The sequence below is a fragment of the Flexivirga sp. B27 genome (genome assembly GCF_052905685.1).
Genome location: NZ_JBPYUM010000001.1, coordinates 846185 through 903855, shown reverse-complemented (window position 1 = coordinate 903855; position 57671 = coordinate 846185). Strand labels below are relative to the sequence as shown.

General features: G+C 68.1%; 51 protein-coding genes and 1 riboswitch (1 of these 52 cut by a window edge). Of the genes, 36 read left to right on the top strand and 15 right to left on the bottom strand.

What is annotated here, in order from left to right:
* From ACSZL9_RS04185 to ACSZL9_RS04170, 4 genes are all read right to left on the bottom strand, one after another.
* Positions 1-2454 carry the 5' portion of a TIM-barrel domain-containing protein gene (locus ACSZL9_RS04185; protein ID WP_446664212.1) on the bottom strand. The gene continues 783 nt to the left of window position 1, outside the view, so only the first 2454 of its 3237 coding nucleotides appear in the window; the start codon lies at positions 2452-2454; its stop codon lies beyond the left edge, outside the window.
* A 182-nt stretch (positions 2455-2636) separates the two neighbouring features.
* Complete coding sequence (locus tag ACSZL9_RS04180) at positions 2637-4163, bottom strand: hypothetical protein (protein ID WP_446664211.1); 1527 nt, start codon at positions 4161-4163, stop codon at positions 2637-2639.
* A gap of 34 nt (positions 4164-4197) precedes the next feature.
* Positions 4198-4665: a SufE family protein gene (locus ACSZL9_RS04175; RefSeq protein WP_446664210.1), complete on the bottom strand. Its 468-nt coding sequence runs from the start codon at positions 4663-4665 to the stop codon at positions 4198-4200.
* A 9-nt stretch (positions 4666-4674) separates the two neighbouring features.
* Positions 4675-5574, bottom strand: a complete 900-nt coding sequence (locus ACSZL9_RS04170) for a sulfurtransferase (protein WP_446664209.1) — start codon at positions 5572-5574, stop codon at positions 4675-4677.
* Between the two features lie 57 nt (positions 5575-5631).
* Here ACSZL9_RS04170 and ACSZL9_RS04165 point away from each other — a divergent pair, with 57 nt between their 5' ends.
* The 6 genes from ACSZL9_RS04165 (at position 5632) to ACSZL9_RS04140 (ending at position 11584) form a co-directional block, all read left to right on the top strand.
* Positions 5632-6327, top strand: a complete 696-nt coding sequence (locus ACSZL9_RS04165; RefSeq protein WP_446664208.1) for an EcsC family protein — start codon at positions 5632-5634, stop codon at positions 6325-6327.
* 2 nt (positions 6328-6329) lie between these two features.
* Complete coding sequence (locus ACSZL9_RS04160; RefSeq protein ID WP_446664207.1) at positions 6330-6698, top strand: YkvA family protein; 369 nt, start codon at positions 6330-6332, stop codon at positions 6696-6698.
* 96 nt (positions 6699-6794) lie between these two features.
* Positions 6795-7841, top strand: a complete 1047-nt coding sequence (locus ACSZL9_RS04155) for a DUF4192 domain-containing protein (RefSeq protein WP_446664206.1) — start codon at positions 6795-6797, stop codon at positions 7839-7841.
* A 73-nt stretch (positions 7842-7914) separates the two neighbouring features.
* Positions 7915-8051: riboswitch (SAM riboswitch) on the top strand.
* 34 nt (positions 8052-8085) lie between these two features.
* The gene (metX, locus tag ACSZL9_RS04150) at positions 8086-9252 is read left to right on the top strand and encodes a homoserine O-acetyltransferase MetX (protein ID WP_446664205.1); all 1167 of its coding nucleotides are present in this window, start codon (positions 8086-8088) and stop codon (positions 9250-9252) included.
* Positions 9253-9359: 107 nt separating this feature from the next.
* Entirely contained in the window at positions 9360-9740 is a 381-nt protein-coding gene (locus ACSZL9_RS04145; protein WP_446664204.1) for a universal stress protein, read from the top strand.
* A gap of 263 nt (positions 9741-10003) precedes the next feature.
* Positions 10004-11584 carry an RNA polymerase sigma factor gene (locus ACSZL9_RS04140; protein WP_446664203.1) on the top strand — a complete coding sequence of 527 codons (1581 nt, stop codon included), beginning with the start codon at positions 10004-10006 and terminating at the stop codon, positions 11582-11584.
* A gap of 246 nt (positions 11585-11830) precedes the next feature.
* On the opposite strand, the gene ACSZL9_RS04135 is transcribed toward ACSZL9_RS04140, so the two are convergent.
* Genes ACSZL9_RS04135 through ACSZL9_RS04125 form a run of 3 tightly spaced genes read right to left on the bottom strand, consistent with a single transcriptional unit; the run spans position 11831 to position 16481 of the window.
* On the bottom strand, positions 11831-14137 hold the full coding sequence (locus ACSZL9_RS04135) for a transglutaminase family protein (protein WP_446664202.1): 2307 nt from the start codon (positions 14135-14137) through the stop codon (positions 11831-11833).
* Complete coding sequence (locus ACSZL9_RS04130; RefSeq protein WP_446664201.1) at positions 14134-15468, bottom strand: DUF58 domain-containing protein; 1335 nt, start codon at positions 15466-15468, stop codon at positions 14134-14136. Before ACSZL9_RS04130 ends, ACSZL9_RS04135 begins: the two co-directional genes overlap by 4 nt.
* Positions 15468-16481, bottom strand: a complete 1014-nt coding sequence (locus ACSZL9_RS04125; protein WP_446664200.1) for an AAA family ATPase — start codon at positions 16479-16481, stop codon at positions 15468-15470. Before ACSZL9_RS04125 ends, ACSZL9_RS04130 begins: the two co-directional genes overlap by 1 nt.
* 63 nt (positions 16482-16544) lie before the next feature.
* On the opposite strand from ACSZL9_RS04125, the gene ACSZL9_RS04120 reads away from it, so the two are divergent.
* The 11 genes from ACSZL9_RS04120 (at position 16545) to murC (ending at position 29425) form a co-directional block, all read left to right on the top strand.
* Positions 16545-16775: a hypothetical protein gene (locus ACSZL9_RS04120; RefSeq protein WP_446664199.1), complete on the top strand. Its 231-nt coding sequence runs from the start codon at positions 16545-16547 to the stop codon at positions 16773-16775.
* A 119-nt stretch (positions 16776-16894) separates the two neighbouring features.
* Positions 16895-17329, top strand: coding sequence for a division/cell wall cluster transcriptional repressor MraZ (mraZ, locus tag ACSZL9_RS04115; protein ID WP_446664198.1), 435 nt, complete (start codon positions 16895-16897; stop codon positions 17327-17329).
* Positions 17330-17458: 129 nt separating this feature from the next.
* Complete coding sequence (gene rsmH / locus ACSZL9_RS04110; protein WP_446664197.1) at positions 17459-18490, top strand: 16S rRNA (cytosine(1402)-N(4))-methyltransferase RsmH; 1032 nt, start codon at positions 17459-17461, stop codon at positions 18488-18490.
* Positions 18487-19173 carry a hypothetical protein gene (locus tag ACSZL9_RS04105; protein ID WP_446664196.1) on the top strand — a complete coding sequence of 229 codons (687 nt, stop codon included), beginning with the start codon at positions 18487-18489 and terminating at the stop codon, positions 19171-19173. Before rsmH ends, ACSZL9_RS04105 begins: the two co-directional genes overlap by 4 nt.
* A 360-nt stretch (positions 19174-19533) precedes the next feature.
* Positions 19534-21339, top strand: a complete 1806-nt coding sequence (locus ACSZL9_RS04100; protein ID WP_446664195.1) for a peptidoglycan D,D-transpeptidase FtsI family protein — start codon at positions 19534-19536, stop codon at positions 21337-21339.
* A 7-nt stretch (positions 21340-21346) separates the two neighbouring features.
* On the top strand, positions 21347-22756 hold the full coding sequence (locus ACSZL9_RS04095; protein ID WP_446664194.1) for a UDP-N-acetylmuramoyl-tripeptide--D-alanyl-D-alanine ligase: 1410 nt from the start codon (positions 21347-21349) through the stop codon (positions 22754-22756).
* A gap of 57 nt (positions 22757-22813) precedes the next feature.
* Positions 22814-23917: a phospho-N-acetylmuramoyl-pentapeptide-transferase gene (gene mraY, locus ACSZL9_RS04090; protein WP_446664193.1), complete on the top strand. Its 1104-nt coding sequence runs from the start codon at positions 22814-22816 to the stop codon at positions 23915-23917.
* Positions 23910-25355: a UDP-N-acetylmuramoyl-L-alanine--D-glutamate ligase gene (gene murD / locus ACSZL9_RS04085; protein WP_446664192.1), complete on the top strand. Its 1446-nt coding sequence runs from the start codon at positions 23910-23912 to the stop codon at positions 25353-25355. Before mraY ends, murD begins: the two co-directional genes overlap by 8 nt.
* On the top strand, positions 25355-26596 hold the full coding sequence (ftsW, locus tag ACSZL9_RS04080) for a putative lipid II flippase FtsW (protein ID WP_446664191.1): 1242 nt from the start codon (positions 25355-25357) through the stop codon (positions 26594-26596). Before murD ends, ftsW begins: the two co-directional genes overlap by 1 nt.
* A gap of 165 nt (positions 26597-26761) precedes the next feature.
* On the top strand, positions 26762-27862 hold the full coding sequence (murG, locus tag ACSZL9_RS04075) for an undecaprenyldiphospho-muramoylpentapeptide beta-N-acetylglucosaminyltransferase (RefSeq protein ID WP_446664190.1): 1101 nt from the start codon (positions 26762-26764) through the stop codon (positions 27860-27862).
* A 117-nt stretch (positions 27863-27979) separates the two neighbouring features.
* Complete coding sequence (murC, locus tag ACSZL9_RS04070) at positions 27980-29425, top strand: UDP-N-acetylmuramate--L-alanine ligase (RefSeq protein ID WP_446664189.1); 1446 nt, start codon at positions 27980-27982, stop codon at positions 29423-29425.
* 91 nt (positions 29426-29516) lie between these two features.
* On the opposite strand, the gene ACSZL9_RS04065 is transcribed toward murC, so the two are convergent.
* Complete coding sequence (locus tag ACSZL9_RS04065) at positions 29517-30038, bottom strand: helix-turn-helix transcriptional regulator (RefSeq protein WP_446664188.1); 522 nt, start codon at positions 30036-30038, stop codon at positions 29517-29519.
* Between the two features lie 157 nt (positions 30039-30195).
* Here ACSZL9_RS04065 and ACSZL9_RS04060 point away from each other — a divergent pair, with 157 nt between their 5' ends.
* The 3 genes from ACSZL9_RS04060 (at position 30196) to ACSZL9_RS04050 (ending at position 32585) form a co-directional block, all read left to right on the top strand.
* Entirely contained in the window at positions 30196-30819 is a 624-nt protein-coding gene (locus ACSZL9_RS04060) for a LuxR C-terminal-related transcriptional regulator (protein WP_446664187.1), read from the top strand.
* 289 nt (positions 30820-31108) lie between these two features.
* A complete protein-coding gene (locus ACSZL9_RS04055) occupies positions 31109-31696 on the top strand; it encodes a hypothetical protein (protein WP_446664186.1) in 588 nt (195 codons plus the stop codon).
* Positions 31697-31907: 211 nt separating this feature from the next.
* Positions 31908-32585 carry a hypothetical protein gene (locus ACSZL9_RS04050; RefSeq protein ID WP_446664185.1) on the top strand — a complete coding sequence of 226 codons (678 nt, stop codon included), beginning with the start codon at positions 31908-31910 and terminating at the stop codon, positions 32583-32585.
* An 83-nt stretch (positions 32586-32668) separates the two neighbouring features.
* Here ACSZL9_RS04050 and ACSZL9_RS04045 read toward each other — a convergent pair whose 3' ends face one another.
* A complete protein-coding gene (locus ACSZL9_RS04045; RefSeq protein ID WP_446664184.1) occupies positions 32669-33664 on the bottom strand; it encodes a peroxiredoxin family protein in 996 nt (331 codons plus the stop codon).
* A 334-nt stretch (positions 33665-33998) separates the two neighbouring features.
* Between ACSZL9_RS04045 and ftsZ the strand changes: the two genes are divergently transcribed.
* The 14 genes from ftsZ (at position 33999) to ACSZL9_RS03975 (ending at position 51535) form a co-directional block, all read left to right on the top strand.
* Entirely contained in the window at positions 33999-35348 is a 1350-nt protein-coding gene (gene ftsZ / locus ACSZL9_RS04040; RefSeq protein WP_446664183.1) for a cell division protein FtsZ, read from the top strand.
* A gap of 127 nt (positions 35349-35475) precedes the next feature.
* Positions 35476-36219 (top strand): peptidoglycan editing factor PgeF, encoded by a 744-nt coding sequence (gene pgeF / locus ACSZL9_RS04035; protein WP_446664182.1) that lies wholly within the window; start codon positions 35476-35478, stop codon positions 36217-36219.
* 48 nt (positions 36220-36267) lie between these two features.
* Positions 36268-36978 carry a YggS family pyridoxal phosphate-dependent enzyme gene (locus ACSZL9_RS04030; RefSeq protein ID WP_446664181.1) on the top strand — a complete coding sequence of 237 codons (711 nt, stop codon included), beginning with the start codon at positions 36268-36270 and terminating at the stop codon, positions 36976-36978.
* 66 nt (positions 36979-37044) lie between these two features.
* Complete coding sequence (locus tag ACSZL9_RS04025; RefSeq protein WP_446664180.1) at positions 37045-37551, top strand: cell division protein SepF; 507 nt, start codon at positions 37045-37047, stop codon at positions 37549-37551.
* 181 nt (positions 37552-37732) lie between these two features.
* Complete coding sequence (locus ACSZL9_RS04020) at positions 37733-38011, top strand: YggT family protein (RefSeq protein WP_446664179.1); 279 nt, start codon at positions 37733-37735, stop codon at positions 38009-38011.
* Positions 38012-38102: 91 nt separating this feature from the next.
* Entirely contained in the window at positions 38103-39236 is a 1134-nt protein-coding gene (locus ACSZL9_RS04015) for a DivIVA domain-containing protein (RefSeq protein ID WP_446664178.1), read from the top strand.
* Positions 39237-39524: 288 nt separating this feature from the next.
* A complete protein-coding gene (locus ACSZL9_RS04010) occupies positions 39525-40493 on the top strand; it encodes a TraR/DksA family transcriptional regulator (RefSeq protein WP_446664177.1) in 969 nt (322 codons plus the stop codon).
* Positions 40466-41131, top strand: coding sequence for a signal peptidase II (gene lspA, locus ACSZL9_RS04005; RefSeq protein ID WP_446664176.1), 666 nt, complete (start codon positions 40466-40468; stop codon positions 41129-41131). Before ACSZL9_RS04010 ends, lspA begins: the two co-directional genes overlap by 28 nt.
* A complete protein-coding gene (locus ACSZL9_RS04000) occupies positions 41124-42056 on the top strand; it encodes an RluA family pseudouridine synthase (RefSeq protein WP_446664175.1) in 933 nt (310 codons plus the stop codon). The genes lspA and ACSZL9_RS04000 overlap by 8 nt, the downstream gene beginning before the upstream one ends.
* Before the next feature lie 426 nt (positions 42057-42482).
* Positions 42483-46049 (top strand): DNA polymerase III subunit alpha, encoded by a 3567-nt coding sequence (dnaE, locus tag ACSZL9_RS03995; RefSeq protein WP_446664174.1) that lies wholly within the window; start codon positions 42483-42485, stop codon positions 46047-46049.
* A 164-nt stretch (positions 46050-46213) separates the two neighbouring features.
* Positions 46214-47518 carry an ABC transporter substrate-binding protein gene (locus ACSZL9_RS03990; RefSeq protein ID WP_446664173.1) on the top strand — a complete coding sequence of 435 codons (1305 nt, stop codon included), beginning with the start codon at positions 46214-46216 and terminating at the stop codon, positions 47516-47518.
* Positions 47511-48479 carry a carbohydrate ABC transporter permease gene (locus tag ACSZL9_RS03985; RefSeq protein ID WP_446664172.1) on the top strand — a complete coding sequence of 323 codons (969 nt, stop codon included), beginning with the start codon at positions 47511-47513 and terminating at the stop codon, positions 48477-48479. Before ACSZL9_RS03990 ends, ACSZL9_RS03985 begins: the two co-directional genes overlap by 8 nt.
* A complete protein-coding gene (locus tag ACSZL9_RS03980; protein ID WP_446664171.1) occupies positions 48476-49297 on the top strand; it encodes a carbohydrate ABC transporter permease in 822 nt (273 codons plus the stop codon). The genes ACSZL9_RS03985 and ACSZL9_RS03980 overlap by 4 nt, the downstream gene beginning before the upstream one ends.
* A gap of 135 nt (positions 49298-49432) precedes the next feature.
* Complete coding sequence (locus tag ACSZL9_RS03975) at positions 49433-51535, top strand: S9 family peptidase (RefSeq protein WP_446664170.1); 2103 nt, start codon at positions 49433-49435, stop codon at positions 51533-51535.
* Positions 51536-51639: 104 nt separating this feature from the next.
* Here the strand turns inward: ACSZL9_RS03975 and ACSZL9_RS03970 are convergent, their stop codons facing one another.
* The 6 genes from ACSZL9_RS03970 to ACSZL9_RS03945 all read right to left on the bottom strand — a co-directional run bounded on the left by ACSZL9_RS03970 (position 51640) and on the right by ACSZL9_RS03945 (position 54499).
* A complete protein-coding gene (locus ACSZL9_RS03970) occupies positions 51640-52503 on the bottom strand; it encodes a universal stress protein (RefSeq protein WP_446664169.1) in 864 nt (287 codons plus the stop codon).
* A gap of 223 nt (positions 52504-52726) precedes the next feature.
* On the bottom strand, positions 52727-53143 hold the full coding sequence (locus ACSZL9_RS03965; protein ID WP_446664168.1) for an HIT family protein: 417 nt from the start codon (positions 53141-53143) through the stop codon (positions 52727-52729).
* Between the two features lie 12 nt (positions 53144-53155).
* A complete protein-coding gene (locus ACSZL9_RS03960; RefSeq protein WP_446664167.1) occupies positions 53156-53620 on the bottom strand; it encodes an SRPBCC family protein in 465 nt (154 codons plus the stop codon).
* Positions 53621-53673: 53 nt separating this feature from the next.
* On the bottom strand, positions 53674-53946 hold the full coding sequence (locus tag ACSZL9_RS03955) for a DUF4031 domain-containing protein (RefSeq protein WP_446664166.1): 273 nt from the start codon (positions 53944-53946) through the stop codon (positions 53674-53676).
* Positions 53943-54263 (bottom strand): hypothetical protein, encoded by a 321-nt coding sequence (locus ACSZL9_RS03950; RefSeq protein ID WP_446664165.1) that lies wholly within the window; start codon positions 54261-54263, stop codon positions 53943-53945. Before ACSZL9_RS03950 ends, ACSZL9_RS03955 begins: the two co-directional genes overlap by 4 nt.
* 35 nt (positions 54264-54298) lie before the next feature.
* The gene (locus tag ACSZL9_RS03945) at positions 54299-54499 is read right to left on the bottom strand and encodes a TetR-like C-terminal domain-containing protein (protein ID WP_446664164.1); all 201 of its coding nucleotides are present in this window, start codon (positions 54497-54499) and stop codon (positions 54299-54301) included.
* Here ACSZL9_RS03945 and ACSZL9_RS03940 point away from each other — a divergent pair.
* Both ACSZL9_RS03940 and ppc read left to right on the top strand, forming a co-directional pair.
* The gene (locus ACSZL9_RS03940; protein ID WP_446664163.1) at positions 54486-54740 is read left to right on the top strand and encodes a hypothetical protein; all 255 of its coding nucleotides are present in this window, start codon (positions 54486-54488) and stop codon (positions 54738-54740) included. The two genes, ACSZL9_RS03945 and ACSZL9_RS03940, sit on opposite strands and share 14 nt — an antisense overlap.
* Positions 54741-54817: 77 nt before the next feature.
* On the top strand, positions 54818-57601 hold the full coding sequence (ppc, locus tag ACSZL9_RS03935) for a phosphoenolpyruvate carboxylase (RefSeq protein ID WP_446664162.1): 2784 nt from the start codon (positions 54818-54820) through the stop codon (positions 57599-57601).
* Positions 57602-57671 lie beyond the last annotated feature (70 nt).

Genomic DNA, 57671 nt, shown 5'->3' with positions numbered 1-57671 from the left:
CGGCGTGATGCTTGTGTCCCGCACGGCGACCGACGTGCGGGTGTCGTTGGTGAATTTCGCCGTCACTTTCGAGTCCTTGCCGGCGACCGAGATGCTCTCGGCCTGCACGTCGAGCGACACGTTGCGGTCGTCCGGGTGCGAGCCGCCGACGGCGCCGGCGCCGTTGATCCGGACCGTCGCCGCCTGCGACGTGGGCAGTGACGTCGTCTTGACGTGGATGACGCCGGTGCTGCTGTCGTAGAACCAGCCGGAGTCGGCGGCGTCGACCGCCTGCTGCGAGGACCGTTTCGGCACCTTGTGCCCGGCGACGCTGATGCTGCCGGCCGCCTTGTCGGTGTGCACGGTCAGCCGGTAGTGGCGCTGCGTCGGCTTGCCGGCATACGACCCGGCCAGTGCGCTCAGCCGCACGGTGACCGGCCCGCTGCCGGTGCGCGGCGCCGCAACGTCGAAGCGCTGCTGGGCCGACGCCTTGCTCTGGCTGCGGCCGTCGTCCTCGTAGTTGGTGAACGACGTATGGCCGCTGGGGTAGACGTCCAGGTCGAGCTGTCCGGCCTGTTTGCCGGCCTTCCAGTCCAGCGTGCCCTTCGGGAACTGCGGGACGATGGCGCCCGCCTTGACGAACATCGGCAGCGTGTCCAGCGGTGCCTTGTAGCCGTTGATCGTCTGGCCGCCCTGATAGATCCGGCCGGTCCAGTAGTCGACCCACCGGCCCTCGGGCAGGTAGATCCCGTCGCGGACCGAGGTGTCGGAGTAGACCGGTGCCACCAGGAAGTCGTCACCGGCGAGGAACTCGTACTTCGCCTTCTCGCCCCACGTGTTGGGGTCGTTCGGGTAGTCCAGGTAGAGCGGCCGGGTGGGGCCGACGCCGTTCTTGGTGGCGTTCATCGTGTGGGTGTAGAAGTACGGCAGCAGTCGCTCGTGCAGCATGAGGTACTTCTTGTTGATGGACGTGTAGGGCTCGCCATACGTCCAGGGCTGCTTGTCCTCGTTGGCCCACCCGCTCATCGCGTAGGTCATCGGCAGCATCATCTTCCACTGCAGGTCGCGCACGTAGGTCTTCGCGCTGCCGCCGAAGATGCCGTCGATGTCACCGGTGGTGACCGGCTGGCCGGACATCGTGGAGCCGGCGTATGTCGGGATCTGCCACTTGATGTAGTCCCACGAGCCGGACTGGTCGCCGGACCACATCGCGCCGCAGCGCTGGGTGCCGGCCCAGCCCTCGATGGTCAGCACGGTCGCGCGGTCGGTCGAGTTGTCCTCGATGCCGTCGCGCGCCTTCTCGCACGCGTCGAGGCCGAAGCGGTAGCCCGGGCCGACCCAGGCGACGTCGGTCTTGCGCACCCGCACGCCTGCGGCGACCTCAGACTTCTGCTCGGTCAGGTCGCGCTGGGTCCACAGGCCGAGCTCGGAGCCGTGCTGGTGCAGCATGTCACCGGTCTCGGCGAGATCCTCGTATTCGCAACCGTATCCGTCGTTCACCAGCATCCAGCCGAGCGGCAACTTGTGCTTCTTGTAGCCGTCGGCGACGGCCGTGGAGTCGGCCAGCGTATGGCGCTCGCCGCGGTTGGCGTTGTGCAGATAGCAGTCGGCGTCACCGAGCTCCAGGGCATACATCGGCAGCGCCAGCGGGCGGCCGGTCAGCTCGGTGTAACCGTCGATGACCTGCTTGGCGTCACCGATGAAGTAGTAGGCGTCGAACCGCTGCTCGGTGTGCGTGGTGCTCACCGCACCGGAGTCGCCGCTGCCGAAGTCGTAACTGCCCGGGGCGAACGTGTCGCGCAGCACGCCGTAGCCGGTGCTGGAGATGTAGAACGGCACCGAGTTGGGCTGACCGCCCTCGTCCCAGCCGTCCTTGGAGATGGACAGTTTCTGGCCGCGGTGGCTGAAGCGGCCGTTCTGCATGCCGCCGCCGAAGTACTGCTCCGTGGCGCCCTGCGCCAGGTGCTGCGTGGTGCCGTCGTCGTTCCACGACAGGGGAGCGGTCTCCCGCCACAGGACGGTGCCGTTGCTGCGCGCCATGGTGAGCGTGGCCGGCGACTTGGTGACGGTGAGCTGCGCGTCCGCCGTGCTGATCGTGTATGCCGCGTTGGTCGTGGCCAGCTTCGAAGTGGTCGTGCCGTAGTCGGTCTTGACCACGATGTCCGCGTCCGGGGCCTTCGGGTCCTCGGGGTCGTCATTCGCCGGGTCGGTGAACTTCCCGTCCGGGGCGACCTCCACGCGCAGCAGGTCGTCGTCCACTGCGGTGACGCGCAGCTTCGCCTCCCCGGCGGTGAAGACATAGTGATCGCCGTGCTGCTCGACGGCGGTGATGTCGGCGAGGTGCCCGCCTTCTGCGGGTGCCGCTGCAGGTGCCGCTGCGGTGGCGGCGCTCGGGGTCAGTGCCGCCAGGCCGGTGAGCGCGAGGAGCGCGGCACCGAGCACTGCGACCAAACGCCGCACTGCATGATTGATCATGATTGGTTCTCCCTAGTTCAATCAGAAACAAGCGATTGGTTGAATCTAGGGGATCGAGCGGCTCCGTGGTGGCGATCGGGCCGACGACTTGGAGGCGACGTTGGCGACGACATTGGCGACGACATACAAGAGCCCCGCATCGGCAGTGCCGATGCGGGGCTCTCGCGTGCGCTGTGCAGTGACTACTGCTGCTGGCCGCCGTTGTTGGTGCCGCCGTTGGCGTCACCGTTGTTGTCGCCCTCGGGCTTCTGCAGCGTCCAGGGGTTGCGCTGGCCCTGCTGCTCCTGCTGCTCATCCGGGTCGACCGCCGGCACGGCAGTGGTCGCCTGGTCGTGGATGCCCGAGGCGCCCGCGCCGGACTGCTGGCCGCCGCCCTCCGGTGCGTTGCCACCGGACAGCGGCAGGCCCGAGATCGCCTGGGTGGGCTCGTCGGAGCGGTCGCCCGAGCCATAGCTCGGCTGGCCGCCCTCCGGCTGCCGGCTGCTGTGTCGGCCGCCCTCCTGGGAGCTCTGGTAGCCCGGCTGGTCGTATGCCGGCGTCGACGTCTGGCCGTAGGACAGGCGGTTGACGTCGTCACTGGACACGGTCTGTGTGGCGGCCTCCGAATTGTCCTGTCCGCCAGTGGAATCCGGCTGCGACGGAGCGCCCGACTGGTTGCCGGAACCCTGCTGGACGTCTTGTGCCTGCACTGCCTGGGTCGGCGCGTCGTTGAAGCCCTGCTGGCCGGACTGCGGCTGGCCGTAGATGCTCTGCCGGTCGTTGTCCGCCTGCTGGCCGGACTGTTGCGCAGGCTGCTGACCGTAGGGCGACGGGCTCTGCGGTCCGGACTGCGGCTGGCCGTACGGCGACTGACCCTGCGACTGGCCCTGCTGCTGGCCGTAGGGGGACTGGCCCTGCTGCGGACCGGACTGCGGTCCCGAGTGGGGCTGACCGTAGGGCGACGGGCTCTGCGGCCCGGACTGCGGCTGACCGTACGGCGACTGACCCTGCTGCTGACCGTAGGGGGACTGCTGACCCTGCTGGCCCTGCTGTCCGTAGGGCTGGCCGTAACCCTGCTGCTGGCCGTAGCCGGACTGCTGCCCCTGCTGCTGGCCGTAACCCTGCTGCTGGTAGCCCTGGTGCGGCGTAGCCGGCTGAGCCTGCTGCTGTCCGTACCCCTGGCCGTAACCCTGCTGCTGGCCGTAGCCCTGGTAACCGCCCTGCTGCCCGCCGGCCTGGCCACCCTGCGCCGCAGCGCCGTTCGCGCCGCCCTGCTTCTTGCCGAGCAGGAAGAGCACGATCACGCCGATGATGCCGAGCACCAGCAGGATGCCGCCGAGCACCAGGCCGATCGTGTGGAAGCCGCCGCCGATGTTGTCGGCGCGGTCACCGGCATACAGCTTGCCGGAGTTGTTGCTGCAGCTCACGGTGCCCTTGCTGCTGTCGCTGCGTGCGATCTCGTAGTACTTGGTGCCGTCGGCGGTCACCGAGAAGTCCTTGGTCGGCCGCGGCAGCGTCTTGCCGTCCAGCGTGCACAGTGCAGCGGTGCGGTCGCCCGACTCCGGGCTGTAGACCGAGAAGCCACCGTCCATCGACAGGCTGCTGCCGCTGTTGAACTGGGTGAGCTTGACGCTCGACCCGCTCAGCAGGCCGATGATCAGCAGGACGAGGCCGATGACCGCAACGACCGCGGGCACGGCCAGGAGCTTCTTGTTCCCCAGGGAATTCATATGGCGCAACCTAACGCATTGGATATCAGTGTCTTCAAACCGCCAGAGCGGCCCGGGTCTGCCGTTTGATCCTAGAGAGCATTGCGACCATTCCGCGCATCCGCAACGGAGAAACGGCTTCGGCGAGTCCGAATTTGAAGGGTATGTCCTCCGGAACGTCCAGCACCGCCTGCGCGGGCTGGCCGTCCAGGCCCGTGTGCAGGATGCCCGCGAACCCCCGCGTCGTGGGGGCTTCCTTGGGCGCGCTGAAGTAGAGATGGACCGTCCCGTCGGTCACCTCGACCGCCAGGAACAGCGGTGTCTGGCACTCGTGGACCTGCTCCAGCTGGTCGGGATGATCGGCATACCGCGCCGGCAGATCCGGCAGGTCCTCGCTCAGCTCCAGCAGCAGTTGCAGCCGGTCCCTGGCGCCGACCGCGGCGAAGTCTTCGATCAACTCCGCCAGCGGCTCCGGCAGGTCGGCGGTCTGCGCGTCAGGTGTGTCGGGGGTGGTGTCCGGCATACGGTCCTCTCAGGCCTTCGGAGTGGTCGGCGCGCCCTGCTCGACAGGCACTCGCACTGCATTGCCCCACTCGGTCCAGGAGCCGTCGTAGTTGCGCACCTTGTCGAAGCCGAGCAGCTGGGTCAGCACGAACCACGTGTGCGACGAGCGCTCGCCGATGCGGCAGTAGACGACGACGTCGTCATCCGCGGCGAGCTGCTGCTCACCCTGGTAGAGGGCCTCGAGGTCCTCGCGCGTCTTGAACCGTCCGTCCTCGCGGGCAGCCTTCGACCACGGCACGGACCGCGCACCCGGGATGTGTCCGCCGCGGATCGAGCCCTCCTGGGGGTAGTCGGGCATGTGCGTCAGCTCGCCGCTGAACTCGCCGGGGGAGCGGACGTCGACCATCGGCTTGTCGAGATGGGCGAGCACGTCGTCCTTGAACGCACGAATCGGTGCGTCGGCCCGCTCGACCACGGGGTAGTCGGCCGGCCGCGCGGTCGGCACCTCACGGGTCATCTCGCGGTCCTCGGCCATCCATGCCGAGCGGCCCCCGTCGAGCAGGCGGACGTCCTCGTGCCCGAATAGCGTCATCACCCACAGGGCGTATGCCGCCCACCAGTTGGACTTGTCGCCGTAGATCACCACGGTGGTGTCGCGCCCGATGCCGCGCTCCGACATGACCTTGGCGAAGCCTTCGCCGTCGACGAAGTCACGGGTGACCGGGTCGTTGAGGTCGGTGTGCCAGTCCACCTTGAAGCTGCCGGGGATGTGGCCGGTGTCGTAGAGCAGGACGTCCTCGTCGGACTCCAGGACCACCAGGCCGTCGTGGTCACCGGCCAGTTGCTCGGCCAGCCAGCCGGTGGTGACCAGGCGCTCGGGGTGGGCATATGCAGCGAGCTCGGAGCTCGGGTCTTTGGGGTAAGCCATAACGCCACGTTACGCGGTCGCTGAAGCCGCCTCGACGGGGCTGGCAGGATGGGCGCCATGTTCGGCAGCAGTAAGAAGAAGAGCACCCAGCCCGTCCCGCTCGACAAGGGTCCGTTGGGCGGTGCGGCGGTGAGCCTGTCGCAGAAGCTGGTCACCGTCGGCGTCGACGGGAAGGCCGGCTTCGATAGCGCGCGTGCCGTCGCGCTGGCCGCTCACGAGGCCCACCCGGCCGACGTCGAGCGAGCGATCGACAGGGTGATCTCCCAGCATCGCAAGCTCGCGGCGAGTGCCGGATTCATCACCAGCCTGGGCGGATTCGTCACCATGGCCGTGGCGCTCCCGGCCAATCTGGTCGGGTTCTACCTGCTCAACACCCGGATGGTCGCGGCGATCGCGCACCTGCGCGGTTACGACTTGGACGACCAGGCCACGCGCACCGCCATACTCCTGACGCTGGTGGGTGGGGACGCCGACGATGTACTGAAGAAAGCCGGCGTCGTCAGCACCGGGCGGCTGGCACACCTCGCCAGCGGACAGCTGCCGCCGCCCGCGGTGATGGTCGTCAACAAGGCCGTCGGGTTCCGGCTGGTCAGCCAGCTCGGCGACAAGCTGCTCACCAAGCTCGGCAAGGGCATCCCAGTTGCGGGCGGCGTGATCGGCGCCGGCCTCGACGTGTTCCTGCTCAACCGCATCGCCAAGATCGCCAAGAAGGAGTTCCCCCGACGGGAGCGACTGCGCGAAGGGCGGCGCTGAGCGTGGCTCGCCTGCCGAACCTGCGCTGGTCGGCGATGCGCCGGATCTCCGACGCGCTCCAGGAAGCCGCCGATCCGGGCGGTCCGGCCATCACGGCGCGCATCGCCTGCCTGCCCCGGATGACCAAGGCCGTCGCGCGCGGTGACTACGACGAAGTCACCGCGGGTCACCTTGCGCTGCTGGCGGCCGCGGCTGCGTATGTCGTCTCACCGGTCGACCTCCTGCCCGAGGCGCTCGTCGGCGTCATCGGACTCGCCGACGACGCCGTCGTGCTGGCCTGGCTGGCCAAGACCCTCACCACAGACACCGACCGGTTCCTGGAGTGGGAGCGGCGCCGCGGGCACACCGTCCGGGGCGAACGCATCTCCTGACCGTCTCATCCACAGCCCCAACCCGCCCGGCACGTCGTCCACAGCGCGCGTTGTCACGGTGGGCGAGGCGGTGGCTCGGGCCGCAAGCTGCCGGGCATGACCTCGAGACTGCGCGGCATCGGTGAGATCGTCGCCTACCTGCCCTATCAACTCGGCTACGTGCCGCGAGACTGCCTGGTGGTCGTCGGCACCCGGGAAGGGCGGACCAGTCTCACGGCACGGTTCGAGCGGCCCGGCAGCCGCGAGATCGGTGCACTGGCCGATCAGATCGCCCGCGCGCTGCTCCGGCAGGACAGCCAGGAAGTGCTCCTGCTGTGCTACGACGGGTTCGGCGCGATCGACCGGTTGTTCGTGGCCGAGCTGCGCACCCGCTTGCGGCAGGCCGGAGCGCACCTGGCGCACGTCGCCCGGGTGCGCGACGACGGCGCCCAGTGGCGGGTGGAGGAGTGCTCGTGCGACGGCTGTCCCCGGGTGTGGTCATCGGTTCCGCCCGCCACTGACGTCGAGCCGGTCGCCGAGAGCGTGCTGCGCGGGGTCGTGCCGGCCGACGACCGGGCCGACCTGGAGCGCCGATACGACCTCCGGCATCCGTTGGTGGCTGCCGCGATCGGGGCACGGCTCGGCGACCCGGACCCGCCGCTGCTGCCGACAGCCCAGGTGTTGCCGCGGGTGCTGTTGGAGCAACAGACCTCGGTCCACGACCTGCCGGTGGAGGTGCTGGCGTCGGCGACGCTGGCGGTCGACTCGGTGCAGGTGCGCGATCAGGTGCTGTCCTGGCTGATGCCGGACTTCCTGCCGGCGCAGGTGGTCGGCCCGCCGGACGGGTCGGACTGTGCGATCGACCCCCTCCATCTCGGCCTGCCGCCACAGTGGCTGCGCGGGGTCGATCCGTTCGACGACCCGGTGGCCGCGGTCGCGCGCCGGCTCGAGGAGTGGGTCGGGTGCGTGCCGCCGCCGTGGAGTGTCCCGGTGCTCCTGCTCAGTGCTGCAGTGCGCTGGACGTCCGGCAACGGGGTGCTCGCATCCTTCGCGGTCGACCGGGCGCTGGAGCAGGAGCCGGGGTGCCGCCTCGGCCGGCTGTTCGCGGCCGCGCTGCAAGCGGGACTGCGCCCCACCTTCGGTGATGAGCAGCGCCCTGCATGAGGGAACGGCCCGGACAGTGAGACGGGCGCGCTGCTGCTTCGACGCCGGTGGGCGATTTTGCTACCGTCATACCTGTCATGAGTCCCAGCGTTCAGTGACCTTCGGGCCACGAACACAGCCCCGGCTGGCTGGGCGGCAACCCTCCACCGCGGTGGGGTGCCCCGGGTGAAGACAGGGTCGACCGCACACGGCGGTCGGCAAGCGCGGGGCGGCGAGCCCCAAGGGCACCCAAGGAGTGGGCCGGATGACCGCCATACACACCACGTCCTCAGCGACGCAGTGGTGCGCACCGCCGCAGGACGCCAACCCCGACGCCCGCGCCATCCGGCTGACCGACGTTCACCTCGAGAACGGCGAGCGCCTGCCCGAGGTCGTCGTCACCTTCCAGACCTGGGGTCGGTTGTCCCCGGACGCCGACAACGCAGTGCTCATCGAGCACGCGCTGACCGGCGACTCCCACGTCGAGGGGGAAGCCGGACCCGGCCAGCCCACCGCCGGGTGGTGGCCGGACCTGATCGGTCCGGGCCGCACCCTGGACACCGACGAGCTGTATGTCGTCGCGATCAACGTGCTCGGTGGCTGCCGCGGCACCACCGGACCCGGGTCGACTGCTCCCGACGGCAAGGCGTGGGGGTCCCGCTTCCCGCGCACGACCATCCGCGACCAGGTCGCGGTCGAGGCTGCGGTCGCCGACGCGCTCGGCATCGACGCGTGGTTCCTGGTCCTGGGCGGCTCGATGGGCGGCATGCGCACCATCGAGTGGGCCGCCGGACTGCCGCAGCGGACCCGGGCAGCACTGGTCATCGCCAGCGCGGCCCAAGCCACGGGCGACCAGATCGCGTGGGGTCAGGCGCAGACGCTGGCCATCGCCTCCGATCCCGCGTATGCCGGGGGCGACTACTACGACACCGGCGTCATACCCGAGCACGGCCTGGGCATCGCCCGCCGGATCGCGCACGCCACCTATCGCAGCGCCGACGAGTTCAACACCCGCTTCGGCATCCAGCCGCAGGAGTCCGAAGACCCGCTCGACGGCGGCCGGTTCGCCGTCGAGAGCTACCTGGACCACCAGGCCGGCAAGCTGGTCGCCCGGTTCGACGCCGGTTCCTACGTGCATCTCACCGCGGCGATGGCCACGCACGACGTGACGCGCGGCCGGGGGAGCCTGACAGAGGTCCTCGGCAGCTACCCCGGACTGCTGCGGGTCGCCGCCGTCGACAGCGACCGCTTGTTCCCGGTCGAGCTGTCCGAGCAGATCGTCGCCGCGCACGGTCGCGGCCACGTCCGGCTGCTGCGCTCGCAGCACGGGCACGACGGGTTCCTGATCGAGACCGAGCAGATCGCCGCAGTGGTGTCCGAGACCGTCGCCGACGCGCGCAGGCGCCGGTTACCGGTGCGTGTCGCCGGCTGACGTGACGTGATCCACATCATGGGCGGCCCGCAGGTCGCGACGGTCCGGTAGCGTCGGCCCTACGTGCCGAGTCGGTGCAGGACCCGGCAGGAAGAGGTGATCGCGCAGTGGCTGTCGTGGTGGGATACGTGCCGACCAAGGAAGGCGAGGCGGCGCTGCGCCGTGCTGCCGCGGAGGCAGCGGTGCGGCAGACACCGCTGGTGGTGCTCGACTCGGCGCATGCCGCGGGGGAGGACCAGGCCGACGATGCCCGGGCCCAGCTGGCGGCGCTCGCCGATCAGGAAGTCAGCTACGAGGTCCGCACCATCGGACCGAGCGACGACGCCACGGACGAGCTGTTGCGTATCGCTGAGGACGAGTCGGCCGATCTGCTGGTGATCGGGCTGCGCCGTCGCTCGCCGGTGGGCAAACTGATCCTGGGCGCCAATGCGCAGCGGATCCTGCTCGACGCCGCGTGTCCGGTGCTCGCAGTCAAACCTTCGGAGTGACCCGACCGCCCCGAATCCCTTGGCGGACAGGACTTTTCGGCGATCGGACGCACGCGATTTCCGGCGTCGGACCGGCCCGATGGAATGTTCTGCACCCCGAATCGTTTTATAATGGTGTGGAAGCGCTCGTGGCCGGGCCGGACCAGCCGAGTGTGACGGTCGCTTCTCAACCCCAACCTCGGTCAGCCGTCGTCCCCGGACGGCAACGTAGTGGTGTCCGCGCACCGCGGGCCGACAGTTTCGGAAGGTAGTTGGTGGACCCAGTGTCGAAATCCCCCGCACCGGCATTGCCGGCGGAGTTCGCGCACCCTGCACTGCAGCAGTTGATGGCAGCCGGCCAGACGCATGGCTCGATCGACAGCTCGCAGCTGAAGGATGCCCTGGAAGCCAGTGAGATCGCCCCGCAGCGGATGAAGACCGTGCTGCGTGCACTGGACGAGCACGGCATCGCCGTGACCCTGGACTCGGAGACCGCGGCTCGCGCGGTCGCGACCACGACGACCCGTCGCAGCACCAGCCAGAAGGCTGCCAAGGGTGCGGCGAAGAAAACCACGGCCAAGAAGGCTGCCACCGCCAAGGGCGATGAGGAGCAGGCCGAGCCGGCCAAGAAGGCTGCCACGAAGAAGACTGCAGCCAAGAAGACCGCGGCGAAGACAGCTGCTGCCGAGGGAGCAACCGACGACGCGACCGACGAGGCCGCTGTCGAGGCGAAGCCGGCCAAGAAGGCCGCCGCCAAGCGCACCGCGACGAAGAAGACCGCTGCGCGCCGGAAGGCCGCGGACGTCGAGGTCGAGGACGACGACAAGGAGTCGACGGACGCCAAGGACGCCAAGGACGCCAAGGAGGAGGAGTCCACCAAGTCGGGTGCGTTCGTCATCCGGCAGGACGACGAGGACGACGCGCCCGCGCAGCAGGTCGTCACCGCCGGTGCGACCGCGGACCCGGTCAAGGACTACCTGAAGCAGATCGGCAAGGTCGCACTGCTCAACGCCGAGCAGGAGGTCGAGCTCGCCAAGCGGATCGAGGCCGGCCTGTTCGCCGAGGAGAAGCTCGGCGCGTTGACGAAGTCGGAGAAGTTCTCCAAGTCGGGTCGTGAGCTGGACTGGATCGCCCGTGACGGTCGCAAGGCCAAGAACCACCTGCTCGAGGCCAACCTGCGACTGGTGGTCTCGCTGGCCAAGCGCTACACCGGCCGCGGCATGCTCTTCCTCGACCTGATCCAGGAGGGCAACCTGGGTCTGATCCGTGCGGTCGAGAAGTTCGACTACACCAAGGGTTACAAGTTCTCGACATACGCCACGTGGTGGATCCGGCAGGCGATCACCCGTGCGATGGCCGACCAGGCGCGCACCATCCGCATCCCGGTGCACATGGTCGAGGTCATCAACAAGCTCGCCCGTGTGCAGCGGCAGATGCTGCAGGACCTGGGCCGCGAGCCCACCCCGGAGGAGCTGGCCAAGGAGCTGGACATGACTCCGGAGAAGGTCGTCGAGGTCCAGAAGTACGGCCGTGAGCCGATCTCCCTGCACACCCCGCTCGGTGAGGACGGCGACAGCGAGTTCGGCGACCTGATCGAGGACTCCGAGGCCGTGGTGCCCGCCGATGCGGTCAGCTTCACGCTGCTGCAGGAGCAGCTGCACTCGGTGCTCGACACCCTGTCCGAGCGCGAGGCCGGCGTCGTGTCGATGCGCTTCGGGCTGACCGACGGCCAGCCGAAGACGTTGGACGAGATCGGCAAGGTCTATGGCGTCACGCGCGAGCGGATCCGGCAGATCGAGTCCAAGACGATGAGCAAGCTGCGTCACCCGTCGCGCTCGCAGGTGCTGCGCGACTACCTCGACTGAGATTTTTCGCTGCGACTCCTCGCAGCACCCAGAACGGCCCCGGCGAACACGTTCGCTCGGGGCCGTTCTGTGTGCGGGGCCGTTGCGTTGGGGAACCGGTGCACAACTGACAACGGTCGCCGGTTCGGTACGGGATATGCGCCGGAGGGCGTGCGTAACTGACAACGGTCGCTGGTTGGGTACGGGATATGGGCCGGAAGGCGTGCACAACCGGCAACGGTCGCCGGTTTTGTAGCGGGGCGTTCCTCAGCGCCGCCGCAGGCGTATGCCGCTCAGCCGCGCCGGCCACCGGACGATGCGACCGAGACCACGCCGGAGCACCGCACGTCCGGAGCTCGGCAGGATCGTCGACCCGATCCGCTGCGGCCAGGACTGCTGCCGGCGGATGCCGTCGAGGATCTCCCGTGACTGGGGGTCGATCGACGTGGGCGCGGTGCCGGGTGCGGCATACCGCTCCTGCTCCAGGGTCTGCACGGCGCTGTGCAGCGCCTCCAGACCGGACGGGGGAAGTGCGGCACGGGACCGGTAGTAGCGCTCGGTCGCACGTGGTGAGCGCTCCTCGTCCGGCGGCGGGATGCCCAGGTCACCGAGCCTGGTCTGCAGCACCTGCCACTGTGCCTCCACCGGCCGGTGCTCGCGCAGCCGCGCACTGATCGACTCCCGGTGCCGGCGCGCCAGCAGCGGCAGCACGAGTGCTCCGAGCAGTCCGACGATCAGCACCGCCAGCACAACCAGGACGGTGCGCATCCAGTCGGTGTGCCCTTGGCCGGTGGCTGCGGGCGCCGCGGCCGCGGTCGGCTCCGCCGAGCTCGACGACGGAGCGGCCGAGGCAGAGGACGAGGGTGCCGACGAGGCCGACGGCACGCGGCCGCCGCCGTTGGCCCCGGTCTCCTGGTCGGTGTAGGTCGGCGGGGCGCCGGTGCGCGTCGCCGGGGTCGGCTCGAAGCGGGTCCACCCGAGCCCACGCAGGTAGAGCTCGGGCCAGGCGTGCGCGTTGGACTGCACGACGGTGTAGACGTCGGTCGCCGACGGCACACCGGGCAGGAATCCGAGCGCCATCCGAGCGGGTATGCCGTCCGCCCGCGCCAGCATGATCATCGCGGTCGCGAACTGCGTGCAATAGCCCTGCTTGGTGACCAGGAAGTTGGACAGCGGGTCCAGCGTCTTGCCGTTGACGGTGCGGCGAGCCGCCAGTTGCAGCGAGTAGGTGAATTCGTCGCCGCGCAGGTAGTCCTGGATCCGGACCGCCTGGTCGAAGGAGTTCTTGCCGCCGAGCTTTGCGGCCAGGGCCTTGATCCGGGACGCCGAAGCCTTGTCCAGGGTGAGCGTGTCGGCGAACCGTTTCTTGTCCGCCGGCGCTCCGGTCCGGTAGCCGTCCTTCTGCGGGATCCGGTAGTCGACCTCGTAGGACTTCGCCTCGCCGGTGACGTAGGGCTGCTGGGTCGACGGCGAGTAGCCCCAACCGGTCTGCCCGAAATCGCCCGACTCGAGCGGGAACGGCGCCGGCACGTTGGGCGCGGCCATCGTGTTGTCGGTGACCTTCATGTGCTCGACATACGCGTCGTCGGACTTCGTCTCGCCGACGGGCGGCGGCAGCGGCTTGCCGTCCGTGCCCACGGTCAGGCCGGATGCCCCGGGGAAATCGCTCCACTCACCGTCGGAGTAGTCACCGCCGGCGGTGACTCGCAACGGCGGCGGGGCCAGGTCGGTCGTCTTGAAGGTCAGCACCGGACTGCCGTCGGTGCTGCGCAGGTCCCTGGCGAGACTGACCGTCGTGCTGAACGCGACGACACCGTCGCCGCCACCGTTGCCACCGCGGCCGAGCCCCTTGGCGAAGTAATGCGGTTCGGGATGGGGGAGCAGCACCGGCACGATCAGCGCCAGCACGATGGTGGCGATGCCGATGGTGCGCGCGGTGGACGACAGGCCGGTGATGCCGAGCTGATCCTCGTGCAGGGTCGGGGTGAGGGCGCGTGCCCGGACCGAGGACCAGCCCCGCACCAGGACGCCGCTGCCGTGCGCCAGCATGGTCAGCCATGCTGCGGCCAGCAGGATGAAGAAGACCGGGTTGAGCGCCGTCCCCGTGTTGGACGTGGACAGCATGTAGATGATCATCATCGGCACGCCGGCCAGGGCCGGCTGGCGCGACGTCACCGACAGGAAGTCCACCGCGATCGCCAGGCCCGGCACGATGAGCTCGAGCATCATCAGCAGCCCCGGCGTGACGGGAGCAGGCACCGCGGACTTGCGGACGGTGTCGTTGGCCTCCACCACCAGGTCGTGTACGCCGGAAGCGAATGTCGAGTCCAGGTGTCCCTGCAGGTTGAGCAGTGCGACCACCACGAGGAGTGCGACGACCTGGACCAGCAGCACGGCGCTCGCAGGCGCGCGCACGGTGCGCATGCCGGCACCGACCAGTCCGACGAAACCGCACAACAGCACCAGCGCCCACAGCCACGCGCCGCCCTCCAGCAAGGTGGTGAGCGGCCACAGGGCGACGACCGAGCCGACGACTGCCAGCGCGGTTTCGCTGAGCCGTGCCCGCGCGATCACAGCGAACCCACCTGGACGAGTGCCTTGTTGGTGACCGTGGTCCACGCCTGCTCAATGGGCAGCTTCGGGTTGACGATGACCACGCGCCAGCCGGCGGCGGCGAGTCGGTCGCGCAGTCGTACGGCGGCCCGGCTCGGCTCACCGGCGGCACCACCGGCACCGCCTGCGAAGGTGGCGCTGTCGAGCACGAAGCCGAGCGCGGCCGCACCGGGCTGCCGCAACCCGGCGAGCTGGCTGGCGATGTTGTCGGCGCGACCGGTGTCGGCAGCTGTGTCGGCCCCGTCGCCGGCTGTTCCGGCACCGTCGCCACCGGCGGCGACCACGGCGGTCACCAGCCCGCCGGAGCCGATGCGGTCGTTGCCGGCCGACAGCACGCGGGCGAACTCCTCGTCGGTGCCGAGTGCGGCCGACGCCAGGTCCTGCACCATCTGTGGCGTGGGCACGTCGATCAGGTCGTAGTGCGATGCGTGCAGGGCCTCCCGCGTGACCAGTTGGGTGCGGTAGCCGAGCTCGTCCAGCCGGACGACGATCGACGCCACCGCGCTGACCGCCCACTCGAAGGAGCTGGCTGCGCCGGTGCCGCCGTGTGCCGACGCGCGTGGGTCCAGCAGCACCAGCGCCGAGCGGCGGGCGGGCCGGTCCTCCTGGCGGACCATCAGCTCGCCGCGGTGCGCCGTGGCGGGCCAGTGGACCTTCCGCAGGTCGTCACCGTCGTGATAGGTCCGGATGCTGACGTCGTCATCGCCGTGCAGGGCCACCATCTGCGGCGTCTCCCCGTCGTTGCCGATGCCGGACCCGGGCGGCTGGGTCGCACCGAGTGGCACGACGCGGGGGAGGACGAGCAGCTCGTCGGTCCGTGGCAGCGCACCGGTCACGTGGGTCAGTCCGAAGGGGTCGCGTTGCGTCATCGTGACCGGCCCCAGCGTGTAGCGCCCGCGCAGGTGACTGCGCACGACATACGACACCTCGCGTGACGCTCCGGGCTCGAGCTTGGCGACCACGAAACGCGGCCGGTCACCGAGCACGTAGTCGATGCGCTCCTCGGCGAGGTAGACCCGGCTCGAACGGCGATCGACGTTGGTGAATCGCACCACCACCTCGGTGCGTTCGTCGGGTATGGCGGTGGGTGGTGTCACGGTGCGCTGGACCTCGATGCGTGGCGCAGCTCGTCGGGCGAAGACGAGCGCCAGCAGGGCGAGCACGATCAGCAGCACGCCGACGCGCACGATGTCCTCGAAGCCGAGGAAGAGGCCGGCTGCGCCGAGCACGATGCCGGACGTGAGGAAACCCCGGCCCATGCCGGTGAAGGTGTGCCGACGTGGTGCAGCCATCAGCGCGGACCGGTGGGGACCGCCACTCGTCGGACGATCTCGGCGAGAACCCCGCCGACACCGCGGTGCAAGTGCTGGTTGTCGCTGGAAAGGATCACCCGGTGGGCGAGCACCGGCTCGATGAGGCGCTGCACGTCCTCGGGAATGACGTGGTCACGACCGGCCAGCGCGGCTGTCGCCCGTGCTGCGCGCAGCAGTTGCAGCGACGCGCGCGGGGAGGCACCGAGCCGCAGCGCGCTGCTGCCGCGGGTCGCGCCCGCGATGTCGACGATGTATTGCCGCAGGGCCGGGCTGGCGTGTACTTCGGTGACCCGGTTCGCCATTCGCTGGACGGTGGCGCCGTCGGCGACCGGCCGGAGCCGGTCCAGGGGTGAGACGCCGCCGTGCACGTCGAGCATCTCCAGCTCGGCGGTCGCTGTCGGATAGCCCATCGAGATGCGGGCCATGAAACGGTCGCGCTGCGCCTCCGGCAACGGGTAGGTCCCCTCCATCTCGATGGGGTTCTGGGTCGCCATGACCATGAAGGGCTCGGCAAGTCGGTAGGTGTCGCCGTCGACGGTGACCTGCGCCTCCTCCATGCACTCCAGCAGCGCCGACTGGGTCTTGGGGGAGGCGCGGTTGATCTCGTCGCCGACCACGATGTTGGCGAAGATCGCGCCGCGCCGGAACTCGAAGCTGCGTGAGTCCTGGTTGAAGACACTCACCCCGGTCACGTCACTGGGCAGCAGATCCGGGGTGAACTGGATGCGCCGCATCGGCGAATCGATAGACCGGGCAAGCGCTTTCGCGAGCATCGTCTTGCCGACACCCGGCACGTCCTCCAGCAGCAGATGCCCGCCGGCGAGCAGCACCACGACCGCGGTCGTGATGACGTCGGACTTGCCCTCGATCACCGAGGAGACCGCGCGATGAATGTCGGCCGCGACCCGCTGCACGTCGTCGATCGAGGTGGGCTGGTCGCTTGCGGCACCGGACTCCGGGGTGCGGGGGTCCGTGTCGGTAGTGGAGGACATGTCTTGATCCTGCCTGATGGCTGTCCATCGGTCATCTGATTCGGTCAACGACGCATACCAATCGTGACCGTCGCCACAGCGGGCGCGCTCGCCGGGTCTCCCCACTTCTCCCCACGACCCGTCGAGCGGACGCCTCCGGCGACCCGGTTCGCACCGGTCGGTCACCGGTCGGCGCCGCAATCACGTGGGTTTTCGGCGTATGCCGCGCTGCCGGCCCGTGGCGAACGCGTGACCGACCAGACCAGAACGCCCTGGGCCGCCGCCTGCCTCCCCACTTCCACCCACCGCCGCTGACCTGCGCAAATGCCCGAATCTGAGCTCCGGCGGGGTTCGTGGGGGACGACATGTGGGGAGAAGTGGAGTAGAGTGGGGGCAGTTGGTGAGCAGCGGCGCAGATGGAGGAGGTGCGGTGCATGTTTCTCGGCACGCACACACCTCGTCTGGACGAGAAGGGCCGGCTGGCCCTGCCCGCGAAGTTCCGCGAGAAGCTCGCCGGCGGTCTGGTCATCACCCGTGGCCAGGAGCGCTGTCTCTACGTCTTCGCGATGTCCGACTTCGAGCGGCTCACGGCGGAGATGAGCAACACCCCGGTGACCAACCGCGCCGTCCGCAACTTCCAGCGCGTGCTGCTGTCGGCCGCGTCCGACGAGATCCCGGACAAGCAGGGGCGCGTGACGATTCCCGCGGTGCTGCGTGACTACGCCGGCCTCTCCAAGGAGTGCACGGTCATCGGCACCGGCAACCGGGTCGAGGTGTGGGACACCGCGGCCTGGAACGACTTCCTCGCAGCGACCGAGGACGACTTCGCCGATCAGGGCGAGGAGGTGATCCCTGGCGGGTTGTTCTGATCCTCGGCCTCCATCCGCTTATTCCACAGGCGATTCCGGCGCACCTTCCCCGGTGCCGGACTCACCACCAGGACTGCGAGCGGCTGGGGACCAAGGCTCAGAAAACCGCCGGGATCACCGAAGGCAGACATGACGATCGCGCAGAAGGAGACGGGTGTGAGCGAACGAGGCGCAGCCGACCGGCATACGCCGGTGCTCGCCGCCCGCATCACCGACCTGCTCGCTCCGGCACTCGACCACCCCGGCGCCGTCTTCCTCGACGGCACCCTCGGCATGGGCGGGCACACCGAAGCCATCCTGGCGGCGTGCCCGCAGGCAACGGCATACGGCGTCGACCGCGACACCGACGCGTTGCGGCTGGCGGGGGAGCGGCTCGCGCCGTTCGGCGACCGCTTCCGCCCCGTGCATGCCGTGTATGACGACGCGATCGACGCACTCGCCGAGCTCGGCGTCACCTCGGTCGACGCCGCACTCTTCGACCTGGGCGTCTCCTCGCTGCAACTGGACGAGGCCGACCGCGGCTTCGCCTACAGCGTCGACGCACCGCTGGACATGCGCATGGACCAGACCACCGGCCCGACCGCCGCCGACGTCCTCAACAGCTACTCCGCTGCCGACCTCACCCGCATCCTGCGCGTGTATGGCGAGGAGCGCTTCGCCCGCAAGATCGCCGGCGCGATCGTGCGGGAGCGCGAGCAGCAGCCGTTCACCGACTCCGCGCGGCTGGTGGAGCTGCTGCGCCGGGTGATCCCGGCGGCGTCCCAGCGCTCCGGAGGGCACCCGGGCAAGCGCACCTTCCAGGCGCTGCGCATCGAGGTCAACGGCGAACTCGCCGCGTGGGAGGACGCGCTGCCCGCGGCGATCGAGGCGCTCGCCGTCGGCGGGCGGATCGCGGTGCTGTCCTACCACTCGCTGGAGGACCGCATCACCAAACGGGCACTGGCCGCAGGAGCCAAGAGCACCGCTCCGCCCGGGCTGCCGGTCGAGCTGCCCGAGCACGCGCCATACCTGAAGTTGCTCACCCGCGGTGGTGAGCAGCCGACGGAGGCAGAAATAACCGCCAATCCGCGCGCGGCGTCCGCACGATTCCGCGCCGCCGAACGTATCCTCCCCACAAACCGTGGGGTCCAGCAATCAAGGACGAAGGGACTCCGTCGATGAGTCAGTTGACCGCGCTCCCACGGCCTGCCACCAAGGCCGCCCGCACCGCCCGACCGACTCGCGCGCCCCGCGCCGCCGAGTCGAGCACCCCACGGTTGCAGGTCGTCCAGACCAAGGACACCGCGGAGCACGCCGGCGTCGGCTTCGTCGTGCTGTGCGTGGTGCTGCTGGTCGGCGGACTGCTGGCCCTGCTGCTGCTCAACACCAACCGGGCGCAGGAGTCCTTCGCGATCGACAAGCTGCAGGCCAAGTCCGCGGCGCTCACCGACGAGCAGCAGCAGCTGTCCAGCGAGATCGACGCACAGTCCGCCCCGCAGCAGCTCGCGCTGCGCGCGCAGAAGATGGGCCTGGCTCCGGCCACCAAGATCCGCTACGTGCGCAAGGCTGATGGCACGGTGCTCGGCGTGGCGAAACGCCCGACCAAGGACGACACGTTTACGGTGGGCACGCTGCCGTCGACACCCGCCTCGCGGGCTGCGGGCACGGCCGTCAGTGCCGCCTCCGAGGGGCTGCTGGTGACCAAGCCCCCGACCTTGAAGGTGACCAAGGCGAAGGCCGAGAAGTCCACTGAATCCAGCAAATCCAACAAGCCCGACAAGGCCGGCAAGCCTGACAAGAAGTCGTCGAAGACTGCCGCCAAGGACAAGGGCACGTCCGACACCGCAGCCGCCGCCCAGAAGTAGCCGATCATCGCGAGGTAGATAGTGACCACGTCCCGACGCCCCGGTGCGCGATCGACGCGTCCCAGCGGTTCGTCTCGGGGATCCGGCGCGAGAAGCTCCGGCAGGAGCACCGGCACCAACTCGGGTCGGGCGGCCGCCGGCAAGCGTGACACGGCGCGCACCCGCGCAGCGCGGGCTCGCGGTGAGCAGCACGCCGCCCGCAACAAGGCGGCGCGTGACCAGGCTGCACGCAATCAGGCTGTACGCAATCAGGGCCCCGGCCGGCCGCGGGCAACTCGCTCGACCGGCACACCGCCGCCGCGGCCCCGTCGCCCCGTCGCTCTGGGAGTCGGCCACCCGCGGCGGCGAGCCCGCCTGCTGATGATCGCGACGCTGATCGTCTTCAGCCTGTTCGGCGCGCAGCTGCTGCGCATCCAGGGCCTGGATGCGCAGAGCGTGTCGGCCAAGGCCATCCAGTCACGGTTGCGCACGACGGTGCTGCCGGCGCTGCGCGGCTCCATCGTCGACGCGAACGGCACGGTCCTCGCCTCGAGTGTCGACCGCTACAACGTGGTCGACGACCCGACGGCGACGGTCACCTACAAGAAGCGGATCGACGGTCAGGTCGTCAAGGTCGGGCTGGCCGGTGCGGCGACCGACATCGCGGACGCCATCGGCATCGAGCCGCAGCCGCTGCTGGACGCGATGAAGTCGGCATACAAGAAGAAGTCGCAGTTCACCTACCTGACCAAGAACATCACCCCGCGGCAGTGGCGTCGCATCGCCGAGCTCGGCATCCCCGGCGTGACCAGCGAGACCAGCACCGACCGGCAGTACCCGCAGGGCACGTCCATCGCGCCACTGCTGGGGTGGGTCGGCGGCGACGGCAAGGGCGGCGCCGGTGTGGAGCAGATGAAGCAGAAGGTGCTCAACGGCACGCCCGGCAAGCACGTCTACGAGCAGGCGCCCGACGGCACCGCGATCGCGACCGCCGACAACCAGGACACCCCGGCGGTCGACGGCGAGAACGTCAAGCTCACTCTCGACAACGACCTGCAGTGGTACTCCCAGAACGCCATCGCCGACGCCGTGAAGAAGTCCGGCTCGCTGTCCGGCGAGGTCGTCATCATGGACACCAAGCAGAACCTCAAGGCGGTCGCGAGCTACCCCAGCTTCGACAACAACAACCTCGCCGGAGCCAGCAAGGGCGAGTTGCAGTCCAAGCCGTTCACCCAGGCCTACGAGCCCGGGTCCACCAGCAAGGTCATCACGATGGCCGCACTGCTGGACAAGAAGAAGGCGACACCGACCTCGCACGTCGTCGTGCCGCCGACGCTGACCCGCGCGGGCACGACGTTCCACGACGCCGAGGTGCACGGCACCGAGCACCTGACACTGGCCGGCGTGCTGTCGCAGTCGTCCAACATCGGCACCATGCTCGAGGGCAGCAAACTGGACAAGGGGACGCTCTACCACTACCTGCGCAACTTCGGCCTCGGCCAGACCTCCGGTCTGGGCTACCCGGGCGAGTCCAAAGGCGTGCTGTCGTCATACAAGAACTGGAGCGCCACCCAGCGGTTCACCGTGATGTTCGGGCAGGGCCTAGCCAGCACCGCGATCCAGGAGGCATCGGTCTTCGCGACCGTCGCCAACGGCGGCGTCAAGGAGCCGGTCAAGCTCGTCAAGGGCGTCGGGGAGGGTGACGACTACACCGCGCCGCAGGACGACCGTAAGGCCAAGCGGATCATCAAGAAGTCCACCGCGAGCCAGCTGACCAAGATGATGGAGGGCGTGATCTCCAAGACCGGCACCGCCAAGGCCGCAGCGGTCGACGGCTACTCCATCGCCGGCAAGACCGGCACCGCGGACCGCTACGATCCGAGTCTGGGCCGCTACAACGGTGTGACGGCGTCGTTCATCGGCTTCGCGCCGGCGGAGAACCCCCGCTACATCGTCGCGGTCACCCTGCAGCGACCGACCAAGGGCAGCCACTTCGGTGGTGACGTCGCCGGCCCGGTCTTCTCCAAGGTGATGAGCTACGCGCTGACCCACAGCGGTGTCCCGCCGACCGGGAAGCAGCGTGCGCCCTACCCGCTCACCTATGACCCCTCCAAGACCACGTCGGAAGGCACCACGTCGAAGAACCAGCCCGGCGGCCGAGACCAGACCGGGCAGAGCCGACCCTGACAAGCCGATGATCGCCATAACTCTCCATGACATAGCCGCAGCCACCGGCGGCATTCTGCACGGTGACGACCGCACGGTCGACGGGCCCGTGGTCACCGACTCGCGCGAGGCCGCACCCGGCAGCCTGTATGTCGCCCGCGTCGGCGAGCACGCGGACGGGCACGACTTCGCGGCATCCGCGGTCGAGGCGGGCGCCGTCGGCGTGCTCGGATCACGGCCGTTGCCCGGCATACCCACCGTCGTGGTCGACGACGTGCAGCAGGCGTTCGCCGACCTGGCGCGTGCGATCGTGGACCGGGCGCCGGCGCTGCGGATCGTCGGCATCACCGGCAGCTCGGGCAAGACCTCCACCAAGGACCTGCTCGCGCAGGTGCTGGCGCCGGTGGGCGAGACCGTCGCGCCGGTCGGGTCCTACAACTCCGAGGTCGGGGTCCCGCTGACCGTATGTCGTGTCACTTCGCAGACCCGCTTCCTGGTCGCCGAGATGGGCGCGACAAACATCGGCAACATCACCTACCTGACCCACATCGCGCCGCCGTCGATCGGCATCGTGCTCAACGTCGGCACCGCCCACGTGGGGGAGTTCGGCTCGGTGGAGGCGATCGCGCAGACCAAGGGTGAGCTCGTGGAGTCGCTGCCCACCACCGGTCTTGCCGTGCTCAACGCCGACGACCTGCGGGTCGCCGCGATGGTCCGCCGCAGCGTCGCACGCGTGGTCACCGTCGGTCGCGGCGCCGACGCGCAGGTGCGGGCGGTCGACGTGGCGCTCGACGAGCAGGACCGGGCGTCGTTCACGATCACCGGTCTGGACGGCGTCGACGCACTGCGCGTGCAGCTCGGCCTGCACGGTGAGCACCAGATCGGCAACGCCCTCGCGGTCGCCGTCGCGGCTCGTGAGCTGGGCGTCGCGCCCGAGCAGATCGCCGCCGGACTCGCCGGAGCCCGACCGGTCAGCCGCTGGCGGATGGAGGTCCACCAGCTGCCGAGCGGGGTGACCCTGATCAACGACGCCTACAACGCCAACCCGGACTCGATGCGCGCTGCGCTGCACGCGCTGCAGCGGATGGGCCAGGGCCGCGGCACGATCGCCGTGCTCGGCGAGATGCTCGAGCTGGGCGAGCTCAGCGCGCAGGCACACCACGACGTGGGTGCGGCCGCCGCGCAGCTGGGCATCGGCACCGTCGTGGCCGTCGGCGCCGGTGCGGAGCCGATCGCGGCTGCGGCCGAGTCCGCGGGTGTCCGCGTCGAGCGGGCGGCCGACGTGGAGGAGGCACACCGCGTGGTGATGCAACTTCTCGCGCCGTCAGACGTCATACTCTTCAAGTCAAGTCGTGACTCCGGCCTGCGTTATCTCGGGGACCGGATCACTGTCGAGCAAGGTGGGTTTTTGTCGGAAGATGGATCGACGCATGCGTAGTTCGCAGGGCATATCGACGACGCCGCTTTCGGCACCGATCGGGCGAGAGGCGCTCCGGTGAAGCTCGTACTCATCGGCACGCTGGTCGCGCTGATCATCGGGTTGGTCGGGACCCGCTATTTCATCTCGCTCGCCGTCCGCAAGGGCTGGGGCCAGTTCGTCCGTGACGACGGCCCGACGAGCCACCACACCAAGCGCGGCACGCCACAGATGGGCGGCACGGTGATCATCGCCGGCACCGTCCTGGGTTATGTGCTGGCGCACCTGTTCACCTGGGACGCCCCGACCGCGTCGGGTGTCCTGGTCCTGTTCCTGATGGTCGGGCTGGGTTTCGTGGGCTGGCTGGACGACTGGCTGAAGATCTCCCACCAGCGTTCGCTGGGCCTGCGGTCCGCGGAGAAGCTCATCGGGCAGACACTGGTGGCGGTCATCTTCGCGATCCTGGCGACCAAGTTCTCTCGCGGCGGCATCAGCCCGGCCAGCTACCGCATCTCGTTCGTGCGCGACACGTGGTTCAACCTCGCGGCCGGCGGCACCGTGCTCGGCGTCATCCTCTTCGTGATCTGGGCCAACCTGATGATCGCCGGCACGAGCAACGGCGTGAACCTCACCGACGGCCTGGACGGTCAGGCGACCGGTGCCTGCGTGATGGTCTTCGGCGCCTACGTGCTGATCAGCGTGTGGCAGTTCAACCAGAACTGCCAATACGTCACGTCGTCCAAGTGCTACGACGTGCGCGACCCGCTCGACCTGGCGGTGGTCGCCGCCTGTGTGATGGGCGCCTGCTTCGGCTTCCTGTGGTGGAACGCCTCACCGGCCAAGATCTTCATGGGCGACACCGGATCGCTCGGCCTCGGCGGCGCTCTCGCCGGCCTGGCGATCACCACCCGCACCGAGCTGCTGGTGATCATCCTCGGCGGCCTGTTCGTGCTGGAGACGATGTCGGTCATCCTGCAGGTCGGATACTTCAAGCTGACCAAGACCAGCAACGGCGGCGTCGGCAAGCGTCTGTTCCGGATGACGCCGATCCATCACCACTTCGAGCTGCTCGGTTGGGAGCAGATCACCGTCACGATCCGCTTCTGGATCATCTGTGGTCTGTGCGTCGCTGCCGGTCTCGGGATCTTCTACGCCGAGTGGGTCGTGGGCGGCGTTGTCTAGCCAGCCCACGACGTCGGATGCTCGTTGGGCGGGACAGCACGTCGTGGTCGTCGGCTTGGGCCTGTCGGGGTTCGCTGCCGCCGACGCGCTAATGCAACGCGATGCCGTCGTCACGGTCGTCAGTCGCGATCGCAACGAGACGATGGACAAGCGGGCGCAGATCCTCGAGACGCTCGGTGTCACAGTGCTTTTCGGCGACGACGTGCCGGGCGCACCACCGGCCGACACCCAGCTGGTGGTCACCTCACCCGGCGTCCCGCCGACCAACGCGTTCCTCGTCGCTGCAGCCGACGCGGGCATCCCGGTGTGGGGCGAGGTCGAGCTGGCCTGGCGGATGCGACCGGAGGACGCACCGCCCTGGCTGGTCATCACCGGCACCAACGGCAAGACCACCGCGGTGACGATGCTGGAGTCGATCCTGCAAGCGGCCGGTCTGCGCGCCACCGCGGCCGGCAACGTCGGCACGCCGATCCTGGACGCGGTGCTGGATCCGGAGCCCTATGACGTGCTCGCCGTCGAGCTCTCGAGTTTCCAGATCCACTGGTCGAGCAGCCTGTCGCCATACGCCTCGTGCCTGCTGAACGTCGCACCCGACCACATCGACTGGCACGGGTCGTATGACGAATACCGGCGCACCAAGGGCCGAGTCTTCGAGCGGACCCAGGTCGCCGCGGTCTACAACGCGCAGGACCCGACGACCGAGGAACTGCTGCGCGAGGCCGACGTCGTGGAGGGCTGCCGTGCGATCGGCTTCACCACCGGCACACCCGACATTTCGATGCTCGGCGTCGTCGACGACGTGCTCGCCGACCGCGCGTTCGTGCCGGACCGGCGCACGACCGCCGCCGAGCTGGCCACCATCGAGGACCTGACGATCGACGGTGCGCCGCCGGCACCGCACTACATCGCCGACGCCCTGGCGGCGGCCGCCCTGGCCCGCGCCTACGACGTCAGCCCCGCCGCGGTGCAGGCCGGCCTGCGCGCCTACCGCCCGCAGCCGCACCGGGTGCAGAGCCTCGGTCGGGTTGGTGACGTGTTGTTCATCGACGACTCCAAGGCCACCAACACCGACGCCGCGATGGGCTCGGTCACGGCATACGACAACATCGTCTGGATCGCCGGCGGGTTGCTCAAGGGAGCCGACGTCGACGACCTCGTCCGTGCGGCAGCGTCGCACCTGCGCGGTGTCGTGCTGCTCGGGCGTGATCGGGCCCGGCTGGCGGAGGCATTAGACCGACACGCGCCGGATGTCCCGGTCGTCGACATCGCCAGCACCGACACTGGGGCCATGACCCAGGTAGTCCGCGCCGCGCACTCCCTCGCCCGACCTGGGGACGTCGTGTTGCTGGCGCCGGCCGCCGCCTCGATGGACATGTTCGACAACTACGGCGCGCGCGGCGATGCCTTCGCCGCCGCGGTGAGCGAGCTCGACTCCTGATGAGCTCCACGAGTTCCTCCTCCGAGGCGTTCGACCTCTCCCGGCTCCAGCCGAAGAGCCTGATGCGGCGGCTGGAGTCACCGGTCGCGCCCTACTACCTGCTGCTCGGCTCCACCGGGATGCTGCTGCTCTTCGGTTTGGTGATGGTGCTGTCCGCCTCGAGCGTGACGTCCTACCAGTCGAGTGGCTCGTCATACACCGTCTTCAAGAACCAAGCCATGTATGCCGCGATCGGCGTCGTCGTAGCGGTGATCGCCAGCCGGGTTTCGGTGCGCCTGTGGAAGTGGTTCGCGCTGCCGGCGTTCGTCGCTGCGGTGCTGCTGCAGCTGGCGGTCTTCTCGCCGCTGGGCCGGACGGTGCAGGGCAACCGCAACTGGATCGGCCTGGGCAGCTTCAGCGTGCAGCCGTCCGAGGCGGGCAAGATCGCGATCATCCTGGTCTCCGCGATGATCCTGACCCGCAAGCGCAAGGTGCTCGGCGAGTGGCGGCACATCCTCATCCCGCTCTTCCCGATGGTCGGGCTGCTGCTCGGGCTGGTGCTGCTGGGGCACGACCTCGGCACCACGATGGTGCTGGCGGCGATTGTGGGCGCCGTGCTCTTCGTGGCCGGTGTCCGGATGCGGCTGTTCGTCATTGTCGGTGCGCTCGCGGCTGCGGTCACTGCCGGATTCGTGGTCACCAACAGCAACCGCACCGGCCGACTCGACGCGTGGCTGGGCACCTGCATCAACGAGCACACCGCTGGCTGCTATCAGAAGGTCCACGGGCTCTATGCCATGGCCGACGGCGGCTGGTGGGGCGTCGGCCTCGGCGCCAGCCGGGAGAAGTGGTCGTGGCTGCCGGAGGCGCACAACGACTTCATCTTCGCGATCATCGGCGAGGAGCTCGGCCTGCCCGGCACGCTCGCGGTCATCGCCCTGTATGTCGCCCTCGGCTACGCCTGCTACCGGCTCATCGTCACCAGCAAGGACTTCTTCGTTCGGCTGGCCACGGCCGGCGTGATGGCCTGGATCCTGGTGCAGGCGATGATCAACATCGGCTCGGTGACCGGCCTGTTGCCGATCATCGGTGTGCCGTTGCCGCTGGTGTCCTCCGGTGGATCCGCTCTGGTGACAACACTTCTCGCGCTCGGCATCCTGATCTCGTTCGCCCGCAACGAGCCGACCTGCAAGGCGGCACTGGCTGCCCGGCCGAGCGCGGTCAAGCGGACGCTGGCGGTGCTGCCGGTGGGTCGCCGCTGAGCCGTCTGCCCGCCCGATGGCCGGTGCTGCACGAACAACTCGCTACTGTCGTGGGTTACTCGCCCGAAATGCCAGGTATCGGCGAGTAACTCGCTACTGTCGTCACTTTTTACAGTCGTCACATTTTCCAGGCACGAGGATGCACGAGGGATCATGAGTCAGCCGATGTCCACAGTGAAGTCCGTCCTGCTCGCCGGTGGTGGCACCGCGGGCCACATCTCGCCGCTGCTGGCGACCGCGGACGCACTGCGACGCCGGCACCCGGACGTGCGCATCACCGTCCTCGGGTCGCACGGCGGGCTGGAGGAGACGCTGGTGCCGGAGCGCGGATACGACCTGCGGTTGGTCGACAAGGCGGCCTTCCCGCGGCGACCCAACGCCGACGCGGTGCGCTTCCCGATGACGTTTGCTCGGGCGCGCCGGGACGCCGCCGCGATCGTCCGCGAGGTGGATGCCCAGGCGGTGGTCGGTTTCGGCGGCTACGTCAGTCCGCCGGCGTTCATGGCCGCGCGCAAGCTGGACGTGCCGATCGTGGTCCATGACGGCAACGCCCTGGCCGGCTTGGCCACCAAGCTCGGCTCGCGGTTCAGCAAGCACGTCGCGACAGCGTTCTCGGTCACCAAGCTGCCGCACGCGCAGGTCATCGGGATGCCGTTGCGCCGCGAGATCACCACGCTGGACCGTGCCGGCCTGCGCCCGGAGGCACTGGCGACCTTCGGGTTGCGCGACGACCTGCCGACGGTGCTGGTCACCGGCGGGTCCAGTGGCGCGGTGCGGGTCAACGAGCCGGTGGCGGCGTCCGCTGCGGCATTCCGCGCGGCCGGGGTGCAGGTGCTGCACGTCACCGGCAAGGGCAAGGAGGTCTCGGTGCCGGAGGGTGGCCCTGCTGATCCGGCATACGTCGTCCTCCCGTATGCCGACCGGATGGACCTCGCCTATGCCGCCGCCGATCTGGTGATCACCCGGTCCGGCGGCAACATGGTGTGTGAGACCTCGACGATCGGGCTGCCCGCGGTCTTCGTGCCGCTGCCGGTCGGCAACGGCGAGCAACGACTCAACGCTTCGGACGTCGTCGGCGCTGGGGGAGCGCTCCTGGTCGACAACGACGACTTCACCGTCGATTACCTGCAACGAGAAGTGATTCCGCTCGTCCAGGACGGCGATCGGCTGGCCCGGATGTCCGAGGCGGCGCGTCGCCAGGGCCACGGCGACGCCGACGAGAAGTTGGTCGACATGATCGAAGAAGCCGTCACCCAAGGTGGTTGAGCAAGCCGGAGCGCCAGCGGGGCAGCCCACAAAGGTGGTTGAGCAGGCCGGAGCGCTAGCGGAGGCCGTGTCGAAACCACACCACCACCAAGGATTTTCAACACGAGGACAGGTGACATGACCGACCACACACCGGACGGCGTCAACCGGCGCTTCGACTTCGCGGCGCAGTTGCCGGCCCTTGCCGACATACGCGCCGCGCACCTGATCGCTATCGGCGGATCGGGTATGTCGGGCGTCGCGCGGCTGCTGCTCGCGGCGGGCGTGCGGGTGTCCGGGTCGGATCGCGCGGAGAGCGCGGTGCTGGACGAGCTGCGTGCTGCCGGTGCGGAGGTGTGGGTCGGCCAGACCGCCGAGAATGCCCAACGCATCCCGGAGGACGCCGTCGTTGTGGTGTCATCGGCGATCGCAGAGGACAACCCGGAGCTGGCCGCGGTGCGAGCCCGCGGACTGCAGGTGCTGCACCGCGCCCAGGCACTCGGCGTGCTGATGGCCGGCCGAGCCGCCTTGGCGGTGGCCGGTGCCAACGGCAAGACCACGACCAGCGCGATGGCGACGGTGGCGTTGCGCACTGTCGGTGCCGACCCGTCCTTCGCGATCGGTGCTCCGATCGCCGGTATCGGCGCCAACTCCGGTGTGGGCCAAGGAGATTCGTTCGTCGTCGAGGCCGACGAGAGCGACGGGTCGTTCGTCGTCTACCACCCGCAGGTCGCCATCGTGACCAGCGTCCGCGACGATCACCTGGACTTCTACGGCACCTCCGAGCGTCTGCAGCAGGCGTATGCCGACTTCGCCGACACCATCCGTGACGGTGGCCTGCTCGTCGCGTGCGCGGACGATCCGGGTGCTGCGGCGCTTGCGGCCAGGCACCGCGAGCTCGGCCGCCGGGTCGTCACCTACGGCTGGACTGCAGACGCAGACCTGCGGTTGGTCGACGAAGGAGGCACCGGATTCGACTGGGGCGCAACGCTGTTGCCCGCCGACGGTGGCCGCATCCCGTTGCGCATCAAGGTGCCCGGGGCCCACAACCTGCAGAACGCCACCGGCGTCGCGCTCGCGCTCAGTGAAGGCTTCGGGTTGCCGCTGGAGAATGTCGTGCCGGCGCTCGCCGAGTTCACCGGATCGGCGCGACGGCTCGAGCCGCGTGGTGAGGCCGGAGGAGTGCGGGTCATCGACGACTACGCACACAACCCCGACAAGCTCGACGCCGCGGTCCGCGCCGGTCTCGGGCTGCGGGACGGCGGGCGGCTGATCGCGGTCTTCCAACCACACCTGTTCTCCCGCACCCAGCACGCCGCGGCCGGTCTGGCGGCCGCGCTGTCACTGTCCGACGTGGCGATCGTGCTGGACGTCTACCCTGCGCGGGAGGCACCGGTCCCCGGTGTGACCGGCGCGCTCGTCGCGGATCAGGTCACGGACGCCGATGTCGTTTACGCGCCGACACTCGACGAGGCACTGCAGGCGGTCCTGGACCGTGCCCGGCCCGGCGACTTGGTGCTCACCCTCGGCGCCGGCGACGTCACCACGATCGGCCCGAGGCTGCTGGCCACACTGGCTCCCTGAGGAACCGAAGCTGGCCCCCTAGCGGGGGACCGCATTACCCAAGCTGGTTGAGTAGGCGGGGGAGCGCAGCGGAGGAGCCGTATCGAAACCCTCACCAGCGAGCGAGTTCGGACCAGCGGTCGATGTCGACCACGTAACCGTCGTCGACCAGCGCCTGTTGCAGGCGCTGCCGGGAGCCGACGTCGACGCCGGCGTTCTCATACTTGCGACGGCCCGAGCGCAGATGGCTGCGCGTGGTGTCGATGCTGATCCCGAGACTGCGGGCGAGTGCCTTCGCGGTCGGGGCACGCCTGCTGGTGTATGCCGCCATGATCTGCAACTCGCGGTCGGTGAAGCGCGGGCCGGCGTCGTCCAGCGCGGGTCGGTCCCGGCGATCGGCGTCGGCGACGGTGCAGATCTGTTCGGCGATCTCCGCTGTGCCGAGCTCGGGAGTGAGCCACAGTTGACCGCCCTCGAGTGCGGTCCGGTGCTGTAGTCGCTCATCGGGATCGCCGACGATGATCGCGCTACTTCCGACGTCATACAACGCCCGGACTTTCAACGACAACGGAACGTGATCGTCCAAGTATGCGTCTACGACAACGACGGCTGCGGAGAAGTCCCATTTGGTCACGAACTGCACCCAGGAGTATCCGCAGTGGCTTACCAATCGTCCAGCTTCGTGCAAAGAACTCTCGATGGCATGTGCAACTATCGGGCTACTGTGCACAATGTAGATGCAGGTTCGGGGAGCCATGATGCCCAGGGTGTCCAATCACGAGGAGGTCGTGATGAATAGTGCCAAACCGGCGCGATTCCCGGAAGCTCAGGGTCCGTCGGCTCAGCCGCGAGTCGTGGTGCTCAGCCCCAGTGCACTACATCGCGAGGCCCTGGTTGCCACTTTGACCGCGTCCGGCGTCTTCGGTGCCGTCGAGGAGCGCTCGGACGGCGTCGCTCCGGCGACATACGACGTCGCGGTGGTCGATCTGCCCGCGCTGGGGCTGACTGCCGTGCGCGAGATCGTGCGGGTGGTGCCCACGCTGGCCTGGGGCGGCTATCTGCACGGCGGCGCGGTCGCGGAGCTGGTCGATGCCGGACTGCGCGGCTACGTGTCGGTGATCGGTTCGCAGCGTGACCTGGTCGTCGCCGCGGCTCGCGTCGCGGCGGGGGAGTTGTGGCTGCCCGAGCTGGAGTCGAAGACGATCCGGCTGACTCCCGCCGAGCAACGCGTATGCCGCGCCTACCTCGTCGAGCTGGCCGACGTCCCACGGTCGTTGGTCGCTGCCGAGCTCGGGATCAGTGAGCGCACCTTGAAGGTGCACCTCGCCAATGTCCGCGCGAAGGTCAACAGCACCGCCGCCAACCGCGTCGAACTCGCCCGGCACCTGCGTGCGCGCGGTGCCCTCCTGCCCTGACCCGGCCGCGCCGCTGTCAGCGGGCGCGAACGTGGACGGTCGACCTAGTACTTTCTGGTGGGTTGCACCAGTCCTGCTCGCACCTCCGGTAAAGTAACTAAGTTACGATGCGGTAATGAAGAAGGATCAATCAATTAACCGCCTGTATGGCGAGAGCTAGTCCTTGCTGACTAATTCGCCAAAGGTTGGCGATGGAGCCCTCTAGTGTCCTCTCCGGTAACCACCACCTGCTCGCGACATTCTTCGCAAAGGCAGGTGGTGCCAATTTCTGCGAAGGGGTTCTGTCACTGTGGGTATTGAGAAGAGCGCGGTCTCGCGTCGCACCGTCGCCAAGGGTGCGGCGTGGTCGTTGCCGGTCATCGCGACTGCGGCCGCAGCGCCGGCCGCATCGGCCAGCACGGCCCAGGCGGGGGATGTGGTGATCTCGCACGCCTGCGGTGGCGCCACGTTCGCGGGTATCGGTCTGTCGATCCCGACATTCACGGTCACTGCGGTCGGCCAGGCGATCGACGCGGGGTCGACCTACACGCTGCGTGGTTCCGGTTTGGCCGATGTCCGCATCGGCGCGCCGAACGACCTGGTTCAGATCGACGTGCTGTCCTCATCTCGCGTGACCATCACGATCCCGAACGCCATTCCGGCAGGTGGCAACGTGACCTTCCAGGTCCTCGGGATCGCGAGCCTGGCGGTCCTCACGAGGTTCACGCTGACCCTGGCGAACGAAGTCGGCAACGACAACACCAACAAGCGCAATGACACGGCGAGTGGTTCCTACACCGGCCTCGCACTCGGCGGAGGCCTCATCGGCGTGTGCGGCAGCACCAATGCGGCACGCCGGGCGGAGGAGAGCAGAGCACGTCGCGCGGGGCTGATCTGACCGACCGGTCGCCGCGGCGGGAACCGACGGGTTCGTCACGACCCCGTCGGTTTTTTGCTGTGAATTTTCATAGTCCTTTCTGATTAGTCCGCATGAGGGAGGTGGAGATCACTCCTACTGTCGTCCGTGGCGAGAACGCGGAGACTCCGGAGCCGGGGGTCACAGTGATCGCGCCGTTGTCGTTCACGTCACCTCGGAAGGCACACACCCGATGTCCGATATCCGCAATTCCAATTCCACATCCAGTTCAAAGATTTCTCGTCGCACCGTTGCCAAGGGCGCCGCGTGGTCGGTCCCCGTCATCGCAACAGCCGCTGCCGCGCCCGCCGCTTCTGCCAGCACCACGCCGACCTGCCCGGAGAACTGCGCCGCAGCACTCACCAATGCGGTCACCTTGAGCACTGGTATCTTCAGCAAGGGCACGAACACCGCTGACCTCTCGATCATCGCGGGTGCGTTCGTGGCCAACTTCCTCACCACCGGTTGCGGCCAGGACGGACTCCTGCAGGCGTCGCTGTTCACCGTCACGTCGTCGACGCTCACAATGAGCGACGGAGCCACCTACACGACCACCAGCGGTCTGCCGGTCGGCGTTTCGGCGGCGAGCCTCTCCACGCTGGCGGACGTCGGCACGACGTTCTCCGACGTCAAGTTCCCGAACGGCAACATCCTCGGCGGCGTGCTGAACGCTCCGGTCAAGCCGGCCAGCATCTGCTTCGAGTACAACCTCGTGCTCAACATCCTCGGTAGCGGTACACCGCCGCAGACAGAGACGTGTCCCGGCCAGGTCTGCTTCGGTTTCAACCTGCTCGGCACCTCGGTGTACAGCGTGAACCAGGCTCTTATCCCGAACACCGTCACCTACGTTGCGACCGGGCTTGCCCTCTGACCGAGACGGTCACCGTTCGAGGCTGGGCGGGCGCATCCCTTGCGGGGATGTGCCCGCCCAGTCCCTTTTCGAGTCTCTCCTGGTCAGTTGGTGGAGTCTTCGTTGACCTGGTCTGCCTCGTCGCTAACGGCTGTCGCGAGGACTTCTTCGCGCCAGCCGTCCTTGAGAACGAGTTCCTGAATGGCTGCCTGTCCGCCGGTTACGCGATGACCCAAGGGGTGCCCAGGCTCGATAAGCACCACTGCAGGCGTGAACGGTATGCCCATCGTCTGAGCGAGGCTTCGATCGGCATACCACGCGTGATCGACCAGAGCGGCGAACTCGGCTTGCGCCTCGAACTGTCTCGGGCTTCCGATGAAGACCGGTTGAATGTCGTAGCCATCCTTGAGCAAGTTCGGCCACCACCGGAAATGCTCGACGATTGCTCGGCACCCGCCGCATCCCGACGAGAAGAACACCAGGAACGTCGGCGGGTCCTGGAACTCGGTGATCGGCAGATGGTTGCCGTCGACATCCTGCACCGTCAGCGTGCGGATCAGCCGGGCGCGCTCGCGGCGGGTGGCGACGGAGCGCCATACGACCAGACCACCGGCAACGGCGAGCGCGAGCACCGCGGGGAGTGGGTAACACCAGCCGGCCAGCCGATCCGCCGCCACGCTCGCCGGCGCCCGGTGCAGGATCAGCGCTGCCACCGCGAGCGCCACCAGCACTCCATTGCGTATGACGGTGCGCGCGTCGACCGTGTCATCGCCCAGCCCACCGAAACAGTTGCACGACACCGGAGCCGGGCGACGGCGTACGCGCACGACGAGCACGAGGAAGGCGACGAACAGCGCGAGGATCGCCGCGGCGGGCAGCAGCTGCACGGGAGCCGGCAGCAGGAGCAGGGCCAGGCCGAGAGTTATCTCACACCAGGGGAATGCCTGGGCGAACCGTCGGTCCTGCCAGGTCCACTGGGGGAGTCCGAACTGCGAGAGCGTCACCTGGAACGTCTTCGCGGTGCCGAGCTTGAGCACCCCGCTCGCCACGAGCACCAACCCGGTCAGCCAGCTGAGCGTTGCGCCGATCCAGTCGATCATCGCCCGGTCTCCAATGCGTTCACGCCTCGAATCCTAATGAGTAAGGCGCCGGTCCGCGGTCAACCTTGACGGATGCCCGATCGGCGCAGTGTCGACCCTCCTCACCGTCAACTTCAGGTCGATACTCGCCGCACGCATGTGTTCGCGCGTAGCATGCCGCAATGCTGCTTGCGTGAGGTGTTGACCGACGCGCCACGGTGTGTCGATTAGGGCAGCGCCGCCATCAACGTCATGATCATGGTGACTGTGTGGTGACCGCGTTCCGGCGTGGCGATCGCAGTTCGGCATACTTTTGCTTGCTTCACATCGTCTAACGCTGGAAAGGCCGTTTCTCGTGGCAACTCCGCAGAACTACCTGGCCGTCATCAAGGTCGTCGGCATCGGCGGCGGTGGCGTCAACGCCATCAACCGGATGATCGAGGTCGGTCTCAAGGGCGTGGAGTTCATCGCCATCAACACCGACGCGCAGGCGTTGTTGATGTGTGACGCTGACGTCAAGCTTGAGGTCGGTCGCGATCTCACCCGCGGCCTGGGCGCCGGCGCCGACCCCGAGGTGGGCAAGAAGGCCGCCGAGGATCACGCCGAGGACATCGAAGAAGTCCTCAAGGGCGCCGACATGGTCTTCGTCACCGCCGGCGAGGGCGGCGGCACGGGCACCGGCGGTGCGCCGGTGGTCGCCAAGATCGCCAAGAGCCTCGGTGCACTGACCATCGGTGTCGTGACCCGGCCGTTCACCTTCGAGGGCCGTCGCCGCGCCAACCAGGCGGACCTCGGCATCAACGCGCTGCGCGACGAGGTCGACACCCTGATCGTCATCCCCAACGACCGGCTGCTGTCGATCAGCGACCGCAACGTGTCGATGCTCGACGCCTTCCACAGTGCCGACCAGGTGCTGCTCTCCGGTGTCCAGGGCATCACCGACCTGATCACGACACCCGGCCTGATCAACCTGGACTTCGCCGACGTGAAGTCGGTCATGCAGGGCGCCGGTTCGGCGCTGATGGGCATCGGCTCGGCGCGCGGCGAGGACCGTGCGGTCCAGGCCGCCGAGTTCGCGATCTCCAGCCCGCTGCTCGAGGCCAGCATCGACGGCGCGCAGGGCGTGCTGTTGTCGGTGCAGGGTGGCAGCGACCTCGGCCTCTTCGAGATCAACGAGGCTGCCCGCCTGGTGCAGGAGGCCGCGCACCCGGAGGCAAACATCATCTTCGGTGCGGTCATCGACGACGCCCTCGGCGACGAGGTGCGCGTGACCGTGATCGCCGCCGGCTTCGAGGGCGGCGCTCCCAACAAGCGCACCGACGAGCGCGCGCTCGGGCAGATCCAAGGCGGACCTGCCCCGCGGCAGCAGCAGTCCCCGGCCGCGGCCACCGGCGCCATACCGCAGCAGGACGCCCAGCAGGGCCAGCCGCAGGGTGCGCCGGCACAGGGCAGTGGCCAGCAGGGTGCCCCGGCACAAGGCGGTCAGAAGGCCGGCCAGCAGCCGCAGGCGCAGCCTCAGCAGGGCGGCAACGCCCCGCAGCAGGGGCAGCCCCAGCAGAGCCGGCCGCAGCAGGCTCAGCAGGGCGAGCGCCCGCAGCCTGCCGCGAATCCGGGCGAGGTGAAGCAGACGCCGAGCAACCGCCCGCCGAACGAAGTCAGCTTCGACGACGGCCAGGACCTTGACGTCCCCGACTTCCTGAAGTAGCACTCACTGCACGAGTCGCTGCACGAAGTTTCTCGCCCGGCGGCGCCTCTGCGGAGGCCTCGCCGGGCCTCCGAGGCTGCCGTTCCGGCATTCCGCCGGGACGGATCCCGCACAGACAGGACGGGCGATGTGGTGGTGGCGTGACCAGCTGACCGGGCCGCACGGCCGGGTCGTCGACGTCGGCTTCACCGACACCGAGGGCGGCCTGAGCGCCGGTCCCGTCGGCTCGCTCAATCTCGGCGGCGCGGTCGGCGACGATCCTGCCAACGTCACCGGCAATCGTGAGCTGGTCGCCGCGTCCGTCGGGGTCCCGTCGCGCGATCTGGTCTTCATGCACCAGACCCACAGTGACCGTGTCCTGTCCGTCGACGCGGAGGGCACTCGCGACCCTGCGGGTGACGGCATCGTCACCAGTGCCGACGACCTCGCGCTCGCGGTGCTCGTCGCGGACTGCACACCCGTGCTGCTCGCCGACCCCGACGCCGGAGTCATCGGCGCCGTCCACGCCGGACGGCCGGGCATGACGGCGCGCATCGTGGATCGGGCGCTGGAGCGGTTGAGCGAGCACGGAGCGACCAATCCCGTTGCAATCATTGGACCTTCGGTCTGCGGACGGTGTTACGAAGTTCCGTTGCAGATGCGCGAGGACGCCGCCGCGATCACCCCGGAGAGTCGCACGGTGAGCTGGACCGGCACCCCGGCGATCGACGTCGCCGGCGGTGTCGTGGCGCAGTTGCACGCTGCGGGCGTCGACACCCGCTGGGTGTCCGGCTGCACGCGCGAGAGCGACCGGTTGTTCTCCTACCGGGGCGATCATCGGACGGGCCGGTTCGCGGGAATCATCGTGCAGCGGGACGGCGCAGCACGGTAGAAGTGGATCGAGGGGACCTCGATCACCACAAAGGGACAGTGATTGCAGATGTATGACGCTGAACGTCGCGACGCACTTGCCGCGAACCTCGCGCAGGTCCACGAGCGGATCGACCGCGCCTGCGCCGCCGCCGGGCGTGACCGCGACGAGGTGACCTTGATCGCAGTCACCAAGTTCTTCCCCGTCTCGGACGTCGAGCACCTCGCGGCACTCGGGGTCACCGACATGGGGGAGAACCGCGACCAGGAGGCCGGCGCGAAGTTCGCCGAGATTCCCGCGCAGATCCGCGAGCAGCTCACCGTGCACTTCATCGGGCAGTTGCAGTCCAACAAGGCGTCGCACGTGGTCGGCTACGCCGACGTCGTGCAGTCGGTCGACCGGGCGAAGATCGCGCGCGCCCTCGACCGCGCCGCTCTCGCGCAGGAGCGCACGCTCGACGTGCTGGTGCAGGTCGACCTGTCCGGTGCGACGGGACGCGGCGGTGTCGCGCCGGCCGAGGCCAGGGCGCTCGCCGATCGGGTCGCCGAGGCCGAGGCGCTGCGGTTGCGCGGTGTCATGGCCGTGGCTCCGTTGGGTGCCGATCCCGCCGAGGCGTTCGCCCGGCTGGCGGAGGTGGCGGGCGCCATACGCGCTGACCATCCGGAGGCCGATCAGCTGTCCGCGGGGATGAGCGGCGACCTCGAACAGGCAGTGGCTGCGGGCGCGACACACCTGCGTGTCGGCAGCGCAATCCTCGGATCTCGCCCCACTGCCCGGTAGCGTCGTCCGCGACCGACCGAGCACCTTAGAGGCTGGTCCCGCCTCATGGTGAGAAGGAGCACATTCATGGCTGGGAAGCTGCGCGCGACGATGGAATATCTCGGCTTGGCCGAGGCTGACCCGCATTACCGCGAGGACGAGTATGCCGGGGAGTGGGCCGAGGAGGCCTACGACGAGGCGCAGGACAGCGGCTACCCCGCCGAGGAGACGCATCGCGAGCCCGCACCGGTCACTCAGTTGCACACCTCGCCGGCTGTCCCGGCATCGCATCCGCAGGAGGCCGGCGATATGAGCCGCATCAACACGATCCACCCGCGCACCTACAACGAGGCCAAGGAGATCGGCGAGAGCTTCCGCAGCGGTGTGCCGGTCATCATGAACCTCTCGGACATGGACGACACCGACGCCAAGCGGCTGGTCGACTTCGCCGCCGGACTGGTCTTCGGACTGCACGGCACCATCGAGCGCGTGACCAGCAAGGTGTTCCTGCTCTCGCCGCACGGCATCGAGGTCGCCACCAGCGGCCCGGAAGCCGCCCGCCCGAGCGGCCGCGGCCTGTTCAACCAGAGCTGATCCACCTGCTCGATAGCACTCGGTGGCATCCGGTCAGTGGGTTGGCGGTCGGTCCCAGCTGCCCCTGACCGCACCATCGCGCGTGCGCCGGCGCGGCATACGTGCGACCCGGCGGCGGTGTGAGTGACACGCCACCACGGCCGCGCTCGCACACCACGTGCCGATGCCGCAGAATGAAGTCATGTCAGCCGTCCTCAGCGTGGTGTCGCTGCTGCTCTATGTGTTCTTCATCCTGTTGCTCGGCCGGCTGGTGCTGGATTGGGTCCAGGTCTTCGCCCGCAGTTGGCGTCCGCGTGGGCCCGTGCTCGTGGTAGCCGAAACCATATACAGCACAACGGATCCGCCGCTGAAGGCACTGCGCAGGGTCGTTCCGCCGCTGCGGTTGGGGCAAGTTCGCCTCGACTTGGCGTTCCTGATCCTGATCCTGGCTGTCTCTTTGCTGCTCGGTGTCCTAAAGTGAGCACGATATTTATCCGATTGTTGCGGTGAGTGCTGCGTGTCCACCTGGACACACCTGCTCTCCGTCCTGACGTTTCAACTGAGGTGCACACATGGCGTTGACGCCAGAAGACGTGGTCAAGAAGGAGTTCACCAAGCCCAAGGGCTTCGGTCGTAGCGGTTACGACGAGATCCAGGTGGACGACTTCCTCGACGAGATCGTGGTCGAGCTGCGTCGGCTGAACGCTGAGAACGAGGACGTTACGTCCAAGCTCGAGGACTGCCGTCGCTCGAAGGGCGTTCCCGGCCGCAGCGAAGCCGACTCCGGCCAGGGCTCGTCCCAGGCCTCCGCCGTCCCGGCGCTCACGCCCGTGGGCCGTCGCAACGACGACGCTGACAAGACGCAGGTCGTTCCGACCGCCAAGGACGCCGAGGCGGCCAAGGCTGCCCGTGCCGACCTGGAGAAGACCCAGCAGCAGCTGTCGACCGCGCAGGCCGACCTCAAGTCCGCCAAGGAGGAGCTGACCCGCACCAAGGCGGAGTTGGACCAGGCGCAGAGCGCGTTGGCGGCCGCCAAGAAGGAGCAGGCGCAGCTTGCCGAGCAGCAGCGTGTCGCCGAGCAGCAGCGCGCGGCGGCGGCGAAGGCCGAGCCCCAGCAGCAGGCGGACGTCAAGCCCGGCCAGCTCAAGGCCGGCGACGCCAACGGCAAGACCGACGTCTCGGCGCTCGCGTCGACCGAGGGCGCTGCCGGAGTCATCGCGCTGGCGCAGCGTGTGCACGACGAGCACGTCCGCGAGGGCGAGACCAAGCGCGACCGGCTGATCAGCGACGCGCAGGCGCACCACGACAAGGTTGTCGGTGAGGCCAACGCCAAGCGCGACGAGCTCATCGGCGCGGCGCACAACAAGCACGACGAGCTGATCAACGCGGCGCAGACTCGCCACGACGAGCTGATCAACACCGCGCAGAGCCGTCACGACGAGTTGCTGTCGACCGGTCAGAGCAAGCACGACGAGCTGGTCCGCACCGGCACCGAGAAGTCCGAGAAGATGGTCCGCGAGGCCGAGGAGCGCAAGAACTCCATCCTCGGTGAGCTCAACTCCGAGCGCGACAAGGTCAGCGGCCACATCGAGCAGCTGCGCTCCTTCGAGGGCGACTACCGCAACAAGCTGCGCGGTTACATCGAGCAGCACCTCACGCAGCTGGACCAGACGGCGACGGACGACAAGCCGAAGTCCGACAACTGAGCCGTCGGCCCGTCCGCCATACGACGTAGACCGCCGGACAGGGGTCACTGAACCGATCGAGGTGAGGTGCCCCTTGTCCGGCGGTTTGCGGCTGTCGGGCGGCTGCTTGGTGCCGTTCGGCAGCGGTGGTGGCGACTGGTCACGCCTATGGCGGACGGATCGCGGCGGCGCGCGGCAATTTCGTTGTATGTCGGCGGCGGGTCGCTTATCCTGCCCGCAGTCAGTTCGGGGGCGGTCTCCTGTTCATCCACCGGGTGCGCCGGTCCGCTGCGAGAGGAAGAGGATGCGATGCCCGCCAAGAAGACGGCCGCAACGTCCAGCTCCACGGGCCGATCCCGCGTGACGACTGCCCTGCGCAAGGCGTCGGGTGTTGTCGCCAAGGCTGCCCGCCGCAGCGACGGCTCCGCGAGTTCCGGAGCTACCAAGAAGACTGCGAAGAAGACCGCGAAGAAGGCGGCTGCGACCAAGAGCACTGCGAAGAAGGCGGTGCCTGCGAAGAAGACCGCGGCTGCGAAGACGGCGAAGACCACCAAGACTGCCAAAACTGCGAAGAAGGCAGCCGCCAAGAAGGCTGCGCCGGCGAAGGCGACAGCTGCGAAGAAGGCGGCCAAGAAGGCGCCGACGAAGACAACAGCCAAGAAGGCGACTGCCAAGACAACGGCGAAGAAAACGACGGCCAAGAAGACGGCCGCGAAGACTGCGCCGGTGAAGGCGACGGCGGCGAAGAAGGCACCCGCCAAGAAAGCCGCGCCGGTGAAGGCGACACCCACGAAGACTGCCGCGAAGACGGCCCCGACGAAGAAGGCTGCCACGAAAACCACCGCTGACCGGGCCGCGAAGCCGGCCCCGAAGACCGCCACGACCCGCAAGCTGAAGGTTCGCGACGACGAATCCCCTTGGACTGCAAAGGAACTCGCGGCTGTCCGGGCCGAGCTCGAGACCGACATCGAGCGGCTGACGCACGAGCTCAGCGGCTTCGAGGACGACATCGCCGGCCTCATCAAGGACAGCGGCGACGGTGCCGGAGACGACCAGGCCGACACCGGCGCCAAGACGTTCGAGAGGGAGCACGAGTACTCCCTCGCGCAGAACTCCCGGGACCTGCTGGAACAATCGGTGCATGCGCTCGAACGCATCGACGACGGCACCTACGGAGTTTGTGAAAATTGTGGCGACGCGATCGGCAAGCTCCGGCTGCAGGCATTCCCGCGGGCGACGCTGTGCCTGACGTGCAAGGCACAGCAGGAGCGCCGCTGAGCCCCGAGCCGGTCGACGACGAGCAGGCAGCCACTCCTGCACCCAACCGTCCGTCCGGCAAGCTCATCGCGCTGCTGGTCGGCGTCGCGGTTGTCGGCTACGGGCTGGACCAGGCGACCAAGGCGTGGGCTTCCTCCGCGCTGGACCCGATGCGGCCCAAGCAATTGGTCGGGAGCCTGCTGCAGCTGCACCTGACGCACAACCCGGGTGCGGCGTTCTCGATCGCCACCAATGCCACCTGGGTGCTCACCATCGTGGCGAGCGTGGTCATCGTGGTGACGATCTTCATCGCGCGCCGGCTGCGCAGCAAGCCCTGGGCGTGCGCGCTCGGATTGCTGATCGGTGGCGCACTGGGCAACCTGACCGATCGCTTCGTGCGGGACCCGGGCGGCGGCAAGGGACACGTCGTCGACTTCCTGGAGCTGCCGCACTGGCCGATCTTCAACGTTGCCGACATCTGTGTCGTCAGCGCGGCCTGCCTGATCGCGCTGCTGGCGTTCCTCGGTGTCGGCCTGGACGGGCGGCGTGCCACGACAGGAGCGGACGAGGACGACACCGCGGCTGGCAAGGCGAGCCCGGACAGTAAGGCGAGCGCGAAGGACAACGCGGACGGAAAGGCAGACGACACCGGTGAGTGAAGTGAAGGCCCTCGGCATACCCGACGGCCTCGAGGGGGAGCGAGTCGACACCGCGATCGCCCGGGTGCTGGGCTTCTCGCGCACCCAGGCGGCGCAGCTGGCCGCCGACGGTGAGGTCACGGTCGACGGCAAGGTGGTCGGCAAGTCCGATCGCGTCAGCGCCGGCCAATGGCTCGAAGTCCGTATGCCGGAGCGCGTCGGCCCCCGCGTCGCCGAGGTCAAGCCGCAACTCGTCGAAGGCCTGCGGATCGTGCACGACGACACCGAGATCGTGGTGGTCGACAAGCCGGCCGGTGTCGCGGCGCACCCCAGCGTCGGCTGGGACGGGCCCGACGTGGTCAGCGGTCTGGCGGCCGCCGGCTATCGCATCTCGACCTCTGGCGCGGCGGAGCGGCAGGGCATCGTGCAGCGCCTCGACGTCGGCACCAGCGGACTGATGGTCGTGGCCAAGAGCGAGCGGGCATACACGGTGCTCAAGCAGGCGTTCCGCGACCGCACCGTCGACAAGACCTACCACGCGCTGGTGCAGGGCCTGCCCGACCCGGTCGTCGGCACCATCGAGGCGCCGATCGGTCGGCACCCGGGGCACGACTACAAGTTCGCGGTGATGCAGTCCGGCCGCGAGAGCGTCACGCACTACGAGCTGCTCGAGGCGTTCCGGTCGATGAGCCTGCTGACGATCCACCTGGAGACCGGTCGCACGCACCAGATCCGCGTGCACTTCGCCGCGCTGCACCGCCCGCTGGTCGGTGACCCGGTCTACGGCTCCGACCCGACGGTCGCCAAGCGGCTGCGGTTGGACCGGCAGTGGTTGCATGCCGTCGAGCTCGGTTTCACGCACCCGGGGTCGGGGGAGCACGTCACCTTCACCAGTCCCTATCCCGCAGACCTCGAGCGTGCCCTGGAGATCGCCCGCGACGCGTAGGCGGCGATTCGACGCCCGGGGTTCGGCCGCGTGTGCACAAGCCTCAACGGTTGTGGGTTGTGCGCGGCATACCGGAGATTGGCGTGCACAACCGGCAACGGTCGCTGGTTGTTTGCGGCATACCGGAGACTGGCGTGCACAACTGACAACGGTCGCCGCTTATGAGGCTGAATCGTGCCGGAGCGCGTGCGTAACCGGCAACGGTCGCCGGTTTGGCTGCCGATTGCGTCGCACGCCGTGCATAACCGGCAACGGTTGCTGTCTGTGACATCGATCCGCCTCGGAACGCGTGCACAACCGGCAACGGTCGCCGTTTGGGATGCGCCGGTATGACGAACCGCCCCAACCGCCATACCACCAGCATCATCCGTCACGGATCCGCGTGCCCTGACCGTCCTGTCCGACCCCGGACTTAGACTCATCGCGATGTCCGATCCTGCCGCCTCCGCCAACTTCGTGCACCTGCATGTGCACACCGAATACTCCATGCTCGACGGCGCCGCCAACGTCGGGAAGATGTTCGAGGAGGTCGAGCGACTGGGCATGCCGGCGATCGCGATGAGCGACCACGGCAACATGTTCGCGGCCTACGAATTCTTCGGTGCCGCAAAGGATTCCCCGGTCAAGCCGATCATCGGCATCGAGGCCTATGTCGCACCCAGCACCCGCTTCTCGCGCAAGCAGGAGTTCTGGGCGCCGGGCGGCAAGCGCGACGCCAACGTCGACGGCGAGGGCGGCAAGGACGTCTCCGGTGGCGGTCGCTACACGCACATGACGATGTGGGCCAAGGACGCCCCCGGCCTGCGCAACCTCTTCAAGCTGAGCTCGCTGGCCAGCTTCGAGGGCTACTACATGAAGCCCCGCATGGACCGCGAGCTGCTGGCCGAGCACGCCAAGGGCATCATCGCCACGACCGGCTGCCCGTCCGGTGAGGTGCAGACCCGGTTGCGGCTGGGGCAGTTCGACGAGGCGCTCGCGGCCGCGGCGGCATACCAGGAGATCTTCGGCAAGGAGAACTACTTCCTGGAGCTGATGGACCACGGCCTGGACATCGAGCGGTCCGTGCGATCCGGCCTGCTGGACATTGCCAAGAAGCTCGACATACCGCTGCTGGCGACCAACGACAGCCACTACGTCACCGAGGACCAGGCCGACAGCCACGACGACCTGCTGTGCATCGGTGTCGGCAAGAACAAGGACGACCCCGGCCGGTTCAAGTTCAACGGTTCGGGCTACTACCTCAAGTCCAATGACGAGATGCGCGAGCTCTTCCGCGAGCTGCCCGAGGCGTGCGACAACACGCTGCGCGTCGCCGAGATGATCGGTGACTACAGCGAGGTCTTCGAGTATGTCGACCGGATGCCGCAGTTCCCGGACGTGCCGGAGGGCCAGACGCAGGCGTCGTTCCTGCGCGAGCAGATCAAGGTCGGTCTGCAGGAGCGCTACGGCGACAACCCGAGCCAGGAGGTGCTCGACCGGATCGAGACCGAGATGAAGGTCATCGAGCCGATGGGCTTCTCGTCATACTTCCTCGTCGTTGCCGACATCTGTAAGTACGCGCGCGACAACGGCGTGCCGGTCGGCCCGGGACGTGGTTCGGCGACCGGTTCGATGGTCGCCTACCTCACCCGCATCACCGAGCTGGACCCGCTGGAGCACGAGCTGCTCTTCGAGCGGTTCCTCAACCCCGAGCGCATCAACCCGCCGGATGTCGACCTCGACTTCGACGACCGCCAGCGCGACAAGATGGTGCAATACGTCACCGCGAAGTACGGCGCCGAATACACCGCTCAGGTCAACACCTTCTCCACCATCAAGGCGAAGGCGGCGATCAAGGACGCCAACCGCATCCTGGGTTTCCCGTTCAGCCTCGGTGACCAGATCTCCAAGGCGATGCCCCCGGACGTGCAGGGCAAGGGTGTCCCGCTGTCGGCGACCTACGACGAGAGCCACCCGCGCTACGCCGAGGGCGTCGACTTCCGCGCGATGATCCAGGCACAGCCCGAGGTCAAGAAGGTCTTCGACACCGCCTGCGGCCTGGAGGGCAAGATCCGCGGCACCGGTGTGCACGCCGCTGCGGTCATCCTGTCGTCGGCCCCGCTGCTCGATCTGATCCCGATGCACCGTCGGGACAAGGACGGCACGATCATCACCGGGTTCTCCTACCCGCAGTGCGAGGACATGGGCCTGATCAAGATGGACTTCCTGGGTCTGCGCAACCTGGGCATCATCGACCAGGCGCTGCACAACATCGCATCCAACCGCGGCGAGACCATCACCACCGAAGGCATCCCCCTGGACGACGCGAAGACCTACAAGCTGCTGGCCAGCGGTGACACCCTGGGCGTCTTCCAGCTCGACGGCGGCGCGATGCGCAGCCTGCTGCGACTGATGGTGCCGACCCGATTCGAGGACATCGCGGCCGTCCTGGCGCTCTACCGGCCCGGCCCGATGGCCGCCAACGCGCACGTCAACTACGCCGAGCGCAAGAACGGCCGACAGCCGATCACCCCGATCCACCCGGAGCTTGAGGAAGCTCTCGAGCCGATCCTCGGCACCACCTACCACCTGCTGGTCTACCAGGAGCAGATCATGGCCATCGCCCGCGAGCTCGCGGGCTACACCCTCGGCGGCGCGGACCTGCTCCGCCGGGCCATGGGTAAGAAGAAGCCCGAGGTGCTGGCCAAGGAGTGGGACAACTTCTCCGCCGGCATGATCAAGAACGGCTTCTCCCCGGAGGCGACCCAGGCGCTGTGGGACGTCATGCTGCCGTTCTCCGGTTATGCGTTCAACAAGTCGCACACCGCCGGTTACGGGCTGGTGAGCTACTGGACGGCATACCTGAAGGCCAACTACCCGGCGGAGTATGCCGCGGCGTTGCTCACCTCGGTCGGTGACTCCAAGGACAAGATGGCGATCTACCTCGCCGACACCCGCAAGCTCGGCATCAAGGTGCTGCCGCCCTCGGTCAATGAGTCGGTGCACGACTTCACCGCCGTCGGTGAGGACATCCGCTTCGGGTTGGGTGCAGTGCGCAACGTCGGCGACCACGTCGTCGACGCCACGGTGCGGGCTCGCGAGGACAAGGGCAAGTTCTCCTCGTTCGACGACTACCTGCGCAAGGGTGGCACGTCGGTGTGCAACAAGCGCACCGTCGAATCCCTCATCAAGGCAGGCGCTTTCGACGATCTGGGACACACCCGGCAGGGTCTGGTCGCCATACACGAGACCTATGTCGACTCCCTGGCCGACGAGGCCAAGAAGAGCGAGCAGGGCCAGGAGAGCCTGTTCGCCGGGTTCGGCGACGACGAGGGCGTGAGCCTGGCCGCGCTGCCGCCGATCCCCGAGATGGAGTGGGACAAGCAGACCAAGCTGGCCTTCGAGCGGGACATGCTCGGGCTCTACGTCTCCGACCATCCGCTCTTCGGCATCGAGCACGTGCTCGCCCAGCACGCGGACGTCTCGATCGCGAAGCTGCGCGGTGACGACGCGCCCAAGGACGGGTCGATGATCACCATCGCCGGGCTGATCACCGGGCTGCAGCTCAAGCGCAACAAGCGCGGTGAGTTGTGGGCGATCGCGACGGTCGAGGACCTCGAGGGCAGTGTCGAGGTGCTGTTCTTCGCCAAGACCTACATGACGGTGTCCACCATGCTCAGCCCCGACACCGTGTGCGTCGTCAAGGGCCGGGTGATGGAGCGGGACGACTCGATCTCGTTGTCGGCGCAGGAGCTGACGATCCCGGAGCTGAAGGGCGACGTGCGTGGCCCGGTTGTGCTGACGTTGCCGCTGGTGCGTGCCAACAACGGTCTGGCACAGCGGCTCAAGGGCGTCCTGGGGGAGCACCCCGGGGCCACCGAGGTGCACCTCAAGCTCACCCAGCCGGGCCGGTCGGTGACCGTGCGGCTCGACGACGGGTTGCGGGTGACGGCGTCGCCGGCGCTGTTCGGCGACCTCAAGGCGTTGCTCGGCCCGGCCTGCCTGGTGGGATAGCGCCGCAAAGCGGGTCGAGTGCCGGAGGAGCGGGCGGGGTCCCCGCGAAGTATTCGGAGGAGCGAAGCGGGGGAGAAACTTCGTGGGGTGCCGAAGCGGGGGAGGTGTATCGAGACCCTCGTCAATCCGGCCGATTTACCGTTCGAAACGATATGTTTTCGATCATGAAGCGTTATTCGAGCCCTGTCGTGCCGTCACGGCGTCAATTGCTTGCCGCCGGCGGCGGCATCCTGGCCGCGGGCGCGCTGGCGGCGTGCGGTGGCAACACCGGTCGTTCCTCCGGCAGCGGAGGCAGTGGAGGTAGCAGCGGCGGTGGCGGCGGCTCGATCGCGCAGTGGTATCACCAGTACGGCGAGCAGGGCACCGAGCAGGCGGTGAAGAAATACGCCGCGGCATACAAGAAGGCCACGGTGAAGGTGCAGTGGATCCCGGGCAACTACGACCAGAAGTCCGCAGCCGCGCTGCTGACCAAGTCCGGCCCGGACGTCTTCGAATACGGCAATGGTCCGACGATCGACATGATCACCGGCAAGCAGGTCGTGGATCTGACCGACCTCTACGGCGACGCCAAGAGTGACTTCACCCCGTCACTGCTGGAGCGTATGACGTGGAAGGGAAAGATCTATGGCATCCCGCAGGTCGTCGACATGCAGCTGTTCGTCTACCGCAAGTCGATGCTCAAGGACGCCGGTGTCGAGCCGCCGCAGACGCTCGACGAATTGGTCACTGCCGCAAAGAAACTCACCACCGGCAAGGTCAAGGGTCTCTTCCTGGGCAACGACGGTGGCGCAAGTGTGCTGGCGGGCCCGGTGCTGTGGAGCAGCGGGCACGACTACCTGACCGACGACAACAAGCCGGACTTCGACAACGCCGACGTGGCGTCGGCCCTGGGCAAGTTCCACGACCTCTTCAAGTCCGGGCACCTGCTGCTCGGTGCCCCCACCGACTGGTCCGACCCGGGAGCGCTCACCAGCGGGCTCACCGCGATGCAGTGGACCGGTCTGTGGAACTTCCCGATGCTCAAGGACAAGCTCGGCGACGACTTCGGCGTGCTGCCCTTCCCGTCGATCGGCTCCGCCGGCAAGCCGTCGGTGCCGGTCGGTGCCTACGCCTCCTGCGTCAGCGCGAAGGCCAAGGACGTGGAGGCGGCCAAGGCGTTCTTGAAGTGGCTGTGGGTCGACCAGACCGATGACCAGCTCGACTTCGCACAGAGCTACGGCTTCCACGTCCCGTCGCGGACGAGTCTGATCGAGAAGGCCACGAAACTGCAGTCCGGAGAGGCGAAGACAGCTGCCGGCTACCTCAAGAGCTACGGGCACCCGCAGACGCCGCTGCTGTGGTCACCGAAGTCGTCCACCGCGATGACCGACGCCATCGACAAGATCGTCCGCTCCGGTGCGGACCCGGCCAAGAGCCTTGCCGGGGTCGCCAAGACGGTGACTGCGGAGCTGAAGCGGATCGGTGGCTGAGCAGGCTGTCGAGCCGACCGGTTCACCGACGCGATCGACGACGCGGTCGGTGAACCCGCGGCGCAGGTGGACCGACAGCCCACACCTGTGGTTCTGGATCTTCGTCGGTCCGTTCGTCGCCGGGCTGCTGGTCTTCGTCGTCATACCCATCCTGTGGAGTGTGTGGCTGAGCTTCTACGACGCTCGAAACACCGTCACCCCAACGCATTTCGTCGGGTTCGACAACTACACCCGGATGCTCGGGGACTCTGCGTTCCGCTCCAGCCTGCTGACGTTCGTCCTCTTCGCGGTGTTCATCGTGCCGACGACGTTCGTGCTGTCGCTGGGGCTGGCCGTGCTGGTCAACGGGGTCAAGCACGCCAAGGCGTTCTTCCGGTCGGTGTTCTTCCTGCCGACGGCGTGCAGTTATGTCGTCGCGGCGATGATCTGGCGGCACTCGCTCTTCGGCGGGACGGCCGCCGGGATGGTCAACACCGTGCTGGGTTGGGTCGGCGGTGCTCCGATCGCGTGGCTGTCGGTGGTGCACCCACCGTGGTACTGGCTGGTGCTGGTCACGGTGCGCCTGTGGCTGCAGGTCGGCTTCTTCATGGTGCTTTTCCTCGCCGCGCTGCAACGGGTGCCCAAGCAGCTCTACGAAGCGGCCGCGCTGGACGGCGCGACCGGGTGGAAGGCGTTCCGCTACATCACCTTCCCGCAGCTGCGTGCCACCTCGACCGCGGTGCTGATGCTGTTGCTGGTCAACGCGTTCCAGGCGTTCGACGAGTTCTACAACGTGCTGTCGACGACCGGCGGCTACCCGCCCTACGCGCGGCCGCCGTTGGTCTATCTCTTCAATGTGGCGCTCGGCAACGGGCAGGACTTCGGTGACGGCAGTGCCGGCGCCGTCATACTCACCCTGATCATCGCGATCTTCGCGCTGGTGCAGGGCCGCTTCACCGGCATCGGGAGGCGCGAGGTATGAGTGTCAAGGCCGCCCGTTACTTCGTGCTCACCGCCGCAGCGGTGATCTTCCTGGTGCCGTTCTACCTGCTGCTGCGCGGTGCGCTGTCCAGCGAGCAGCAGCTGGTCGGCATCGATCACTGGACCTGGTTCCCGACCGACCCGCAATGGTCGAACTTCGCTGACACCTTTGATAATTCGGCCGTGCCGTTGGCGCGCAGCATGTTCAATTCGCTGGCGATGTCGGTGACGCAGACCGTGCTGGTGCTGGTGATCTCGGGTATGGCGGGATACGGCCTCGCCCGGTCGACGGTGCGCTATGCGAACGCCGTCTTCTACCTGATCGTGGCGACGTTGCTGATCCCGGCGGCGGTGACGTTCGTGCCGTCGTTCGTGATGGTGTCGTCGCTCGGCTGGGTGTCGACGCTGCGCGGGCTGATCATCCCCGGGCTCTTCCAATCGTTGGCAACGTTCCTCTTCCGGCAGTATTTCCTGGGCTTCCCCAAGGAGTTGGAGGAAGCGGCACGGATCGACGGCGCCGGTCCGATGCGGACGTTCCTCGCGATAGTGGTCCCCAACTCGTGGGGGTTCACCGCCGCGATCGCGACCATCACGTTCATCGGCAGCTGGAATTCGTTCCTCTGGCCGCTGGTGATCGGCCAGGACCAGTCGGCGTGGACCGTGCAGGTGTCGTTGTCGACATACATCACGGCGCAGTCGGTGGACCTGTCCGGCATGTTCACCGCCGCGCTGGTCTCGATGGTGCCGCTGCTGCTGATGTTCCTCTTCCTGCAGCGCTGGATCGTCGCCGGAGTAGAACAAACCGGCATCAACGAGTGACTGCCCTCGCGGCCCCTCTTCGCCGACAGGCCCACGGATTGCCGACAGGCCCTCCGATTCACTCCTGAATACCCCCGAATCGAGGGGCCGCTGGGCAATCGAGGGGCCTGTCGGCGAGATGCGTAGGCTGGTCCGGTGACTTCTCCCCAGCCGCCACAAGCCCGCCGACTGCCGACCGAACGCACCTTCCACGGCGACACCTTCGTCGATGACTACGAGTGGCTGCGCGACAAGGAGTCACCGGAGGTCATCGCGCACCTGGAGGCCGAGAACGCCTACACCGACGCGCTCACCGAGCATCTGAAACCGTTGGCGGACAAGCTTTTCGGCGAGATCAAGGCACACACCCAGGAGACCGACCTGTCGGTGCCGGTGCGGATGGGCGACTGGTGGTATTTCACCCGGACCATCGAGGGCGAGCAGTATGCCGTGCACGCGCGCTCGCCATACCGGGCGGGTGACCAGCGGCCCGATCCACAGCCGGGGGAGTCGCTTCCCGGCGAGCAGGTGCTGCTGGACGGCAATGCCGAGGCGCAGGGTCACGACTTCTTCGAAGTGTCCGATCTCGCGGTCAGCCACGACGGTGCCCGCGTCGCGATCGGCCTCGACGTCGCGGGCGACGAGATCTACGACCTGTCGGTGCGCGACGCCGCCACGGGTGAGGTGCTCGACGACACCGTCCGCCGGATCGGCAACGGCGTCGTCTGGTCGCTCGACGGGCGCCACCTGTTCTACACCCGGCGCGACGAGGCATGGCGCTGGCATGAGGTATGGCGCCACGAGCTCGGCACTCCCGTCGAGCAGGACGTGCTGGTCATCCGGGAGGGCGACGAGGAGTTCGCCCTGATGATCGGGGAGTCCCGCGATGAGCGCTGGTTGATCGTGATGATCGGCTCCAGCACCACGACCGAGGCGCACCTGCTGGACCTCGCCGACGCGACAGGGGAGCTGCAGGTCGTGCAGCCGCGGGTCGACGGCCTGGACTATGACGTGGAGGTCGACGGCGATCGGATCCTGTTGGTGCACAACGCGACTCGGGTCGACTTCGACCTCGCGCAAGCGCCGCTGGCGTCGCCCGGCCGCGAGCATTGGACCCCGGTGATGACCGGTGGGGACGGCGACCGGATCCTCGGGGTGGACGCGTTCGCGCGCTTCGTGGTGGTGACGATGCGGCACGACGGGCTGCGGACGCTTCGTCTGCTGCCCAAGGGTGAGGACGGGACGCTGGGGGAGCCTCGCGCCATACCCGTGGAGCCGGAGCTGCACACCCTGGGGCTCGGTGCAAATCCCGAATATGACACGGACACAGTGCAATTGGCTCTCACGTCGTGGTTGACGCCGAGCAGTGTGCTCGACTACTCGCCGACCACCGGCGAGCTGAGTCTGCTCAAGCAGAAGGCAGTGCCCGGCTACGACCAGCAGCTCTACACCGAGGAGCGTGTGTGGGTCACCGCGGACGACGGAGTGCGCGTGCCGGTGTCGCTGATGCGGCGCCGGGACGTCGAGGCGGACGGGAGTAACCCCGGATACATCTACGGTTACGGCTCCTACGAAGCCTCGTGGGACCCGCACTTCTCGGTCGCGCGCCTGTCGCTGCTGGACCGCGGCGTTGTGTGCGCGGTGGCGCACGTCCGCGGCGGCGGCGAGCTCGGTCGCTCCTGGTATGACGACGGGAAGCTGCAGGCGAAACGCAACACCTTCACCGACTTCGTCGCGGCGTCCCGCGCGCTGGTCGATCTGCACTGGGTGCATCGGGATCGCCTTGTGGCAGAAGGTGCTTCGGCCGGTGGCCTGCTCATGGGCGCCATCGTCAACCTCGCGCCGGAGCTGTATGCCGCGGTCCATGCCGACGTGCCGTTCGTCGACGCGCTGACGTCCATGCTGGACCCGTCGCTGCCGCTGACCGCGGGGGAGTGGCAGGAGTGGGGGAATCCGATCCAGGACCCCGAGGCCTACGCCTACATGAAGTCCTACACCCCCTACGAGAACATCCGCGCGACGCGCTACCCGGCGATCCTCGCGACCACGAGCCTCAATGACACCCGAGTGTTCTACGTCGAGCCGGCCAAGTGGGTGCAGCGACTGCGTGCGACCGTCGACACCGACCCGGCGCGGCCGGTCCTGCTCAAGACCGAGATCGCCGCCGGGCACGGCGGGCGCAGCGGTCGCTACGACGGGTGGCGGCAGGTTGCATTCGAGTTCGCGTTCCTGCTGGACCGCCTCGGCATTTCACGCTGATCGAGTGCGTGAGGCGCGACCGGACGTGTCGAGACCTTCCGGGGTCTCGATACGGGCTCGCCCAGCGGCTCGCCTACTCGACCAGCGTCTTGGCTCGGCTGTGTTCAGTGCATGATCAACACGGGCGACGTGGCGTGCGACAGGAGGTCGACCGCGACGCGACCGAGAGTCAGTCCCTCGAATCCGCCGATGCCGCGCGCGCCGATGACGACCATGTCGCTGTCGTGCGACTTCTCGACCAGCGTGCGGGTCGGGTTGCCGTCGACCAGCTCGGTCTGCACCTTGACCGACGGGTGTTGCTGCTTCTGGTCGGCAACCGCGGCCTCGATCTGCGAGCGTGCCGTCGCCATGTAGGACTGCCAGTCGGCGCTGCCGAGGCCGGGGTCCTTGGCGTCGTCGGGCTGCCAGATGTGGATCACGCGCAGATCGGACTGGGTGCGTGCTGCTTCCTCGAATGCCCAGCCGAGCGCCTTGCGACTGTGGGGGGAGCGGTCGACCCCGGCGGTGATGCGGCCGTATGCCGCCGAGTCGGCCTCCTTGCGGATCACCGCGACCGGGCACTTGGCGTGCGCCGCTACCTGGTGCGCGGTCTCACCGAGGGATGAGATGTGCAGCATGCTGTCGCCGTGCGATCCGAGAACCACCAGCTTGGCGTGTGCGCTGGCTCGCACGAGGGCTGCTGCCGGGTAGCCGTCGGGGTGGGACGTCGTCACTCTCGCGGCGGTGTCCTTCAGCAGCACCCGGTTGCGGCCGCGGGTCAGGACGCGCTCGCCGGCGGCATACAACTTCTCCGGCTCGGCGCCCATGTTGAAGACCAGGTCGGGCCGGTCGTGGCTGAAACCGTGGACCAGATGCACGGGTGAATGGGTGCTCAGGGCGTAGTCGGCGGCCCAGTCGAGTGCGGTCATCGAGGACGTTGATGTGTCGATCCCCACGACGACACTTCCGGGTTGCAGTGAGCCTTCCATGGTTGACCTCCGCGTCGACCTTGGCGGCGGTTGCCTCGTGCGGCGTCCGTCGTCGCGGGGCGCACCCCCGCCTATTTCAAGTTAAGCACTAACCCTGAGTGGATGCTGATAACGATCTGACCGGCAGCGCGAAGTTGCCGGGGTATGCCGCGGGCCGTCGGAGCGGCCGGTGACGGGCTTCCGTCAGTGCTCTGTCCTTGCCCCGTCGCTGTCCTGTCGCCTGTCAGGGGTGTTCGAGCGCGTCGCGCAGCCGCTGCGCATAGTCCGCCTGCTCACCAGCGGCGTACTTGACCCGTGGCCAGAAGAAGCCGCGCAACCCGTCGCCCTTGGTGCGCGGCACGACGTGACAGTGCAGGTGCGGAACCGATTGGGACACTTTGTTGTTCATCGCCACGAAGGTGCCCTGTGCACCGAGCGTTTCGGGTATGACGGCCGCGATGCGGCGGACCTCGCCGAAGAACGGTGCGAGCAGCTCGTCGGGCAGGTCCGGCACGGTCACGACGTGCTGCGTCGGGACGATCAGCACGTGCCCTTTGAAGACCGGTCGATTGTCGAGGAAGGCGACGGTGTGCTCGGTGCGCGCGACGACGTGAGCGTCGTCGTCGCCGCTGGCGATCGCGCAGAACACGCAGTCAGTCACGAAAGTGCCTGTCTAGGAAGCGGATTCGACGTCGTTGCGGATGCGCTGCAGTGTCTGGCGCATGCCCTCGGTCAGGTCCTGCTCGAAGCTCTGCTCGCCGCCGAGGAGCTTCTTGATCAGCATCTTGGACACCTTGGACGTGCCGCCCGAGACGTCACGCGTCTGCACGAGGCGGGTGCGCGTGTTGTCGTCCAGCGGCTCGAGGTCGAAGCTCCAGACGGAGTGGTTCTCCTTGATCCGCCACGCGATCCGCTTGCCCGGATCGAAGTCGACCACCCGACTGGTGGTCGGCCAGACACGCAGCCCGATCCGGTTGACGTTGACCATCGTGCTGCCGGCCGTGAGCGCTCCGCCGCGCAGGAAGACCTTCCGGGTCGACGGGCTCCACCGCGGCATACGACGCAGATCGGACGCGACATCCCACACCTGCTTCGGCGTCGCGTTGATCTCGATGGCGACCTCGAGGTTGCTCGACATACGAATCCTTGCTGCGTCGAATGGTTTTCGTCGAACCTACCAAGAAGCGTGGGTCACGACTGATGACGGTCGCGCTCGCGCACACGCAGGCCGCTCGCGATCAGCCGGCGGATGAGCATCGTGCCACTCACCTCGGTCGCGCCGGCGGCGACGACCTCGGCATACCGCTCCTGGGGGATGTCGTAGTGGTCGTGGTCGAACAGCCGCCGGGGTATGCCGAGAGTGGTTGCGAATGCGTGCAGTTCGTCATACGACTGGTCGCTGACCAGGTGCGACCAGAGTCGGTCGTGTGCCGGCCACATGGGTGGGTCGATCAGGACGGTCACGCCCGGGCAACTTTGATGAAGCGCAGGCCGGACGAGTTGGTGAATCCGCCTCGGGCGACGAAACTCCAGGTGTCGCCGGCGGCGATGTCGACACCGCGTTCGGTTGTGCCGAGCCGCGATTTCGTGCCGCGGTAACGGAAGAAGGCCCGGATCCGGTGGTGGTCGGGGTGCACCGTCAGCTGCAGCGGCTTGCCCCAGCGCGCGACATGATCGGTGTCGTCGACCTGCACCACCGGCCGTGCGGTCGCACGAAGGAACCACCCGTTGATCCAGTGCGGGCGCAGGGTCACCGTGATGGTGGCGTCGGTGGAAGTCATCGGTCCGAGGTTACAAGCGTCGGGGTGATCCGGTGTCAGTGCGGGCTGACCAACGGCAGGAACACCTCGTCGATGATCGCCTCCACCTCGGCGCGGGAGACCTTCCGGTGCGTCAGCAGGAGTCGCTCCCGCACCAGATCCGCGGGGACGGCGAGGACGAGATCCGTTGCGCGCTCGGGGTCGATCTCGCCGCGTTCCACCGCACGGTCGATGACCAAGCGGGTGCCGATCGTCACGAGTGCGTATGTCGGGCTGACTCCCTCCGAGGTGCCGCATGCGTCGATGCAGACCCGCGCGCTGCAACAATTGGGCGGCGCCTTCGGTGTGGCTCCTGGTGCGGTCCTGCTCCAAGCACTCGCCGGTCACGGCGTGGTCAGTGAATTCCACTGGGCCTTCTGGGTTTTCACCACGCTCGCCGTGGTTGCGTCCGTGGGCAGCTTCACCCTGCCGGTGGCCGAACGGCCAGTTCGCAACTGACCGGACGTCATGCGATCTTGCTCACTTCGCAAGACGAATGCCCACATGATGGGAGCCTAGGCACCATGCTGGGGGCCATGTTCGATCACATGCTGGCCTTCGACGTCACCGAGCAAGGGCGCGCCGCCTCCGAGCCGCTGCGCGAGGATATCCGCCTGCTCGGCGGGATCCTCGGTGAGGTGATCCGTGACCAGGAAGGCGAACAGGTCCTGGAGCTGGTGGAGGAGGCACGCACCCGCGCGTTCGCGGTGCGTCGGCGGGAGGAGCACCGCGATGAGTTCGCGGCGATCTTCGACGACCTGCCGACCAAGGACGCGATGAAGGTGGTGCGCGCGTTCAGCCTCTTCGCCCTGCTGGCCAACCTCGCCGAGGACCTGCACCGCGAGCGACGCCGGGCGATGCACGTGAACGCCGGCGAGCCACCGATCGACGGTTCGCTGGCAGCGACCTTCGGCAAGCTGGACGAGGCGAAGCTGACCGACGACACGGTGCGGGACGCGCTCGGTGGTGCGACCGTCGTGCCGGTCATCACCGCGCACCCGACCGAGACGCGGCGGCGCACCGTCATCCAGACCCAGGCACGCATCAAGGAGGTCATGCGCCGGCGGGAGCAGGGCAACCTCAGCGACGCGGAGCTGGCGTCGGGGGAGCGGGTGATCCGACTGCAGATCCTGACGCTCTGGCAGACCGCGCTGATCCGGTTGCGGCGGGTCGACATCACCGACGAGATCGAGGTCGGGCTGCGGTGGTTCGAGGCATCGCTCTTCGAGGTGATGCCGCAACTCAATGCACGCGTCCGGGATGAGCTGGAGGCCCGCTATCCGACGGCGCAGGTCGCGAAAGAGCCTGTGCTGCGGGCAGGTTCGTGGATCGGCGGCGACCGTGACGGGAACCCGAATGTCACCGCCGATGTCGTGTCGACCGCCAGCGGGCGCGCCGCGCAGACGGCGATCCAGCACTACCTGACCGAGCTGGAGAAGCTGGAGGACGAATTCTCCTTCTCGGTGCGTATGACGCCCACCTCGCCGGAGCTGCTGGAGCTGGCGACACAGAACACCACCGATGAGCGGTCCGACGAGCCCTTCCGGCAGGTCATCTCCTGGATCCGCGGCCGGTTGTCCGCGACCCACAGTCATTTCTTCGGCGACTGGTTCGACGCTGCCTTCGAGGTGCCGGGCGCGGCGCCATACGACGAGGCAGCGGAGCTGCTGGCCGACCTGGACATCATCGACGCCAGCCTGCGGGAGGGCTCCGGGTCGCTCATCGCCGACGACCGACTGCTCGGATTGCGTGAAGCGGTGCGGACTTTCGGCTTCCACCTCTACGGGTTGGACCTGCGACAGGACTCCGGGATCAACGAGGAGACGATCGCGGAGGTCTTCGCCTGGGCCGGCGTGCACGGCGACTACCTGTCGCTGGACGAGGACGCCCGGGTGCAGTTGCTGACCGACGAGCTGGCCAATCGGCGCCCGCTGGTCGGTGAGGGCGCCGAGTTCACCGAGCAGACCACCAAGGAGCTGGCGATCACCGCGGCCGCGGCGCGTGCCGTGCGCACCTTCGGGCCGGAGGCTATCCCGAACCACGTGATCAGCATGTGCACCTCGGTGTCGGACATGCTGGAGACCGCAGTGCTGCTGAAGGAGGCAGGCCTGCTCGCGCCGGGCGATGGCGCCGGGGGAGCGACCTGCTCGGTCAACATCGTCCCGCTCTTCGAAACCATTGAGGATCTTCAGCTTTCGGCCACCACGCTGCGGGCGGCGCTCGCCGTGCCGGCATACCGGCAGCTGGTGGACTCCAAGGACGGCCTGCAGGAGGTGATGCTCGGTTACAGCGACTCCAACAAGGACGGCGGCTACATGGCCGCCAACTGGGCGCTCTACCGGGCGGAGCTCGACCTGGTGGAGGCCGCGCGGGAGACTGGCATCCGGCTGCGGCTCTTCCACGGTCGTGGCGGCACCGTCGGTCGTGGTGGCGGCCCGAGCTACGAGGCGATCCTCGCCCAGCCGCCGGGGGCGGTGCGTGGCTCGTTGCGCCTGACGGAGCAGGGCGAGATCATCGCGGCGAAGTATGCCGAGGCGCAGCTGGCAACCCGCAACCTGGAGACGCTGCTCGCGGCGACCCTGGAAGCGTCACTGCTCGACGTCGAGGGACTGGCCGACGACACGGACGATGCCTACGCCGCCCTGGACGAAATCGCTGCGCTGGCCAAGGAAGCGTATTCGGACCTGGTGCACCGCACCGACGGCTTCGTGGAGTACTTCACGACGTCGACGCCTGTCGCCGAGATCGGTGCGATGAATATCGGCTCGCGCCCGTCGTCACGCCGCGCGACGAAGAAGATCAGTGACCTGCGGGCGATCCCGTGGGTGATGTCCTGGTCGCTGTCTCGCGTGATGCTGCCCGGTTGGTACGGCACGGGGAGTGCCCTGGAGCAGTGGGTCGGCGACGACGAGTCGCGGCTGGCGAGGTTGCGCAGTTACTACGAGCGGTGGCCGTTCTTCCAGACGGTGATGTCCAACCTCGCCCAGGTGATGGCGAAGTCGGACCTCGGCATCGCGGAGCGTTATTCACACCTGGTGGAGGACGAGGCGCTGCGGGAGCGGGTCTTCTCCAAGCTCGTGGATGAGCATCAGCGGACGTTGCGGATGTTCGAGCGGGTGACCGGTCACGAAGATCTGCTGTGGGACAACGCCGCGCTGAAACGCTCTGTTTTCAATCGTTTTCCCTACCTGGAGCCGCTCAACCACCTGCAGGTCGAGCTGTTGCGGCGCTACCGCAAGGGTGATGACGACCCGCAGGTGCAGCGCGGCATCCTGCTGACGATGAACGGCCTGGCGACGGCGTTGCGCAACTCCGGCTGACCCGCCGACGTCGATCGAGTAGCGATGAAGGAGCGTATCGAGATCCCAGCTGCGCCGAACCAAGCTGGTT

What these genes read in the sequence shown, in the direction of transcription:
- ACSZL9_RS04180 (WP_446664211.1), bottom strand. Translation starts at nt 4,163, where the DNA reads ATGAATTCCCTGGGGAACAAGAAGCTCCTGGCCGTGCCCGCGGTCGTT.
- ACSZL9_RS04175 (WP_446664210.1), bottom strand. Translation starts at nt 4,665, where the DNA reads ATGCCGGACACCACCCCCGACACACCTGACGCGCAGACCGCCGACCTG.
- ACSZL9_RS04170 (WP_446664209.1), bottom strand. Translation starts at nt 5,574, where the DNA reads ATGGCTTACCCCAAAGACCCGAGCTCCGAGCTCGCTGCATATGCCCAC.
- ACSZL9_RS04165 (WP_446664208.1), top strand. Translation starts at nt 5,632, where the DNA reads ATGTTCGGCAGCAGTAAGAAGAAGAGCACCCAGCCCGTCCCGCTCGAC.
- ACSZL9_RS04155 (WP_446664206.1), top strand. Translation starts at nt 6,795, where the DNA reads ATGACCTCGAGACTGCGCGGCATCGGTGAGATCGTCGCCTACCTGCCC.
- metX (WP_446664205.1), top strand. Translation starts at nt 8,086, where the DNA reads ATGACCGCCATACACACCACGTCCTCAGCGACGCAGTGGTGCGCACCG.
- ACSZL9_RS04130 (WP_446664201.1), bottom strand. Translation starts at nt 15,468, where the DNA reads ATGGCTGCACCACGTCGGCACACCTTCACCGGCATGGGCCGGGGTTTC.
- ACSZL9_RS04125 (WP_446664200.1), bottom strand. Translation starts at nt 16,481, where the DNA reads ATGTCCTCCACTACCGACACGGACCCCCGCACCCCGGAGTCCGGTGCC.
- mraZ (WP_446664198.1), top strand. Translation starts at nt 16,895, where the DNA reads ATGTTTCTCGGCACGCACACACCTCGTCTGGACGAGAAGGGCCGGCTG.
- rsmH (WP_446664197.1), top strand. Translation starts at nt 17,459, where the DNA reads ATGACGATCGCGCAGAAGGAGACGGGTGTGAGCGAACGAGGCGCAGCC.
- ACSZL9_RS04105 (WP_446664196.1), top strand. Translation starts at nt 18,487, where the DNA reads ATGAGTCAGTTGACCGCGCTCCCACGGCCTGCCACCAAGGCCGCCCGC.
- ACSZL9_RS04100 (WP_446664195.1), top strand. Translation starts at nt 19,534, where the DNA reads ATGATCGCGACGCTGATCGTCTTCAGCCTGTTCGGCGCGCAGCTGCTG.
- ACSZL9_RS04095 (WP_446664194.1), top strand. Translation starts at nt 21,347, where the DNA reads ATGATCGCCATAACTCTCCATGACATAGCCGCAGCCACCGGCGGCATT.
- ftsW (WP_446664191.1), top strand. Translation starts at nt 25,355, where the DNA reads ATGAGCTCCACGAGTTCCTCCTCCGAGGCGTTCGACCTCTCCCGGCTC.
- murG (WP_446664190.1), top strand. Translation starts at nt 26,762, where the DNA reads ATGTCCACAGTGAAGTCCGTCCTGCTCGCCGGTGGTGGCACCGCGGGC.
- murC (WP_446664189.1), top strand. Translation starts at nt 27,980, where the DNA reads ATGACCGACCACACACCGGACGGCGTCAACCGGCGCTTCGACTTCGCG.
- ACSZL9_RS04060 (WP_446664187.1), top strand. Translation starts at nt 30,196, where the DNA reads ATGAATAGTGCCAAACCGGCGCGATTCCCGGAAGCTCAGGGTCCGTCG.
- ACSZL9_RS04050 (WP_446664185.1), top strand. Translation starts at nt 31,908, where the DNA reads ATGTCCGATATCCGCAATTCCAATTCCACATCCAGTTCAAAGATTTCT.
- ACSZL9_RS04045 (WP_446664184.1), bottom strand. Translation starts at nt 33,664, where the DNA reads ATGATCGACTGGATCGGCGCAACGCTCAGCTGGCTGACCGGGTTGGTG.
- pgeF (WP_446664182.1), top strand. Translation starts at nt 35,476, where the DNA reads ATGTGGTGGTGGCGTGACCAGCTGACCGGGCCGCACGGCCGGGTCGTC.
- ACSZL9_RS04030 (WP_446664181.1), top strand. Translation starts at nt 36,268, where the DNA reads ATGTATGACGCTGAACGTCGCGACGCACTTGCCGCGAACCTCGCGCAG.
- ACSZL9_RS04025 (WP_446664180.1), top strand. Translation starts at nt 37,045, where the DNA reads ATGGCTGGGAAGCTGCGCGCGACGATGGAATATCTCGGCTTGGCCGAG.
- ACSZL9_RS04020 (WP_446664179.1), top strand. Translation starts at nt 37,733, where the DNA reads ATGTCAGCCGTCCTCAGCGTGGTGTCGCTGCTGCTCTATGTGTTCTTC.
- ACSZL9_RS04015 (WP_446664178.1), top strand. Translation starts at nt 38,103, where the DNA reads ATGGCGTTGACGCCAGAAGACGTGGTCAAGAAGGAGTTCACCAAGCCC.
- ACSZL9_RS04010 (WP_446664177.1), top strand. Translation starts at nt 39,525, where the DNA reads ATGCCCGCCAAGAAGACGGCCGCAACGTCCAGCTCCACGGGCCGATCC.
- dnaE (WP_446664174.1), top strand. Translation starts at nt 42,483, where the DNA reads ATGTCCGATCCTGCCGCCTCCGCCAACTTCGTGCACCTGCATGTGCAC.
- ACSZL9_RS03990 (WP_446664173.1), top strand. Translation starts at nt 46,214, where the DNA reads ATGAAGCGTTATTCGAGCCCTGTCGTGCCGTCACGGCGTCAATTGCTT.
- ACSZL9_RS03980 (WP_446664171.1), top strand. Translation starts at nt 48,476, where the DNA reads ATGAGTGTCAAGGCCGCCCGTTACTTCGTGCTCACCGCCGCAGCGGTG.
- ACSZL9_RS03970 (WP_446664169.1), bottom strand. Translation starts at nt 52,503, where the DNA reads ATGGAAGGCTCACTGCAACCCGGAAGTGTCGTCGTGGGGATCGACACA.
- ACSZL9_RS03960 (WP_446664167.1), bottom strand. Translation starts at nt 53,620, where the DNA reads ATGTCGAGCAACCTCGAGGTCGCCATCGAGATCAACGCGACGCCGAAG.
- ACSZL9_RS03950 (WP_446664165.1), bottom strand. Translation starts at nt 54,263, where the DNA reads ATGACTTCCACCGACGCCACCATCACGGTGACCCTGCGCCCGCACTGG.
- ppc (WP_446664162.1), top strand. Translation starts at nt 54,818, where the DNA reads ATGTTCGATCACATGCTGGCCTTCGACGTCACCGAGCAAGGGCGCGCC.